The sequence below is a fragment of the Corynebacterium sp. UMB4614 genome (genome assembly GCF_030217065.1).
In the GTDB taxonomy this organism is placed as follows: Bacteria; Actinomycetota; Actinomycetes; order Mycobacteriales; family Mycobacteriaceae; genus Corynebacterium.
This window is the reverse complement of sequence record NZ_JASONC010000001.1, coordinates 1-57,671: the sequence shown is the minus strand read 5'-3', so window position 1 is coordinate 57,671 and position 57,671 is coordinate 1. Positions and strand designations below refer to the sequence as shown.

40 protein-coding genes, 2 tRNA genes, 1 other RNA gene and 1 pseudogene (1 of these 44 running past the window's edge) are annotated in these 57,671 nt (G+C 65.2%); 14 read left to right on the top strand and 30 right to left on the bottom strand.

What is annotated here, in order from left to right; all coding sequences use genetic code 11:
- The 6 genes from QP413_RS00220 to QP413_RS00195 all read right to left on the bottom strand — a co-directional run.
- A protein-coding gene (locus QP413_RS00220) for a DEAD/DEAH box helicase (protein WP_284779996.1) crosses the window boundary here: on the bottom strand, nt 1-3,744 show its 5' portion. Its footprint begins 1,221 nt before the window's first position; the window shows 3,744 of its 4,965 coding nt (coding positions 1-3,744); the start codon lies at nt 3,742-3,744; its stop codon lies off the left edge, out of view.
- A gap of 71 nt (nt 3,745-3,815) precedes the next feature.
- Complete coding sequence (locus tag QP413_RS00215; RefSeq protein ID WP_284780149.1) at nt 3,816-4,472, bottom strand: VIT family protein; 657 nt, start codon at nt 4,470-4,472, stop codon at nt 3,816-3,818.
- A 122-nt stretch (nt 4,473-4,594) separates the two neighbouring features.
- Nucleotides 4,595-5,710: a DUF3322 domain-containing protein gene (locus QP413_RS00210; RefSeq protein WP_284779995.1), complete on the bottom strand. Its 1,116-nt coding sequence runs from the start codon at nt 5,708-5,710 to the stop codon at nt 4,595-4,597.
- Nucleotides 5,697-9,047 (bottom strand): ATP-binding protein, encoded by a 3,351-nt coding sequence (locus QP413_RS00205; protein ID WP_284779994.1) that lies wholly within the window; start codon nt 9,045-9,047, stop codon nt 5,697-5,699. The genes QP413_RS00210 and QP413_RS00205 overlap by 14 nt, the downstream gene beginning before the upstream one ends.
- Nucleotides 9,044-9,631 carry a DUF4194 domain-containing protein gene (locus QP413_RS00200; RefSeq protein WP_070761235.1) on the bottom strand — a complete coding sequence of 196 codons (588 nt, stop codon included), beginning with the start codon at nt 9,629-9,631 and terminating at the stop codon, nt 9,044-9,046. Before QP413_RS00200 ends, QP413_RS00205 begins: the two co-directional genes overlap by 4 nt.
- Nucleotides 9,632-11,104, bottom strand: coding sequence for a DUF3375 domain-containing protein (locus tag QP413_RS00195; protein ID WP_284779992.1), 1,473 nt, complete (start codon nt 11,102-11,104; stop codon nt 9,632-9,634).
- Nucleotides 11,105-11,405: 301 nt separating this feature from the next.
- On the opposite strand from QP413_RS00195, the gene QP413_RS00190 reads away from it, so the two are divergent.
- The gene (locus QP413_RS00190) at nt 11,406-11,777 is read left to right on the top strand and encodes a carboxymuconolactone decarboxylase family protein (protein WP_070757735.1); all 372 of its coding nucleotides are present in this window, start codon (nt 11,406-11,408) and stop codon (nt 11,775-11,777) included.
- Between the two features lie 88 nt (nt 11,778-11,865).
- Nucleotides 11,866-13,533 (top strand): MFS transporter, encoded by a 1,668-nt coding sequence (locus tag QP413_RS00185; protein WP_284779991.1) that lies wholly within the window; start codon nt 11,866-11,868, stop codon nt 13,531-13,533.
- Nucleotides 13,534-13,634: 101 nt separating this feature from the next.
- Here QP413_RS00185 and QP413_RS00180 read toward each other — a convergent pair whose 3' ends face one another.
- A complete protein-coding gene (locus QP413_RS00180) occupies nt 13,635-14,594 on the bottom strand; it encodes a CoA transferase (protein ID WP_284779989.1) in 960 nt (319 codons plus the stop codon).
- Between the two features lie 450 nt (nt 14,595-15,044).
- Here QP413_RS00180 and QP413_RS00175 point away from each other — a divergent pair, with 450 nt between their 5' ends.
- The 3 genes from QP413_RS00175 (at nt 15,045) to QP413_RS00165 (ending at nt 19,441) form a co-directional block, all read left to right on the top strand.
- Nucleotides 15,045-16,259 (top strand): tyramine oxidase subunit B, encoded by a 1,215-nt coding sequence (locus tag QP413_RS00175; RefSeq protein ID WP_284779988.1) that lies wholly within the window; start codon nt 15,045-15,047, stop codon nt 16,257-16,259.
- Between the two features lie 149 nt (nt 16,260-16,408).
- Nucleotides 16,409-17,866 carry a type I glutamate--ammonia ligase gene (glnA, locus tag QP413_RS00170; RefSeq protein WP_284779987.1) on the top strand — a complete coding sequence of 486 codons (1,458 nt, stop codon included), beginning with the start codon at nt 16,409-16,411 and terminating at the stop codon, nt 17,864-17,866.
- 627 nt (nt 17,867-18,493) lie between these two features.
- Nucleotides 18,494-19,441 carry a TDT family transporter gene (locus tag QP413_RS00165; protein ID WP_284779986.1) on the top strand — a complete coding sequence of 316 codons (948 nt, stop codon included), beginning with the start codon at nt 18,494-18,496 and terminating at the stop codon, nt 19,439-19,441.
- Nucleotides 19,442-20,011: 570 nt separating this feature from the next.
- On the opposite strand, the gene QP413_RS00160 is transcribed toward QP413_RS00165, so the two are convergent.
- The 5 genes from QP413_RS00160 to thrC form a co-directional block, all read right to left on the bottom strand.
- Nucleotides 20,012-20,758 (bottom strand): hypothetical protein, encoded by a 747-nt coding sequence (locus QP413_RS00160; RefSeq protein WP_284779985.1) that lies wholly within the window; start codon nt 20,756-20,758, stop codon nt 20,012-20,014.
- Nucleotides 20,755-21,549 (bottom strand): hypothetical protein, encoded by a 795-nt coding sequence (locus QP413_RS00155; RefSeq protein WP_284779983.1) that lies wholly within the window; start codon nt 21,547-21,549, stop codon nt 20,755-20,757. The genes QP413_RS00160 and QP413_RS00155 overlap by 4 nt, the downstream gene beginning before the upstream one ends.
- On the bottom strand, nt 21,546-21,938 hold the full coding sequence (locus tag QP413_RS00150; protein ID WP_284757996.1) for a GntR family transcriptional regulator: 393 nt from the start codon (nt 21,936-21,938) through the stop codon (nt 21,546-21,548). Before QP413_RS00150 ends, QP413_RS00155 begins: the two co-directional genes overlap by 4 nt.
- Before the next feature lie 1,035 nt (nt 21,939-22,973).
- The gene (locus tag QP413_RS00145) at nt 22,974-23,966 is read right to left on the bottom strand and encodes a 2-dehydropantoate 2-reductase (RefSeq protein ID WP_284779981.1); all 993 of its coding nucleotides are present in this window, start codon (nt 23,964-23,966) and stop codon (nt 22,974-22,976) included.
- A 387-nt stretch (nt 23,967-24,353) separates the two neighbouring features.
- The gene (thrC, locus tag QP413_RS00140; protein ID WP_284779979.1) at nt 24,354-25,805 is read right to left on the bottom strand and encodes a threonine synthase; all 1,452 of its coding nucleotides are present in this window, start codon (nt 25,803-25,805) and stop codon (nt 24,354-24,356) included.
- 68 nt (nt 25,806-25,873) lie between these two features.
- On the opposite strand from thrC, the gene QP413_RS00135 reads away from it, so the two are divergent.
- A complete protein-coding gene (locus QP413_RS00135; RefSeq protein ID WP_284779978.1) occupies nt 25,874-27,451 on the top strand; it encodes a hypothetical protein in 1,578 nt (525 codons plus the stop codon).
- A gap of 279 nt (nt 27,452-27,730) precedes the next feature.
- Here QP413_RS00135 and QP413_RS00130 read toward each other — a convergent pair.
- The 7 genes and pseudogenes from QP413_RS00130 to QP413_RS00100 form a co-directional block, all read right to left on the bottom strand.
- A pseudogene (locus QP413_RS00130) lies at nt 27,731-27,862 on the bottom strand (AAA family ATPase); the annotation flags it as partial.
- A gap of 120 nt (nt 27,863-27,982) precedes the next feature.
- Nucleotides 27,983-28,807, bottom strand: coding sequence for a fructosamine kinase family protein (locus tag QP413_RS00125; RefSeq protein WP_284779976.1), 825 nt, complete (start codon nt 28,805-28,807; stop codon nt 27,983-27,985).
- Nucleotides 28,808-28,861: 54 nt separating this feature from the next.
- Nucleotides 28,862-29,419 carry a VanZ family protein gene (locus QP413_RS00120; protein WP_284779973.1) on the bottom strand — a complete coding sequence of 186 codons (558 nt, stop codon included), beginning with the start codon at nt 29,417-29,419 and terminating at the stop codon, nt 28,862-28,864.
- A gap of 11 nt (nt 29,420-29,430) precedes the next feature.
- Entirely contained in the window at nt 29,431-30,705 is a 1,275-nt protein-coding gene (locus QP413_RS00115; RefSeq protein WP_284779972.1) for a nitrate/nitrite transporter, read from the bottom strand.
- 3 nt (nt 30,706-30,708) lie between these two features.
- Nucleotides 30,709-31,968 (bottom strand): dicarboxylate/amino acid:cation symporter, encoded by a 1,260-nt coding sequence (locus QP413_RS00110; protein ID WP_070757711.1) that lies wholly within the window; start codon nt 31,966-31,968, stop codon nt 30,709-30,711.
- A 241-nt stretch (nt 31,969-32,209) separates the two neighbouring features.
- Nucleotides 32,210-35,851 carry a bifunctional [glutamine synthetase] adenylyltransferase/[glutamine synthetase]-adenylyl-L-tyrosine phosphorylase gene (locus tag QP413_RS00105; protein ID WP_284779970.1) on the bottom strand — a complete coding sequence of 1,214 codons (3,642 nt, stop codon included), beginning with the start codon at nt 35,849-35,851 and terminating at the stop codon, nt 32,210-32,212.
- A 122-nt stretch (nt 35,852-35,973) separates the two neighbouring features.
- Entirely contained in the window at nt 35,974-37,314 is a 1,341-nt protein-coding gene (locus QP413_RS00100; RefSeq protein WP_070757708.1) for a glutamine synthetase family protein, read from the bottom strand.
- Between the two features lie 60 nt (nt 37,315-37,374).
- Between QP413_RS00100 and panB the strand changes: the two genes are divergently transcribed.
- Nucleotides 37,375-38,211: a 3-methyl-2-oxobutanoate hydroxymethyltransferase gene (panB, locus tag QP413_RS00095; RefSeq protein WP_284779967.1), complete on the top strand. Its 837-nt coding sequence runs from the start codon at nt 37,375-37,377 to the stop codon at nt 38,209-38,211.
- 154 nt (nt 38,212-38,365) lie between these two features.
- Here panB and QP413_RS00090 read toward each other — a convergent pair whose 3' ends face one another.
- The 5 genes from QP413_RS00090 to QP413_RS00070 all read right to left on the bottom strand — a co-directional run bounded on the left by QP413_RS00090 (nt 38,366) and on the right by QP413_RS00070 (nt 44,269).
- Nucleotides 38,366-40,891, bottom strand: a complete 2,526-nt coding sequence (locus QP413_RS00090; RefSeq protein WP_284779965.1) for an HAD-IC family P-type ATPase — start codon at nt 40,889-40,891, stop codon at nt 38,366-38,368.
- Nucleotides 40,892-40,913: 22 nt separating this feature from the next.
- Nucleotides 40,914-41,105, bottom strand: coding sequence for a hypothetical protein (locus QP413_RS00085; protein WP_070757700.1), 192 nt, complete (start codon nt 41,103-41,105; stop codon nt 40,914-40,916).
- Nucleotides 41,106-41,162: 57 nt separating this feature from the next.
- An RNA gene (gene rnpB, locus QP413_RS00080) (RNase P RNA component class A) lies at nt 41,163-41,620 on the bottom strand.
- A 28-nt stretch (nt 41,621-41,648) separates the two neighbouring features.
- Nucleotides 41,649-42,983: a bifunctional RNase H/acid phosphatase gene (locus QP413_RS00075; RefSeq protein WP_284779964.1), complete on the bottom strand. Its 1,335-nt coding sequence runs from the start codon at nt 42,981-42,983 to the stop codon at nt 41,649-41,651.
- A 92-nt stretch (nt 42,984-43,075) separates the two neighbouring features.
- Nucleotides 43,076-44,269 carry a Nif3-like dinuclear metal center hexameric protein gene (locus tag QP413_RS00070; protein ID WP_148812184.1) on the bottom strand — a complete coding sequence of 398 codons (1,194 nt, stop codon included), beginning with the start codon at nt 44,267-44,269 and terminating at the stop codon, nt 43,076-43,078.
- Between the two features lie 237 nt (nt 44,270-44,506).
- Between QP413_RS00070 and QP413_RS00065 the strand changes: the two genes are divergently transcribed.
- The gene (locus tag QP413_RS00065; RefSeq protein WP_284779960.1) at nt 44,507-45,160 is read left to right on the top strand and encodes an HAD hydrolase-like protein; all 654 of its coding nucleotides are present in this window, start codon (nt 44,507-44,509) and stop codon (nt 45,158-45,160) included.
- A gap of 84 nt (nt 45,161-45,244) precedes the next feature.
- Entirely contained in the window at nt 45,245-45,769 is a 525-nt protein-coding gene (locus QP413_RS00060) for a low molecular weight protein-tyrosine-phosphatase (protein WP_284779959.1), read from the top strand.
- Nucleotides 45,770-45,803: 34 nt separating this feature from the next.
- On the opposite strand, the gene QP413_RS00055 is transcribed toward QP413_RS00060, so the two are convergent.
- From QP413_RS00055 to QP413_RS00045, 3 genes are all read right to left on the bottom strand, one after another.
- Nucleotides 45,804-46,886: an SURF1 family protein gene (locus QP413_RS00055; RefSeq protein ID WP_284779957.1), complete on the bottom strand. Its 1,083-nt coding sequence runs from the start codon at nt 46,884-46,886 to the stop codon at nt 45,804-45,806.
- A 266-nt stretch (nt 46,887-47,152) separates the two neighbouring features.
- A tRNA-Val gene (locus tag QP413_RS00050) sits at nt 47,153-47,225 on the bottom strand.
- Between the two features lie 54 nt (nt 47,226-47,279).
- Nucleotides 47,280-47,723, bottom strand: coding sequence for a DUF3052 domain-containing protein (locus QP413_RS00045; protein WP_284779955.1), 444 nt, complete (start codon nt 47,721-47,723; stop codon nt 47,280-47,282).
- A 303-nt stretch (nt 47,724-48,026) separates the two neighbouring features.
- Here QP413_RS00045 and aceE point away from each other — a divergent pair, with 303 nt between their 5' ends.
- Genes aceE through QP413_RS00030 form a run of 3 tightly spaced genes read left to right on the top strand, consistent with a single transcriptional unit; the run spans nt 48,027 to nt 52,224 of the window.
- Complete coding sequence (gene aceE, locus QP413_RS00040; protein ID WP_284779953.1) at nt 48,027-50,855, top strand: pyruvate dehydrogenase (acetyl-transferring), homodimeric type; 2,829 nt, start codon at nt 48,027-48,029, stop codon at nt 50,853-50,855.
- Nucleotides 50,856-50,891: 36 nt separating this feature from the next.
- Nucleotides 50,892-51,299, top strand: a complete 408-nt coding sequence (locus QP413_RS00035; RefSeq protein WP_284779951.1) for an acyl carrier protein — start codon at nt 50,892-50,894, stop codon at nt 51,297-51,299.
- A 43-nt stretch (nt 51,300-51,342) separates the two neighbouring features.
- Entirely contained in the window at nt 51,343-52,224 is an 882-nt protein-coding gene (locus tag QP413_RS00030; RefSeq protein ID WP_284779950.1) for a serine hydrolase, read from the top strand.
- A 78-nt stretch (nt 52,225-52,302) separates the two neighbouring features.
- Here the strand turns inward: QP413_RS00030 and QP413_RS00025 are convergent, their stop codons facing one another.
- Nucleotides 52,303-53,286 (bottom strand): hypothetical protein, encoded by a 984-nt coding sequence (locus QP413_RS00025; RefSeq protein WP_284779949.1) that lies wholly within the window; start codon nt 53,284-53,286, stop codon nt 52,303-52,305.
- Nucleotides 53,270-54,271, bottom strand: coding sequence for a hypothetical protein (locus QP413_RS00020; protein WP_284779948.1), 1,002 nt, complete (start codon nt 54,269-54,271; stop codon nt 53,270-53,272). Before QP413_RS00020 ends, QP413_RS00025 begins: the two co-directional genes overlap by 17 nt.
- Before the next feature lie 210 nt (nt 54,272-54,481).
- Here QP413_RS00020 and QP413_RS00015 point away from each other — a divergent pair, with 210 nt between their 5' ends.
- Together QP413_RS00015 and QP413_RS00010 are read left to right on the top strand one after the other, a co-directional pair.
- Complete coding sequence (locus QP413_RS00015; protein ID WP_284779947.1) at nt 54,482-55,225, top strand: LppP/LprE family lipoprotein; 744 nt, start codon at nt 54,482-54,484, stop codon at nt 55,223-55,225.
- A gap of 109 nt (nt 55,226-55,334) precedes the next feature.
- On the top strand, nt 55,335-57,506 hold the full coding sequence (locus QP413_RS00010) for a BCCT family transporter (RefSeq protein WP_284779946.1): 2,172 nt from the start codon (nt 55,335-55,337) through the stop codon (nt 57,504-57,506).
- Nucleotides 57,507-57,597: 91 nt separating this feature from the next.
- On the opposite strand, the gene QP413_RS00005 is transcribed toward QP413_RS00010, so the two are convergent.
- Nucleotides 57,598-57,669: transfer RNA gene (locus QP413_RS00005), tRNA-Asn, on the bottom strand.
- Nucleotides 57,670-57,671: the final 2 nt, after the last annotated feature.

Sequence of the window (57,671 nt, the reverse complement as noted above, 5' to 3'; positions counted from 1 at the left end):
ACGCGCAGTTGAAAGGCCACGCGAATGCTCTTCAAAGAACTTCGTCGCATTACCCTTCTTCTCGCCGATGACCGGCCACATCGCGAACTCGTCGCTGCGCTGGTTCACCCAGTCACCGTGGAAGTTCGGGGTAATGGTCTGCCAGTCGACAGTATCGACGGTCGACGTGTCGACGATCTTCAGCTTTTCCTCGGCGGAGAGGTAGTCACCGATGTCGCGGTAGTGCAGCTGGAATCCGGACTCGTTGGAATCCTTAATACCGATGGTGATGGCTACCGTGTTCCGCGAGCCAGAGCCGAAGACCTTTCCACCCTCCCTGCGTGATTGTTCTCCAGCCGTGCGCTGGTTCCCTCGAAGGTTGAACACATATAGGTCCGTGAAGTCCTCAGCCATGGAGAGGCGCACACCATCCCCGGTGTTGCCGTCGATCCAGCCGCCATTAGATACGAAGGCGACCACGCCCTGGTTACCGATGCGGTCGGTCGCCCAGCGGAATGCACGCAGGTAGGAATCATAGAGCGAGTTCTTATTCGTCGCCGTCGACTTCGCCGCGTACGTCTCCGCAATCCGAGCATCCAGCGTCGGGTACTTCACATTCGCGTTGTTATCGTTCGCGCTCGTCTGACCCACCGAGTATGGCGGGTTGCCCACAATCACATTGATCGGGGCCTCCTTCTGCCGCACGATGCGCTCGTTGTTGTTCTTGAATACCGTCAGATCCAGGATGTCTCCTTCCTCGTGGATCTGGAAGGTATCCGCGAGAGCGATATTGCCGAACGGGACGTATTTCGGGACCGGCTCGCCGTTACGCTGGGCGGCCTCCTCGCGCAGGGCGTTATAGGTCGTCTCAATGTTCACAGCAGAGACGTAGTACGCCAGCAACATGATCTCCGTAGCGAAGAGCTCACTGGCGTACTTTCGCGCAAGGTCTTCCGGTTTGATAAGGCCAGATTGCAGGAGACGGACGGTGAACGTGGAAGTTCCAGCGAATGGGTCGAGGATGCACACGCCTTCGTCGGAAAGCCCCTTGCCGAAGTGATTCTGCGAAACTTCGTCCGCGGCTCGCAGGATGAAGTCCACGATCTCAACCGGGGTGTAGACGATGCCCAGGGACTCCGCCTGCTTCTTAAAGGCCTTCTGGAAGAAGCGCTCGTAAAGCTCCTTAATCACCTGCTGCTTACCGGAAGCGCTGGAAACCTCCGAGGCACGCACTCGCACGGAATCGTAGAACTTCTCCAGGGACTCTGTCTCCGTATCGAGATTCTCACGGGATAGTGCCGCGACCATCTTCTCCATCACCTGGGCAACCGGGTTGTGGGTGATGAAGTCGTGGTTCTCGAAGAGGGCGTTGAACACCGGCGCGGTGATGAGGTGCTGGGAGAGCATCGAGATGGCGTCGCCCTCAGTAATGCCCTCGTTGAGGTTATTGCGCAGTCCCTCGACGAACTTCTCGAACTCCCTGCGAAGCTTGCCGTCCGCTCCGTCCAGCAGAGCCCGGATGCGGGTGATCTGGTTCTCGGCGATGGTCGCCACATCGTCGGCCCAGTCCTCCCAATAGGTGCGGGTGCCGACCTTATCCACCAGCTTGGTGTACATCGCCTCCTGCCACCGCTCCAGGGAGAACAGGGCGATCTGCTGCGCCATGTCCTGGTCCGGCTCCGGCGAATCAGCCTGGGAGCGGGCCTCCGCCTGATCCAGCTGCTCCTTGGGGTTTGGCACATGGTCAACAGCGATCGGCAGTTCATCTGCCTGGCCCTCGTTCAACGCGATGGAGTTCACCTTCGCGTTGAAGCGATCATCGTGGGCTCGAAGAGCGTTGAGGATCTGCCACACAACCTTGAAGCGCTGGTTATCGTTCAACACCTGCGCCGGCGACACATTCGGGGCCACCGCCACCGGAAGGATGATGTAGCCATAGTCCTTGCCCTCGGACTTACGCATCACCCGGCCGACAGACTGCACCACGTCCACCATGGAGTTGCGCGGGTTGAAGAAGATCACCGAGTCCAACGCTGGAACGTCCACCCCCTCAGACAGGCAGCGCGCATTGGTGAGTACGCGGGTCTGGTCCTCGTCGGGCGTGGACTCCAGCCAAGAGAGCTTCGCCCCACGCTCCATCGCGTTCATCGCCCCATCCACGTGCTGGGATGCCACACGCAGATCCACGTTGTGCAGGGAGACGTCCCCCATCACCGCGGCCTCCCGGAGCTGCTGCTGATAAGCAGAAATCAAGGAAGGGAAAGACTCCGAGATCTGCTTCGAGGTCTTAATATCCCGGGCGAAAGCCACCGCGCGCTGCATCGGTGCAGCGTTCGTATCGAAGCCGCCCTTCTGGCCCTGCAGGTCGCCGGAACGCTTGGCCAGACCATTCCAGGCACCAATCATCGCCGAGGCCAAACTCAGGTTGAGCTGGCCGTCCTCGCCGCGGGCCATGGCCTCAGCAGCAACAGACTCATCCACCGTCATCACAAGGACGCGGTAATCAGTGAGCAGGCCCTTATCCACTGCTTCACCGAAGCCCAAGCGATAAAACTCTGGGCCGTACACGGCCTCATCATCCATGGAGGCAAGCTCCGCGGAATGCTCCGCAGCCTTGCCCTTGACCTGGTCGTCGAACAGACGCGGCGTCGCCGTCATGTACAACCGCTTCGCGGAACGGATGTAGTCCGCATCGTGGATGCGCACGAAGTTGGAGGCGTCCTCTCCAGCCAGGGTCACGCCCGTGGTGCGGTGAGCCTCATCGCAGATCACGAGGTCGAAATCATCCAGCCCCTCCTGCTGCGCGTCATGCACCGCAGGCAGCGACTGGTAGGTAGAGAAGACTACGTGCAGGCCCTTAGCCCGCTTCCCGGAGGCGAAACGCTCCGCGATCTGCGAGCCTTCCGTGGACACCGGGACCTCGAGGTCATAGGTGGCGATGTCCTCCGCGCTGCGGGAAACCTTGGCATCCGAGCACACCGCGAAGGTGCGCATGTCCATCCGGCCCTGGGCGGTCCACTCCTTCAACGTCTGAGAGAGCAGGGAAATGGATGGCACCAGGAACAGAACCCGAGCCTTACCACCGTTGTCCTCTGCAACCTGCTCCGCCAAGCGCAGCGCGGTAAAGGTCTTGCCCGTGCCGCAGGCCATGATCAACTTGCCACGATCGTGAGTACTGAAGCCCGCGATCGCACGGTCGATGGCCTCCTGCTGATGCGGGCGGGGCTCGAACGTCTCGCGACGGGAAAGGTTGATCTGCATGGCGCTATCACCCATCGCAGCGCCGGGGAAAACCACGTCCCAGTTGATTGGAGACTCGGAAATCGCCGACACGCCAATGCGGCTGGTGGGGATGACCTGGTTGGCGAGCATCTCCTCCGCATTGGAGGACCAGCGGTCGGTGGTGGAAATAATCAGGCGGCTGCCGAAGTGCTCCACGCCCTCTTCGGTCTCAAAGGTCCGGCCCGATGCTTCGAAGAAGGAATCGAGGTTCGACTTACTAATGCTGGTCGTCGGCAAGTAGAACTTGCACTGGATCGCGGTCCACGAACCGTCGTCCACGCGACGGGCGACCAGGTCGATACCGGTATCCGCTTTGCCGCCGTTGTAGCGCCAATCAGTCCAGCGGTAGACCTCATCAAACTGGGCCTTCAGCGTAGGGTCAGTGCGGAAATAATTGACCATCAGCTTCTCGAAAGCGATGCCATACGTCGCCTGCGGCTGATTATCGCGCAGCTGGGTGAGGACCTCGGAAAACTTCGCCATGGAGCCATTATGCCCCGTGACCGGAATCACTCAGTGAACGGCACGGGGTCTACGCCAAGGCCCCGCTGGGTTTAGGCAACGCCGCCGAACAGCGCACCCGCGCCGTAGGTGAGCGCCAGGCCCAGGCCACCACCGACGACCAGGCGGACCACCGAGCGGGGCACGCTGGTGCCGGCGATCTTCGCCGAAATCAGGCCAGTCAGGGCAAGGGAGAACATCGTCACCGCAGTGACCACCCAGGCCTGGGTACCGGTTGGAGCCACAAAGACCGAGATCATCGGCAGCGCAGCACCGGCCAGGAAGGACAGCGCAGAGAAGAACGCCGCCGCCCACGCGCTCGTCAGCTCGTTGGCATCAATACCCAGCTCCAGCTGCAGGTGGGCGCGCAGGGCGTCCTCCGCGTGAATCTCGCGGGCCGCCTCCACGGCCGTGCCCTTGCTGATCCCGTAACCGGAGAGAATTCCCGCGAGCTCCTCCAGCTCCTCCTCCGGGGCCTCCCGCAGCTCCTTCTTCTCCTTGGCGATCAGGGTCTGCTCGGTGTCACGCTGGGCGGACACCGACACGTACTCGCCCAAGCCCATGGAGACTGCTCCCGCGATGGTGGCGGCCAGACCCGCCATCAGGATGGCCTTATCCCCCGCCCCGGTGGCGATGACACCGATGAGCAGTGCCGCCACGGAGACGATGCCGTCGTTGGCGCCCAGCACACCGGCGCGCAGCGAGTTCATCTTCGCTGCCTCGTCGGAATCGTGAAGCTCCTGGTGAGCGCCAGGAACAGCGGGCTTGGTGGTTTTCCTCATGCCCGGAATTTTAGCCCACTGATTCACCAGGGCCGGACCTGCGACCGCTGCTATGCACCCGCACCATTGGGGCTCACTGCGTGACGTAGCTGCTGCTGCGCATAGTCGAACAAGATTCTTTCCTGCTCAATGCGCAAGCATCCGCCTGCAGACCGCCCCCGGAGATAATCCAAAGCCAAGCGCTCCCCGTAACTCAACAGCTCAGGATCAAACCGGCTAGGTTGCGGTTCCTCCACCGCAAGATCAACATGATCCCGAACCGTATCCAGGTCCATGAGAACAGAACGCGCGTGAGGCACGTATCGCCTCACGAGTTCCAGGATGTAGAACCCATACGAATCCAGATCGCCCCAATAAAGAACGTCTATCTCCCCTAACGATGGGACCTGCTGGACGATCCTGGCAGCGTTCAATCCACCACCGAAGATCGCCACTGTCGCAGGCAAGTCGGGCAAGGCAAGGAAACTCTGGTGATTTTCGACGATAAGAACCCGCTCCCCAGGCGTTTCACCCAGCTCAGCCACCGGGCACGCTAGATATCGCATCCCGCTAATATCCAGCGCCGGGTCAAGGCTGCGGACCTCTACCAACTGGGGTTTAGACTTAAAATTCAATGGGCCGACTACCGCTTCAACGACCGCCCTATGCGCCTCGAACCACTTGCTATCGACGCCAAAGATTGGCAGTTCGCGAATATAAAAGTCGCTGACCTCATGTTCGTGGACCCACCGGACAACAGCGATGAACTGTTCCACGGTCACGTCGCCCCAGTCTTCCCATGATGAAAGGTGCCTGATGAGTTCTGGGCGAACGCTTTCCCCCAACTCCATGCAGAAACGGCCCAAGACCGCCTGAAGACGTTGCCAATGATCAAGCTTGCCCGCCACGCGAGCCGCAGTATCCGCATCGGAGAGAACAACACGCCGGGGCAGCGAATACGTCCCCAAGTAGCTGAGCTTTTTATCCTCCCACTCAGCGGTAATTGAACTGCGGTTCCACTGTGCCACCCATGCTCGCACGGCAGCGCCGTCATCACGCTCTGCCGCCCTTCCAGTCGGCGGATCCAGGTTGATGGTCAGCGTCTTGAATTCCCCGGCCAACCAGCTGCGATGGTTACGCGAATAAAAGACCGCAGCGCGTTGGCGCACCTGATCAGGAGTCTTCATCCTGCACCTCCTCGATCGTCAAAGAACTCGTTCGAGATCGCTTCCGGTCTGGGCATTCCACCATCAGCACACCCCCGATATAGTCCTGCACGGTCTGCAGCAGCTTCTCGGGCGTGGCCAGAATCATGTGAAAACCAAAGCGGCGGAAGGCCTCCATCGCAGCCCGGGTGAACTCCGTATCCGCACGGTCAAAAGCCTCATCCAGAACAATGGTGCCGAATCGCGGGTAAATATCCTCCCCCACCCGGACAATGGATTTCTTTTCTTGCGCGGTCGGCAGGCCCATCCCAGTCAGTCGGTAACGCAAGGCAGCAGCCAAGCAGAAGGAGGACAGCTTTTGGGCTTGGCCACCTGAAAGACCTTCCGATGAGTCATAGACCGCACCACGCGCTCCATCCTCGCTATATTCCACGCCCAGGAACTTCACGTGTTGCCTCGTGTCCAGGCGCAACTGGCGATCACGAGTTGATGTACCGTCCGAGACCGTCACTGCGTCGATCACCGCCTGCAGCTTTTGGAATCGTTGCTCGCTCTCCTCCTGATCAACATCATTGATAATCCCAGCCAACGCAGAATCCAGCAGCTCAACGAAATCGCGGGCGATCGCAGGCTGTGCTTCCCGCACCTCGATCGTCAGGTAAGCACCCGGATAGAACTCAACCTCAGCGAGCGAATCATTAATCATCTGGATCGAGCTGCGCGTCTTTGCTGCCGCATCACGGATCAGCCGCCGCAGGCGCCCAAGATGCTTGTGGGTTTCGTCTTGCAGCATGTCCCGGAAACGCTGTTCGAAACGTGGCAAATCGTCTGCCTCAAGCCTGCCCAGTTCCTGGAGAAAGTCCTGCTCCCACTCCATGTCCGCCTTGAGGTCGCCCGCTCGATCCGGCCAGCGCACCAAGTAGAGGTTCATCGCGTTCACCAAGTCGCCACCATGTTTGGTAAACCGAGCATTGAGCTCTGCAAGTTGATCCTCAATACCGCGAACGAGCTGAGTGCTGAGCGCATCGATGTTATTGGGCCGGATGGTGCGATCGATAGCCTTGCAACGTTCTGCCAGACGAGCCGCAACGTCCTCGGAGACGGTCTTCCCACCTCGGCGATTCCGAACCCTCTCAAGCGTTTCCTCTGCCTGCTCCAGGCGAATTTTGAAGCCGCTGAGCTGATTACGCAGCGCCATGACCTGCTCCTCAACTTTGTCGAGAGCAGCTTCGACACTCTTCAACTTCGCCTTCAGCTGAGCCAGCTCGGCGTTCCCATCAGTGAGTTCATCCACGTCGCGCTGGGCTTCCGCAAGCTCCTGGGCCACCGATGACACGTCGATATCCTGAAAACGCTCCGTCTCCAATAGCCGCTCGATCGTAGCTATTTGGGCACGCCGTTTCTCCTGGCCAGCCGCGATGGTCTTGCGTTGACGTTCAGCGTCTTCAAGTTTCGCCACAATGGAGCGCACCGATGCTTGGAGAGCATCAATCTTGTCAGCGAGGTTGCCCCACAGCACCCAGTTCGAACGGTCATCGATTCGGCGGCGATCATCCTTAATGTGGTCGTTGCGGTTATGCTTCACCTGCCCCTTCGCAGTCACCGCCCGCCGCGCGGCACGAAACTCTTCCACAGAGTCACAGCACAGGTAATCGAAATTCATAGAAAGTTGAGTCTGGATCCAGTCGTGATACCTCCCGGGTTTCACGTTGATTTTCAGCCCCAGCGAGTTCGGCATAAAACGCGACGGGCGCTGTTCTTCCAGATCCCGCGTGAACCGGGTGTAGCTCACCTTCGCACCAAGGTAGGTCCCATCAATAGCCGAAGAAACCCGGTCATAATGTTCATCTGGAACGAGGATCCGCCGAGCAAAACCACCCATCACCCGTTCTGCGGTTCCCTGCCAGTGGCCTTCACCAGGCCTCATGCTCACGAGGTCAGCGATGAATGGAAGATCAGACTCCCGCACCCCAGACCGCTCCGCAATCAAGGCTCTCGCCCGGAGCAGCCGGTTATCCATGGCCGATTCGTATTTACGCAACGCTTCAAGCTCCGCGATGCGCTCTTTCTTGTTCTCGCCCAGCTCGTGAACTCGCACATGTGCTTGGGCTAGCTTTCCGTCTTCCGTTTCATACGCAGCGCTCAACCGCTCCCGCTCTTCACGCAACTGAAGAACGAGGTTGGTGAATTCCTCCGCGCTCCCGGGCTTTGTAGCCCCAATGGATTTGAGCCGGGAGTTGAATGCTTCTTCCTCCTTGGTCACTCGCTCCAGCCGGTCTTGCAGACGGTCGCGACGAGCTTGTGCAGAAACCAAGGCCGAATCCTGTGCGCCATGAATCAACGCGCGCAACTGGTCTGCTTGCGCCCGGTGCGCCTCCCGCACCCCGGTGGCTTCTTCGATCGTCGCGCTGACTGCTTTGATCTCGGAGGTCCGCTGATCCCGCTCCTGCTCGGCAAAGCGCTGCCGCCACTCGTCGACGAATGTTTCGACGCCGTCCCGGTCTTCTTTCACCCTGGTCAGGCTGTCTTCGACCTCTGCGCGCTTCTCTGCCGCCACGCGTACCGGTACCAGTTGCTCGATCTGCTTACGAGTTTTCACCACCGACTCATACGCCGTACGTAGGTCTGTGAAGTTCTCCGCTGCTTGCTCCGCGATCTCGAAGGTTTCTGGTTCGGGCAGCATGAAAGTACGCATCAAGTGGTTAAGATCGCCGAGTGTTTTGGCTGATTGCGTTCGGTTCAGCAGGTCCAAAGCGCCGGCATCCGCGATCCCCACTGCTCGGCGCAGTGCCAAGCTGAACTTCGGGTGATTTCGACTAACGTGCAGGGCATCACCGTACGTCTTCTTCGCCTCGGTAACCGGCAGGTTCTTCTGCGCCAGATCCTCAAACTCCGTCAGATCGGCGTCCCGAGGAAGCAAAATATAGAGGTCTGTGATCTCCTGACGCGAGTAAGCATTTGCGGGCAAAAACATCAACCGGCACGCTGTTACAGTCTCCCCCGCCCCGTCGCTGTAGCGTAGAGCGACGCCCGTCCACGTCGCACCTGTTCGGAGATAGGACTGCGTAAGTTCGTCTGCCTCGATCGAATGCTCGCGGCGCCAGGCGCCGCGGCAGTAGGTAACCAAGTTACGACCCGAGTGCGCTTGGTTATCCGCTGCAGCGTTGAAACGAATCTTGCCGGGTGGAACAAGAATCGTCGAAATCGCATCAATTAGCGTCGATTTACCGGAACCTGAAGGGCCCGTAATGAGGAAGCCTTCCCGTGGCACCTCGACACAGTGGAGGTTGTCGAACGTTCCCCAGTTATAAACCTGGATTTGGGAAAGCCGGAATTGGCCAGGCAGAGTCGTCGTCATTCTTCTTCCTCCAGGAGAGCACGGAAAGACTCGGTGACAGCAGCGATCTCTTCGCTAGAAAAGATGATGCGCAGCACCGGAGATACCTCGAAACGCCCCTCGGTCGGGGTGCTGGCGATAATCGAGTAGTTCTTCAGCTTGTTCCACGCTGCAGTAAAACGCTTACGCTGCGTGGACTTATCTGTGCCGGCGTGCCCTTGATACGGCAGGGTCGCCTCAAAAACCTCGCCCTCATCCACGATGGTTCGCTCGTTGGGGCTCGTCGTCACCAGTTCACGGCGCAGGTGGAGGATCACCACCGTGTCCATGAAAGTCAATGACTGTTTACGCAGCAACGCACGCTTTTCAGGGACATCCGCTTCCCACGCCTTTGTGTAGGCAACCCCCGCGTTCTCATCGAGGATGAGGGTGAGGAAGAGGTTATCCAGCTGTTGGGCAAGGATCTCCCGTGAGTTGGATATCGCAGTGAAGACCTCCGGCGATTTCACGCTCGACACGTATGGGCCACGGATGAGTTCCGCCAGGGCACGACGCTGCAAACCTGTCAGGGTTCCGGTATCGCCTTCATACAGTTTATTTTCCATCTAAACGCGCCCAACCTTCCTCCGAAATACGAAACGTTCATACCGTGCTTGGTACCTTTTCCCGCTTGGTCTCTCCCACTGCAGGATTTCCGTACCGTCGGACCTTTCACCGTGATCATGCGCAAGTTTGATGAGCCCCACCACACTCGCTAGCCCCTGGGTAGCAGGATGTTCTTCCAAAACTTCCCGAATCGATGCTTGTCCCTTACTACCGACCACATCGTTGATTGCGACGCGCAGTTCCTGCCAGTCAATTTCTGATTCCCGGATGCGCTGACGCATCTGTTCGAAATCGATCTCGCCCGACTCGTTGACTTCCATCGAGCGCTCGATGCGGTATTCCTTAGGATTGTGTAGTTCCCAACTGGACAGCGACGTCGGTTGCCGCGTCGTCAGCTCAAGCTCGTAGCCGACCTTCTCGTAGGGCGCGATCCCTCGTTTTGCGAGCTCGAGTGCTTGCTGCTGCGCCTGATTGATTGCCCGCGTGAGCGCCTGCTGCGATTCTGCTTCTCGGGACTGCACGAAACGCCTGAGCGACCGAGATAGGCCCGTGAGCGAGGTATGTACCTGCCCCGAGGAGGAATCCAGCATGTCAACTAATTGAGCGATCTCAATCCGCTCTTCCGGGCCTAGCTGCTCCATGAAGTCCCGAGATTGCACGGCATCCATCACGGCATCGAGCTGCTTTGATTGCTCCGGATCAAGGAAAAGCTCATAGAAGGAGTTGAAGGCTCGCCCTGCCTCCGACTCTGCGATCAGATCAACACCGCGGAAGACATTGTCCAGCACCTCACCAGCGTTGAGTTGCCCTTCGACGAGCGATTCTCGAAGTTCGTGATCGACATTTTCAACCTCCTCTCGAACGCGGGAGAAGTCGGTGGGCAAATCCCTAGCCAGGGCGAGGATTTCCCGCGCCCTCTCCACTGCCTCCTCGTCGGAAATCACGCCGACACCGTTGATGCGGATGTTGTCGATACGAGCTTGGATCTGATCCCGCTGGGCCTCCAGTCGGCTAATCGCCCTCGCCTCGTCGGGGTCTGTTTCAGCTGCGAGATCCTGAAGATTATTGAATAGGGTGCCGAGGCGGGATTTGGTCACCACCCGCTGAGGACTGATCAACTGCTGCACATAATCGATGGCAACGTGAGCGTCCGTAGTGAGCTCGTAAAACTCCTCCCTCGAGCCCTGTGGACTGCGCCGCGTGAGGTATCCGAGCTTCACCCAGTCGTTGATATAAGCAACGGCCGACTTGGGCAGTTCCAAATTGGTTTGTTCCCGAATATCGATCAGCAACGATTCCACTGCGAGAGTGAGATCGGTTCCGGCGATCTGGCGATTACTTCCTTCGAAGACAGCACTTAAGACAGAAAGAACAGCTGGGGCGTTATGGGCACGAAGCATCGCCCAAGCAGGCACCGAGTCCGCAAGGCGGATCATCGCCAACGCATCTGCCACCGCGGTTGTCCGATTCATGTGCTCAATCTAACAACCGCTGCAGACGAGGATCCGGAAATATCGAACATTTCGCCGCCAATGGAAGCGTTCGATCCTCCTCTACCCGACTGCAAGGTGGTCCTGCCCTGCAAGAAAAATCTAGCGAAGTGCACTGGTTAGCCCACTCCTCCCCCGCGCCCCGCCGTCACAACTTGGGCTAGCCTCGGGGCAACCAACCCCGCTCCCGGTGCGTGTGCCCAACCACATCGCAGGCCAGACCCGCCACACGGCAACGCCACAGGCCCCCGGAGCACGGGCCCAAAGAGAAAGGAACGCAACCATGGAACTGAACCGCGACAAGGGCGAGGAGTTCGTCCGCGAGACCCAGACCCCAGAATCCGCCGCCGCGTGGAAGAAGCAGCTCGACGAGTTCGCGCCCGGCGCGTCCGACTGGGTCGTCGAAGCCGTCTTCGGCGGAACCTACCAGCGCGAAGGAATCACCCTGCGCGACCGGCAGATGCTGAACATGGCAGCCCTGGCCGCGATGGGTGGCGTCGAACCACAGCTGACCGGCCACATCAAGACCGCCGTGGACGTCGCGGGCATGAGCCCCGAAGAGGTCGCCGAATGCTTCGTGCACCTCATGCCCTACGTCGGCGTGCCGAAGACCCTGGCCGCGATGCGCTGCATGAAGGCCGCGCTCGAAGACTAAAGCCCCGCCCCTCACAGCACCCCATGGAATAAGGGCACCCTAAGTAGCGTTATGCTCCTTGAGAACGATGAAACACACACGTGACTAGGTGATTCTAAGGAGAGCGCACACCACGGTGGCTGAGAAGGACACGCACGCAGAAAGCACACGCCAGGAGCTCACACAGCAAGGCGCCGAGCAACGAGGGGACCAGCAGCAGAGCAACAAGCAGCACGGCACCCAAAAACGGGACAAGCAGCAGGACCCCCAGCAACAGGGCGCCCCGCAGCCCGGCGCCACGAAGGCCACGGTCCAGTCCCCGGGCACCTATCCCCCGGGCGAAGACCCGCGCCGCTGGAAGGTCCTGGGCGTGATCCTCACGACGATCTTCATGTCGCTGATCAGCGTGTCCATCATCAACGTGGCCCTGCCCTCCATCCAGCAGGGCCTGGGTGCGACCGAATCCGACATCCAGTGGGTCCTCGCCGGCTACACCCTGACCTTCGGCGTCGTCCTCGTCGCCGCGGGACGTGCCGGCGACCTGCTCGGCCGCGGCGGGATCTACCTCATCGGCCTCGGCATCTACACGATCTCCGCCATCGCCGCGGGCTTCGCACCCACCGCCGAAGCCCTCAACGTCACCCGCTTCATCCAAGGCATCGGCGCCGGTCTGCTCAACCCACAGGGCGTGGGCATGATCCAGCAGTACTTCCGCGGCAAGGAACGCGGCCGGGCCTTCGGCTGGTTCGGCACCGTCGTGGGCGTGGCCGTGGCCATCGGCCCCACCCTGGGTGGCTTCCTCATCCGACTCGGCGGGCCCGAGCACGGCTGGCGCTGGACCTTCCTGGTCAACGTCCCCTTCGGCCTGCTGGCCTTCGCCCTCGCCCTCCTGTGGTTCCCCCGCCCCCTGCTGGGCCGCGTCAAGGACCCGGTCACCGGCCGCAACGTCGGCGTCCTCCGTGCGGTCCGCAGCCTCGACCCGATGGGCTCCCTGCTGCTGGGCCTGACCGTCCTGGCCTTCCTCTACCCCTTCGTGGAACACAACGGAAGTGCCCGCAACTACCTGCTGCTGCCCGTCGCCGCCCTCCTGCTTCTCGCCTGGCTGGCCTGGGAGCGCCACGTGAAAACCACCAAGCCCTTCGAGCCGATGGTGGACATGCAGATCTTCCGCTTCCCCAGCTTCCGGCTGGGCACCATGCTCGCGGGCGTGTACTTCATGGGCATCACCAGCATCTGGGTGCTCGTGGCCCTCTTCTTCCAAAACGGCCTCGGCCACAGCGCACTCGTCGCCGGGTCCGTGGGCATCCCCGCGGCAATCAGTAGCTCTTTCTCCGCCAACTGGGCGGGCAAGCGGGTCGGCGATCGCGGCCGCACGGTCGTCATCCAGGGCATCACCGTGGCACTGACCGGCATTGCGCTGACAATCCTCGCGCTCGTGCTGCACCACACCGCCGGGATCTCCGAGTGGTGGATGGTGCTCACCCTCTTCCTCGTCGGCACCGGCCAGGGCGCGGTCATCGGCCCGAACCAAACGCTCACGCTCGCAGACGTCCCCCTCAACTACGCCGGCAGCTCCGGCGCCGTCCTCCAAACCGCACAGCGCATCGGCACCGCGGTGGGGCTGGCGTTCATCACCGCGATCGTTTTCGCCAGCGCTAGCGCGATCAACTGGACGCTCGGCACCGCCATCGGCTTCGTCACCATCGGGGTACTCATGGGGATCGGCCTGCTCATCGCGCTCTACGACAACCGCACCCGCGCCCGCCAGGCCCAGTAGCGCTTCTTTTTTGAGGACGTCCGTCCCCTCGCGGTTGTTGTTCAGGACGTCGGGGCCGGACGTCACCGTGGGGCGAAACGATGCGACGTCGCGGTGGGGCGTCAGTTCCGCGCCCTGCCAGCCCCGCGGATCTCCGCGATGGGCACGTCCTGTTCGATGCCCCAGGCCTCCCACTCGGCGGCGGTCTTGGCTCGGAAAGTCGCCGCGAACTGCTCCTCGGTGCCGTCCACACCCAGCAGCTGCATGGCCCGGGCCATGAAGTGCGGCTCCAGGGCGGCGAAGGCCACGTAAGTGGGTGCACCGCCAGCGGGTGCGGCCTCGTAGATCCGGTAGCCCGGCAGCGCTCCGCCCAGCAGGCCGCCCGGCGCGCTCAGACCGAACTGCGCGGGCATCGCGAAAGCCTCCGCCGCATCCGCGAGCGCGACCTCGTGATAGCCACCCCCGCCAGCGGCGGTGCCGTCACCTTGCTCCTCAGCGCCCTGGCTTTCCACGCTTTGACCGCCCGCACCCGGCCCTGCAGAGTCCTCACCCGCATTCCGGCCCAGCAGCAGCGCCAACGCCGCCTGCACCGCAAGCTCTGCACCCGCCAGATCGGCCACGGGCACCGTCGGCATCGCCGGTGGCAACAGCGTGCCCGCATGGGCCTGGTAGGTCAGATCATGACCGGCAAGATCGGCGTCGTCCCCCGAATGGCCAACGATCGCGACCTGACAAAGCCGCGGATACGCCGAGTGCAGCTCGTCCCAGGCGAGCCCCAGCCGCGCGAGCGCGGCGGGCCGGGAGGAAGTGATCAGGACGTCGCAGGTGGAAAGCAGCTCCTTTAGCTGGCCGCGGTCCGCTTCCTCCTTGAGGTTCAGCTGCACCACGTCCTGGCCCGTACAGAGCCACTCGTAATACTGCGGCGCGGCCTGAGCCATGAGGTCCCCGGTGGGCCCCTCGATCTTGGTCACGCTCGCGCCCATCTCAGCCAACCTGCGGGCCGCGATCGGACCCGGCAAATTGGGCGCGAGGCTCAGCACATTGACTCCGCGAAGCACGGTCGGCGGTACTGGCAAAGGCACAACAATCCCCTCCATTTTTCGGGCGCATTTGATCCCAAAAACTACACTGTGACGGAACTCACATATAGCGATAGTAGCAACCGGAGATGGCTGCGCCTGCGTTTCGCGAGTGACGCGCATCACTGCATGTCTCCGCCGGTTCCCAGCCCGCTGCCACGGTTTTCTGCGGCGCCACTACCCCCCGCACGAAAAGCACCCTCAACACCCGGGCTTTTCACAGTTTGCGCAAGAAATCGCCCCGCACGCTGCGCTTTTTCCGTATCGTGGAAAACCGTGCCCCTCGGCGCGACGCGGAATAATCCCCGCCAATCGCCCCCGCACCCGGGTCAGCAGACCAGCGCGGCACACCGCGCACGCAACAGATGCTGAGAGGCTGCCGAACACGATTCTGGAGAGAATGCTTCTGGAATTCCTTGTCCGAGGCCGCAGCACAGGTGGCCGTCGAAACAAATGGAAAGGATTGAGTACCCCTTGACCAGCTCAAGCACGGAGAACTCAAACACTACTGACCAGGCATCCGCCAACCCGACCCGCATCGACTTCCTCTACCTCAACGAAGAAGAGATGGTCGACGCTGGCGTCACCGACCTCGCCGCGTGCGTCGAGACGATGGAGGAAACCCTCATCCTGCTCGCCGACGGCGACTACCGCATGGCAGGCGCGTCCGCGAACTCCCACGGCGCGCAGATCAACTTCCCGGACAACCCGGAGCACGAAGGCATGCCCGCCAACGGCCCGGACCGCCGCTTCATGGCCATGCCCGCCTACCTCGGCGGCCGCTTCCGCAACTCCGGTGTGAAGTGGTACGGCTCCAACGCCGATAACCGCCAGAACGACCTGCCGCGGTCCATCCACCTGTTCATCCTCAACGACTCCGTCACCGGCGCACCGCTGTCCGTGATGTCCGCGAACCTGCTCTCCGCCTACCGCACCGGCTCCGTCCCGGGCGTGGGTGTCAAGCACCTCGCGCTCGAGAACGCCGAGACCGTCGGCATCGTCGGCCCGGGCGTCATGTCCCGCACCATCCTGGGTGCCGCACTGACCCAGCGCCCAAGCATCAAGAACGTCAAGATCAAGGGCCGCTCCGCAGGCTCCACCCAGCGCGCCGCCGACTGGATCAAGGAGAACTACCCGCAGCTCGAGGACGTCCGCATCGTGGACACCGAGGAAGAGGCAATCCGGGACTCCGACATCGTCATCACCGGTACCTCCACCTCCCCGGACGGCCCGTCCGGCTTCCCGTACCTGAAGAAGGAATACCTGAAGCCAGGCGCCCTGCTGCTCATGCCAGCAGCCGCCCGCCTCGACGACGAATTCGTCCAGTCCGACGACTGCCGCCTCGTCGTCGACTACACCGGCCTCTACGAAGAGTGGTTCAACGAAAACGGGCCGGACGTCACCTACGAGCGCCTGCTCGGCATCCCGGGCAACCGCTGGTGGGACATGAAGGAAGAGGGCACCCTACCTGCAGACAAGCTCGTCAACATCGGCGACATCGCCTCCGGCAAGGCACCAGGCCGCCAGAACGACGACGAGATCTTCTGCTACTCCATCGGTGGCATGCCCGTCGAGGACGTCGCCTGGGCCACCGACGTCTACGAAAACGCCCTGAAGAAGGGCATCGGCACCAAGCTCAACCTCTGGGACACCCCACGGTTGACCTAAAGCCTGCGGCAACAGACCGCACGCAGCAACGCCCGGTCGTCACAGCACTGACCGGGCGTTTTCCCTACCATTGGTAGTGAGAACTGAATACACAACTGAATAACGCACGACTTGCACACCACAAACGCCAAGAAGCGAAGTGAAACCCCATGGGTAAGTTCAAACCCGGAAGCGAACACACCACCCCAGAAGGCATCCAGAAGTTCATCCGCGACGAAGAAATCCGCTGGGTGGACGTCCAATTCACCGACGTGCCAGGCATCGAACAGCACCTCACCGTGCCAGCATCCGCCTTCGACGAAGACGCAATCCAGGAAGGCCTCGCATTCGACGGCTCCTCCATCGCCGGCTACACCAGCGTCGACAACTCCGACATGATGCTGCTGCCCGACCTCGAGACCGCGTTTGTGGACCCCTTCCGCAAGTCCAAGACGCTGAACGTGAAGTTCTTCGTCCACGACCCGCACACCCGCGAACCATTCAGCCGCGACCCGCGCAACATCGCACGCAAGGCTGAGCAATACCTCGCGGAACTCGGCTTCGCCGACACCTGCAACTTCGGCGCCGAGGCGGAGTTCTACATCTTCGACTCCGTACGCTACGACTCCACCACCAACAAGTCCTTCCACGAGGTGGACTCCGTCGAGGGCTGGTGGAACTCCGGCGCGAAGGAAAACCCGGACGGCTCCCGCAACCTGGGCCACAAGGTGCGCACCAAGGGCGGCTACTTCCCCACCGCGCCCTACGACCACATGCAGGACCTCCGCGACGAGATCGGTGAGCACCTGCAGGACGTCGGCTTCGACGTCGAACGCTCCCACCACGAGATGGGCTCCGGCGGACAGCAGGAAATCAACTACCGCTTCAACACCCTCCTGCACGCCGCGGACGACATGCAGACCTTCAAGTACGTCGTGAAGAACACCGCGAAGTTCAACCAGAAGTCCGCCACCTTCATGCCCAAGCCGCTCGCCGGCGACGGTGGCTCCGGCATGCACATCCACCAGTCCCTCTGGAAGGACGGCCAGCCGCTGTTCCACGACGAGAACGGTTACGGTGGGCTCTCCGACATGGCCCGCTACTACATCGGCGGCATCCTCAAGCACGCCGGTGCCGTGCTGGCGTTCACGAACCCGACGATGAACTCCTACCACCGCCTGGTGCCGGGCTTCGAGGCGCCGGTGAACCTGGTGTACTCCCAGGAGAACCGCTCCGCCGCGATCCGCATCCCGATCACCGGGTCCAACCCGAAGGCCAAGCGCATCGAGTTCCGTGCGCCGGACCCGTCGGGTAACCCGTACCTGGCGTTCACGGCTGCGATGATGGCTGGTTTGGACGGCATCAAGAACCGCATCGAGCCAGGTGATCCGGTGGATAAGGACCTCTACGAGCTGCCGCCGGAGGAGCTGAAGGACATCCCGACCGTGCCGTACTCCCTGGACGGGGCGCTCGAGGCGCTGGAGGAGGATCACGACTTCCTCACCGCCGGCAACGTGTTCACCGAGGACCTGATCGAGGCACACATCCGGTACAAGTTCGACGAGGAGATCATGCCAGCCCGCCTGCGCCCGACGACGCAGGAGTTCGAGCTGTACTACGACTGCTAGTTGGTTTTCCGCTGGCTGGTGGCCGGTGGACGGGCTGGTGGCCGGCGGTCGGTTGGGTCGGCGGTCGGTTGGCTGCTGGTCTGGCTGACCGCTGACCGCTGATCAGCTGACCGGCTTACCGCTGGCCGCTTTGAGGGCGGGCCGCGCTGCTGGATTCCCAGTGGCACGGCCCGCTTTTCGTGCGTTTTGCGCCCTCTTTTATACGTTTTGCAGAGTTTGATGCGCGAATGGGGCGCACACTGAGCCCCCACGGCTCGTTTTGGGCTGTGGAATGTCACAAAACCCGCAAAAAATGACACGCCACGGCCCAAAACCAGGTTCACCGCCCGCTAGTTGGTGTGTTTTGCAGAGTTTGATGCGTGTCCCCCACCCGGTTCGTACGTTTTGCAGAGTTTGATGCTGCTTTTCAGCCCGATTTCCGGCATCAAACTCTGCAAAACACGAGAGGTCAGGAACACAATCTGCAAAACGTTCGGGAAGGAGGAGTTCTTTCGCGGGCCGCTAGCCCGTCGGGACCGCCACGCGCGCCCCGATGTCGGACCCCTTCTTCACGTTGTGGGCGTCGGCTCCCGAGCCCCGTGAAGATGGCCCACCCCGGCGGTGGCGTGCGGGGCGTGGGGCGTTACTATGCCCTGCGTGACTAAGAAGTTTCGGCAACTCCCGCCGCCGGGCCCCGCGTGGGGCGGCAGCCTCATGGGCACCTCGATCGTCGCGCGCCTGCTCGTCGAGAAGGACATGATGATCGGCGCCAGCATCTTCGCAGCGATCGCGTGCGTGATCCTCGTGGCGCTGACCATCGGCTTCGCCCGCTACCGGCAGCCGAGCTTCCAGCGCACCACCGTGGCCGAGTGGTCAATGTTCTTCATCGGCATTCTGGCGCTCGGGGCTGCACTCTCTGGTCTGACGGACGTCCCCACCTACCGCCTCATCGGGTTCTGGATTGGCGCACCCGTCACCACCGTGACGTGGGCGATCCAGCTATCCCGCTTTTCTGGGACACCACGGTTCACATGGGGATTGCCGCTGGTCGGGCCGATGATTTCGGCCTCCGTGGCGGGCTGGCTGGCCCGCGATTACGGGCAGATATACCACGTTATGGGCACCGCGTTTTTCGTGATGTCGCTGCTCACCGCCGTGCCGGTCTTCGCGCATGTCTACTGGGCGGCGTGGCACGGCGAGGTGGATCTTTCGGGCCCGAATTCCGCAACCGCGTGGGTGCCACTCGGCGTGATCGGGCAGTCTACGACCGCGATGCAGATCCTCTACCCCAGCACGACGTCGGTGTACTACGGCTACGTCGCGCTCGTGCTTGCTATTCCGCTGGCGATCTACGCGATGGTGACCTTTTACCCAAACGTGGCGCGCTGGGTGGATTACTCCCCAGCGTGGTGGTCGTGCACCTTCCCACCGGGCACCGTCAGCATGGGCGGCCACCAGGTTGCACTGGTCAATGGTTCGGAGTGGCTGGACGCGGTCGCGCTGGCGATCCCCTTCCTGCTTCTGGCGCACTGGACGGCCTGCTCGAGCAGGTTCCTCGGCTGGGTTGCTGAGGGCCGCCGCGGTTCCACCGCCTAGCCCCTTGCGCGGTAGTTCCCCGGCAACCTAACCCCGGCCGCGCCTCTCCTCACGGCCCGCGCGTGGCCCGTTTTGGGCTGTAGCATGCCACAAAACCCGCAAAAACTGACACGCCACAGCCCGAAAGCGGGTTCGCGGCTACCGGTGGTCAGAACGCATCGCTGAGAGTCCTCTAACACCCGCACCCCACCCGAGCACGAACCCCGGCCGCGGCGCGGCCAGGTCCCGTGCCCCCTATGCGCGTTTTGCAGAGTTTGATGTCGCTTTTGGACCGATTTCTAGCATCAAACTCTGCAAAACATGAAAGAGGTGAGTGGAAAGCAGGAACACACTCTGCAAAACGTGAATAGGGTGCGCGCTGGAGGTAGCGCACAACCCCGTGTGTGCTGGTACGCGCACGCGGCGCGCAAATGATGGGCGTGCTGCGCCCCCTCCTCCCAGCCCATTTTGGGCTGTGGAATGCCACGAAACCCGCAATAACCGACACGCCACAGCCCAAAACCGGGGTTGTGGCCGGGGCAGCTGGGGTGGGTGGCCTAGAGGCCGGGACTACCCCTGGCAATCCGGGGGCTAGCGCTCAGCCACGCCGTCTCGCGGCTCCGGGGCCACGCCTGGCAGCTCGGGGACCACCGCTGGCATGGGGCGGCGTTCCTTCCTCAGCGCCCACGCCAGCACCAGCCCGGACACCACGCACACGACCACAGCAAACATCGGTACGCCGGGCCACGGCGCGGCGATGTTGACGTCCAAAACCATGAGCACCGCCCCAACACCGTAGGCCGCAACGAAACTACCCAACGCTGCAACAACGCACGCCCGCGTCCCCCGCGCACCGGAGACCGCGCCCAGTGCGGTGCCTGCCACCGTGCCCATCAGGAAACTGAGGAACACGCACAGTCCGGTCAGCGCAAACGTCCCCACCGGCATGCCAGGGCCGTCGCTGGCGTAACGCACGCCGCCGGCAACCTCGTAGCCGTGCGCCTGGACAGTGAAGGAAGCAAAGTCCTGGTAGAAGGTCGGATTCCGATCCGCCACAATAATCATCAGCGTGACCAGGACCGCGGCCAGAAGCGACACCACCACAGCAGACACGGCCGCGGACCGCACCCAGCGGGTCGATCTCACCCCGAAATCGCGCAGCCGCACCGAACGCGCGGCCGTCATCGCGAACAGCACCGCGAGCACGAGAATCGCGAGCATCGTGTTCTCCGTCCCGCGGGAAACAACCAGGCCGCCGAAACCGGCGAGCAGAATCGCTCCCGCGCTCACGCCAAGGAAGGTCCGCGGGTTCGTGGCGCTAAAAACTCCGAGTGTCATTGTGCGCTCCTTTCGATATAAGCGCTGGTACTGGCCAGGTCGATGAGTTCCGCGGGGTCGAGATAGCTCACCTCTACGCCGAGGGTGCGCGCATGCTCGGCAGCCGACGCGCTCAGCGGTGCGGCAAGCACGAGCTCAGTGCGCTCTCCCAGGGTTTTCCGCGAGAACACGGGCAGATCCGCAGCGATCTGCCCCACCTGCTCCGTGCGCCCGCGCAGCACCGGGTGGCACGTGCGCAGCTGCTCGACGTCGAAGGGACCGTGGGGTTCGTGGTCGTGGATAACGATCAGCGTCTCCACCAGGCCCGCGAGGTCCTGGGAGTGCTGGGAGGTCAGGACGATCGTCCGTTCCGGGGCTGCGGTGTTGGGTAGGACGACGTCACCGCCGTCGGTGATGGCTGCGTCCGCGGCGGCGTCGTCCGTAACGGCGTCGATGAACATGCTGCGCAGACGGTGACGGAACTCAACGTCCAGGCCGTTGAAAGGTTCGTCGAAGAGGAGCGCCGGTTGGCCGGAGGCGAGGGCTGCGGCGGTGATCACCATCTGGCGCTGCCCCAGGCTGAGGCTCTTCATCGGGGTGGTGGCCGGGAAGTCGAGGAGGGATTCGGCGCGGCTGATGTCGAGATCTGACCAGCCGGTTTTCGCGATGGCGAAGTACTCGCGCGGGGTGGCTCCGTAGAGGGCGGCGTCGGGGGCGGCCTGCGCTAGCGCCGTGCCTGGGTTCTGGCTGAGGGTGCGCAGGTAGTAGGTCTTGCCAGCGCCGTTGGGGCCGATGACTCCGTAGATGCTCACTTCTCCTCCTTCAGCATGGCGATGATCTCCTCGAGTGAGAGGCCGAGCGCGGCGGCTTCGGTTTTGAGGGGGTCGATGTAGGTGCGTTGGAATGCGCCTTTGCGCTCGCTGCGGATGCGCTCGCGGGCGCCTTGGGTGACGAACATGCCGAGCCCTCGTTTCTTTTCGACGAGCTTTTCCTGTGAGAGTTCCGTCATGGCTTTGGCGGCCGTTGTGGGGTTGACCTGGTAGAACTCCGAGAGTTCTTTCGTGGACGGGGCTCGCTGGTCAATGGCGAGCTCCCCGGACAAGATCATGGACTTTAGGTCCTCCGCGATCTGTATGTAGATCGGACGGGGATCCGTTGGATCAGTCTGCATGACCACCTCCCTGGTTATGGGGTTTACCATGTAGGTCATAAACCTAAGGGTAGGGGTGGGCTGGTGTCAAGGTTTTGCGGCAAAACCGCGCGTTGACGCAGGTCGCAGTGAAACTGCAGCGCAGCGGCCCGGGGCCGGGTGGCCTCGTGACCGGGGCAGGCTGGAGTTGCCGGCCCCTATGCCCGTTTTGGGCTGTGAAATGTCACAAACCCCGCGAAAAGTGACACGCCACAGCCCAAAACCAGGTTCGCGGCCGGAGCTGGCTGGGGTCGGCGGCCTTGGGCCGGCTGGAGCCTTGTGGCCGGGGCTGGCCGGGGGTGGCCGGGGGTGGCCGCGTGGCCGGAGCTGGCTGGGGTGGCCCTGGGCTCCAATGCGCGTTTTGCAGAGTTTAATGTCGCTTTTTGGCCGATTTCCGGCATCACACTCTGCAAAACATGAATGGCGGAGCATGAATGGTGGGTGGGTCCGGGCCCGGGATAGGCCGGGGGCCGGGGTCTACCCCTGGTGGCGTGCTGAACCCCCTCCCGGCCCGTTTTGGGCTGCAGAATGTCACAAAACCCGCAAAAAGTGACACGCTACAGCCCAAAACCGGATTCGCGGCCGGGGCAGGCTGGGGTCGGCGGCCTTGGGCCGGCTGGAGCCTTGTGGCCGGGGCTGGCCGGGGGTGGCCGCGTGGCCGGCGCAGCTGGCCGGGGTGGCCCAGGGCTCCAATGCGCGTTTTGCAGAGTTTAATGTCGCTTTTCGCCCGATTTCCGGCATCAAACTCTGCAAAACGCGAGAGGGGGGGAATACACTCTGCAAAACCCGAATGAAGTGCATGCTGAGCCCCTCTCGCGGCGCGTTTTGGGCCGTGGAATGTCAGCAAACGCGCAAAAAGTGACACGGCACGGCCCAAAACCAGGTTCGCGGCCCCCTAGCTTGTGCGTTTTGCAGAGTTGAGTGTCGCTTTTTGGCCGATTTCCGGCATCAAACTCTGCAAAACATGAATGGTGGGGCGTGGCCTGGGTGGGGCGTGGCCTGGTCGGGGCCTGGGTGGGGCGTGGCCCGCCCCCTAGCCCTGTGCCCCTAGCCCTGGCGGCCCTCGGCCTGCGCCTTGATCTGTCCCTCCAGCGCGCCTTGCATCATGTCGTGCAGCGGTGTCGGCACACCAACGCGCGCAGCCATGCGACGCACCGCGCCCACCTGCGCATCCAGCTCATTCGGCAGCCCATCACGGATATCGCGCTGCATCGAGCTGGTCGCGGAATCCGGCTGCTTATCAGTGAGCGCCATCGTCTTTTCCACGATGTCCTCCGGCAGCCCCACGCCGTGCGCCCGCGCGGCCGCCTCGTACTCCCGCATCAGCCCCTCCAGCGTGCTACGCAGCCCCGGCTTCCCCTCAGCCCCCTCCTCGCGCAGGTACCCGAGCGGCTGGTGTGCCAGCGCGCCCAGCGCACCCGTCGGCGTCACGAACATCGCCTTGGACCAGATCTCCACGAAGATGTCATCCCAGACCTCGGACTTGAAGCCCGCCGCAACCAGCGCTTCACTGAGCTCGCAGGCCACCCGATAAGCGTGGCTATCCTGCGCACGATCGAAAGTGCCGATGTTCAGCACCTTCATTCCCGGCAGGAACTGCGCGGTCGCCGGCCCCTTGTGCACGAAGTAGCCGCGCACGATGCCCGGAATCACGTTCTCCTCGCCGTACTGCTCCGCGACCAGCTGCGGCACCTCCACCGAGTTGTGCAGGGTCACGATCGGCACCTGCTTACCGTCGGCGGTCTTGATGCCGGAGACGTCCGGGAAGGAGTCGTTGCCCGGCAGGGACTTCGTCGCATTGATAATGACGTCCAGCCCGCCCATCGTCTCCGCAAGTTCCTCGAAGCTTTCCGCAGCGGCGACGTTGGAGACCACCGAGGTCTCCTCATTGTCATCGATGAGCGTTAGGCCCTTGGTGCGTAGCGCGTCGAGGGTTTCGTTGCGGGCGACGAAGCCAACCTCCTGGCCCGTCTCGGCCATGCGACCGCCATAGTATGCGCCCAGCGCACCGGCACCCAGAAAACCAATCTTCAAAGCCACGCCTCCTCAAGGCTCGCGAAAACAGTTGCGAGCCCCACCATACTTCGGTGGCATGAGCGGTGGCGCGGGCGGGCAGCCCCGCCGGCCCAGGCCAGACCCCTGCTCCCAGCCCGGCCGAGGACTCCGGCCCCCTGCGCCCATCCCAGCGAGGCCCCAGCCCAGCCAGCACCCCAGCCGGGCATAGGCTCCTACCCCTCTCGGTCCAAGCTCCTATTCCCGCTCAGCTCGGCAAGTACCCCTAGCTCGTCCAGCCCGGCCGAGGACTCCGGCCCCCTGCACCCAGCCCGGCGAGGCCCCAGCCCAGCCGGGCGCCCAGCCGTGCCTAGGCCCCTAATCCCGCTCAGCCAGGCCCCGACCTAGCCCCCGCGCCCGGCCCAGGCCAGTCCCCTAGTTCTCGACTTCCTTGGTCTCCGCGATGGAGTCCAGGATGTACTGCTTCACGCGCTCAGCGTCGTTCGGCAGGTCAACCACGTGGCGGTCGGCGTCCATAATCCCGGCGAAACGCTCCGGAACCTCAGGGACCTCCCCGATGGCCTCCTCGATGGTCTCCGCGAACTTCACCGGCAGCGCCGTCTCCAGGACCACAATCGGGCCCTCAACCTGGTCACGCCACTGCTGGGCAGCCTTCACACCATCGGCGGTGTGCGGATCGATGATCACGCCCAGGCGCTCGTACAGATCCCGGATCGTCGCCACGCGATCCGCGTGCGAGGACGTGCCAGATGCGAAACCATACTTCGCGGCCGCCTCCGGGAACGCCGGATCCTCTGCCAGGGAGAACCCGCCCTCGCGCACCTTCACACCGAACAGGTCCGCCACCCGATCGGCGTCCCGACCCAGCAGGTCGAAGACGAAGCGCTCGAAGTTCGACGCGCGGGAAATATCCATCGACGGGCTGGAGGTCTTCAGCGTCTCCGCGGAGCTGCGCACCCGGTACTCGCCGGTGCGGAAGAACTCGTCCAGCACATCGTTCTCGTTCGTCGCGACGATGAGGCGGTCGATCGGCAGACCCATCTGCTTGGCGATGTGGCCTGCGCAGATGTCGCCGAAGTTGCCGGTCGGCACGGAGAAGCTGATCTTCTGGTCATTCGACTCCGTCAGCTTCAGCCAGGAGGAGATGTAGTACACGACCTGGGACATCAGGCGCGCCCAGTTGATGGAGTTCACCGCACCGATGCGGTTATCCCGCTTGAAATCCGCATCCGCGGACACGGCCTTCACCACGTCCTGGCAGTCATCGAAGACCCCGTCCAGGGCGATGTTGAAGATATTCGGGTCATCCAGGCCGAACATCTGCGCCTGCTGGAAGGGCGTCATGCGCCCGGCCGGGGTCAGCATGAACACGCGGATCCCCTGGCGACCACGCATCGCGTACTCCGCCGCCGAGCCCGTGTCACCGCTGGTCGCGCCCAGGATGTTCAGGGTCTCGCCACGGCGGGCCAGCTCGTACTCAAACAACTCGCCGAGCAGTTGCATGGCCATGTCCTTAAACGCGGCCGTCGGCCCCTCAGAGAGGTGGCCCAGGTACATGCCGTCCTCGAGCTCCGTGACGGGGACGATCTCCTCGTGCGCGAAGGCCTTCGTCGTATACGCCCGGGCCGTGATGGCCTCCAGGTCCTCGGCCGGGATGTCGTCCACAAAGATCTTCAGCACCTCGGCAGCCAGCGCGGCATAGCCCTTCTCCGCGAGCAGCTTGCGCCACTCGGTGAGGGTCTCGTCGCTCAGCTGCGGGTACTCGGCAGGCAGGTAGAGGCCGCCGTCCGGGGCCAGGCCACCCAGCAGGATGTCCGAGAACTTGGCGGGGGTACGGGAAGAATCACGAGTCGAAATGTAGTCCACGTCTCCACATCCTAGAGCACTGCCCCGACATCGGGTGAGACCAGCCGAAACAGGCTAAACTAACCTGCGTGAAACAGCCCCACCCCACCCCTCGACGCGAATCCTCGCGGGAGACGTCTGCGTCCAACGTGGCGGCGTCCGACGCCGCAGCGACCAACGGGGCGGTGTCAGGTGGGACGGTGTCCGACGGTGCGGTGTCCGACGGGGCGACCGACACCGTAATGCCCGACGGAGCAGCGTCCGAAACAGCGACGTCCGAAACGACGACGTCGCGAGCAGTCACGGCGAGTCGGAAGGTCACGGCAGAGCGTTCGACGACGTCGGGGCGGTCGGTTGCGGCGTCCCGCCCGGCGCGGCCGGTCTACCAGTCCCCCATCGCGGTGTGGGTCTGTTGGCTGCTGGCCAATATCTTCCAGCTGTGGATCGTGGCCACCTACCGCTGGGGCACCGAAGACCTGAGCTACTACCGCAACGGCAGTCTGCTCTCCGGCCCGTTCGGCGAGCACATCGTCGGCATCGGCGGCAGCCCCACGCCGTTGAGTGAGTACCCGGACGTCGGCGTGTGGCCCATCCTCGCGGTCAAGGCCATCGCGGACGTGGCGGCGCCCGGCAGCGAGAAGGCGTTCTACCTGATCTTCGCGCTCGCCTGCTGCCTTCTCGGGGCACTATTCACCGGGTATCTGCTGCGCCTGGGGCGCTTCCTCGGGGCGTGGACGTGGGTCGGCGTGAGCTTCGCGATCGGGCCGATCCTGCTGACCCGGCTGGACCTGATCCCCGGGCTGGCGGTCGGCGTGGGGGTAGCCGTGGTGCTCTCCCACCCGCGGGTCGCCGGCGCCTTGTTGGCCTTCGCCACCGCATCCAAACTGTGGCCCGGCGTGCTGGCAGTTGCGCTCGTGGACCGGTGGAACGCGCGGGGCACGTGGCAGCGGCTGGGCTTCTTCGCCCTCACGCTCGCCGCACTGGTGGGGATCACCACCGTTACCGAGGGCTTCGAGCGCGTCATCAGCCCGCTGACTTATCAGGACGTCCGCGGCCTCCAGGTCGAGTCCATCGCCGCCACGCCCTTTACCTTCCTCTCCGCCATCGACGATCGCTGGGAGATCAACCTCTCTAGCTCCAAGAGCTACGAGGTCACCGGTCCCGGGGTGGAGCTGGCTATGCACGCCGCCACCGCGGTCATGGCGCTGACCCTGCTGCTGGGCGTGTACATCGCGCTGCGGCACTTCCTCCGCGGCGGGTGGAACACCGAACGCGCCCTGGCCGCGGCGACGATGCTCGTGGCCCTGCTGCTGCTCGGCAACAAGGTCTTCTCCCCGCAGTACGTGCTGTGGCTGGCACCCCTGATCTGCTTGGCCATGCCTGCAAGGATTGGGCGGCGCGGTGTGCGCGGCGAGGGTGCCCGGTGGCGGGACGTACTACTAGACACCAGCGAGGGCGCTCCCCTGGTACTCGGGGTGCTCACCGTGATCATCGCGGGCTTGAGCTTCCTGGTCTTCCCCATCTCCTATGGCTGGCTGGTTTCCGCCGGCCCGGCAGTGATCCCGGCAAGCATCCTCGTGGTGCGCAACCTGCTGTGCATCCTCGTGGCAGTCATCGCCGTGCGCTGGTGGCTGCGAGTTTCCCGGTCCGGCGCGCAGGCTGCGTAGCCTCAGCCTTCCACGCTGAAGGCACGGTCCCGGCGTTCCCCGGCGCGCGAGCGGCATAGATCCCGGATCCAACCACGCCGACCCGGCGGGCCCGGCGGAAGGCCGGCGGGTGACGTCCCTCAAAAAAGGGGGACTACTCCCCCAGCAGGAAGTCCACGGTCCCGCGGGGATCGGCGAAAAACTCCGCGAGCGCGGTGAAGGCCTCGGTGTGCTCCAGCGCGGTGGGGCGGTTCCCGTGCTCAGCTGCTTGAACGGATCGTCCAGGCGGCCCCCGGTGGCCCCGAAGCCCAGTTTGAGGGCGAGCGCCTCCAGGAGCGTGGACTTTCCCACGCCATTTTCCCCAGAGAGCACGGTCACCGGCGAGGGGAACTCCAGCCGGCCGCGCTCGCGAAGGTCAGCGACGACCGGCATCTGGTGCACCCAGGAGCTGGGCTCGCGCAGCACGTGGCGCAGCCGGATGGAGCGCAGCGGGAGCGTGGATCTCATGGGCTTTAGCTTAGCGGGAGGCAGATGACGGGCTGCAGGTAGTGACTAGAGCGCGAGGCTGCGGTGCACCGCCGTCATCGCCTGGCGCACATAGGAACCCCCGAACACCGCGACGTGCAGGAAGAGCAGATGCAGCTGGTGCAGTGGCACGCGCTGCCGCCACGACGAATCCCAGCCCGCGGCTTCCTGATACGCCCCCAGGATGCGCTCCTGGTGCGCGATGCCGAATAGCTGCAGGGCGGCCAGGTCCGTCTCCGGGTGCCCGCCGTGTGCGGCCGGGTCGATGAGTACTGCGCCCTCGGGGCTCCACAGGACGTTGCCCGCCCACAGGTCGCCGTGGCAGCGGGCCGGGGTCTGGGTGCCGAGGCCGTCGAAGTCCCCGTCGCCCAGCCGCTCCAGCAGCGCGCGGACGGCTTGCTGGTCCTCGTTCGCCAGGCCACCCCAAGCGGGCTCGATCAGGGGCTCTAAGAGGTTCGCGTAGAACGCGCCCCAGCTCTCCCACTGCCCCAGCGGCAGCGGCAGAAGATGCTCGTTCGGGCCCTGGTAGCCACTCCCCTCCCAGGGCTCGCCCGCGGCGTTCACGGGGCCGGCGCCGAAACACGGGGCGCCCGCGGCGTGCGTGGCGGCTAGTTCGCGACCGAAGGCCTCCGCGGCCTCCGGGGTGGGGCGGGTCTCCTGCACCCGTTCCAGGACGATCGTGTCCGGGGTGCGTTCCACGACGCCGACCACTCGGGCGCCCTGCGTGGCACCGGGCCCGGCGCCGTCCCTCGCATCGGGCCCGCTCCCGTCACGGGCGGCAGCCAGCCACTCCAACCCGGCAGCCTCCCACGCGCCGGTGCGCCCCGGATTGTGCTTGGTGAACGTGCCCATCAAATCACTCCCTGACTCACTGCCCGCTGGCGGGTGTTGTGCTTGCCTAAAGCTTTAGCCGACGACCTTCTCCGGATCCCCCAAGCGGTCGCCCAGCCCCACCAGTACCGCGAACACCACGCCGAGTGCCAGCGCCAGCCACGCCCACACCTTGTGCCAACGCGGCCCCATCTTCACCGCAAAATACGCGCCCAGGAACGCACCCAGTGTGTTGCACCACCAATCGTCCACCGAGGTACGCCCCACCGAGAACACGTACTGGCAGACCTCGATGCCCAGGCTCAACAGGGCCGCGACCCACACCGCGCGCCACACCGGCCGGTTCACCCCGAAAAACACCACGACCAGCAGCATCCCCAGTGGCACGAAGAACGCCACGTTGCCCACGTAGTCGAAGACCACCCCGAAGATCGTCGGGGACTGGCCGACCAGCTCAAAAGGCACCAGCAACAGCTCCCGCACCCGCTGATTCTCCGGCTTCCACAGCAAACCGATCTGGAAGAAACTCTTGCCCACCGTCAGAGCCAGGACGACGGCCACGTAGGCGATCAGTGCGGCCAGCTGCAGCGCGCGGGCCGGCCGGGCAGGATGAGCGGAAGCAGTGCGAGACATGCCACTGAAGCCTAGCGACGTGGCCGGGTGGACACCACCCCAACCAGGCCCAGCGCCCACACGCCGAGCACCACGAACCAGCCGAAGCGGAACTCCGCCCACGTGTAATCCCCGTTCGGAGCAGCCAGCGTCAGGTACACCCCCATCGCCTGGTTCGCGGCCATCCCGGCCAGCCAGCCGCCCATGTTCGCCAGCCCCGTCGCGGTGGCCACGAACTCACGCCGGCACTCCTCGCGCACCGAGTCGAAACCAATATTCGCCAGCGGCGAGACCACCCCCATCACCACGTTCATCACGAACGCCGCAGCGGCCGTCCGCGGTTCCGGGGAGATGAAGAACAGCAGCCACGCGGCCGCACCCAGCGACGTCCCCACCACGATGGCCTTCCACCGCGACCGCCCCAACCGGGCGGACAGGAACCCTACCAGCACCCCACAAATCGCCATCGCGAGCGTGGAGGCGGAGATCGCCCACCCGGCGGTGGCCTTGTCCATGCCCATGCCCAGCGTCATGATCGGCATGCCCCACAGCAGGGTGAACACCACCAGCAGGGACAGCCCCGACCAGTGGATGAAGAAGCCGTGCCAGGCGGTGCGGTTGCCCAGCGCGTACTTCACCGCCACCATCGGCGAGGGGCCCGGTCCGTCTTCTTGGTTTTCGACGCCGCCGCGTCGGCCTTCAGCAAGCTCCACCGGCGTATCCCACACGACGACGAAGGCCACGATCCCTACGAGCAACCCCACCGCGCCCAGGGACACAAACCCGATGCTCCAGCCCGCGGAACCAACCAGCGCGAGGAAAGGCACCGCGGAGAGGAACTGCCCCAACTGCCCCACCGCCCCGGTGGCCTGACCGAACAGTGGCGCTGTGCGCAGCGGGAACCAGGCAGGAATGATCCGCATGACGGACAGGAACGCGGTGGCGTCCCCCGCACCCACCAGCACACGGGCAGCCACAGCCACCGGGAAGCTCGTCGTGAACGCCAGCAGCACCTGGCCCACAGCCATCAGCACCGCCCCGTAGAGCATCATCTTCCGCGGCCCCAGCCGGTCCACCAGCAGGCCCGCGGGGATCTGGGCGAAGGCGTAGGTCGCCAGCTGCACGGTGGTGAACACCGCCAACTGCCCGGCGTTGATCTGGAACTGGTCGAGGGCGTCCACGCTGACCACGCCCAGGGAGGTGCGTCCCAGCACCGCCATGACGTAGACGAAAACACCCGTAACCCAAATTCCCACCGCCCGTGGGGTCACGGTGGTGGGAATGGGGCTGTTGGCTTCAGAAGTCACGGTTTACGCGTCGCGCTCCTCATTCTCCGCAGCTGCCGCAGCGCCAGCGCCCTGCAGCTCCGGATCGTCCTCCGGAATCTCGATGCCCTTGACCCGCGATGCCAGGCCCTGGACCACACGGCCCACAGCCATATCGCCGGTGACGTTCGCGGCGGTGCCGAAGGAATCCTGCGCCAGGTACAGGGCGATCATCAGGGTCAGCATCGGCTGGTCGAAGCCCAGCATGGACTCCAGCACGCCCAGCGCGGTCATCACCGCACCACCCGGGGCGCCTGGGGCGGCGACCATCATGATGCCCAGCACCAGGATGACCGGGATCATCTGGCCGACGGAGATCATCTCACCGTGAGCCAATGCCCACACGGCCATGGAGCAGGCGGTGATGGTGATGATGGAGCCGGAGAGGTGAATATTGGCGTTCAGCGGGATCAGGAAGTCCGCGAAGCGTGGGTGCAGGCCCGCCTTCTTCGCCGAGCGCAGGGTGACCGGAATGGAGGCCGCAGACGACTGGGTGCCCAGCGCGGTGACGTACGCCGGCAGCATCGTGCGCAGCATCGTGAACGGGTTCTTGCTGGAGACCGCACCAGCGATGCAGTACTGGAAGACCAGCATGACCCAGTGCAGGACCAGGACCATGATGAAGACCTTCGCGAAGACAGCGAGGATGTTCGCCACCACACCGGCGTAGGTCAGGTTGCCGAACACGCCCATCACGTGGAACGGCAGCAGCGGGATCACCACGGAGCTCAGCAGGCGCTCGATGATCTGACGGAAATCATCCGTCAGCTGGTACATCGTGCGGTCGGTCAGGCGGGTCATGCCCAGGCCGACGACGAAGGCGAGGATCAGCGCGGTCATGACGTCCATCACCGGCGGGATCTCGATGCTCGTATACGCCTCGACGAGGGCGTCCTCCGGGTTATCGGTTTCCATCAGGCCCTGGGCGCCGTCCAGCAGGAAGCGGAACAGACCGAAGGAGGTCAGCAGCGCCAGCAGACCGGCGATGACCGTCGAGCTGTAGGCAACACCCAGGGACAGGCCCAGCAGCTTGCCCGCACCGCGACCCAGGGAGCCAATGCCGGGGGCGATGAAGCCGAAAATGATCAGCGGGATCACGAAGCTCAGGAAAGTGCCGAAGATCTGGTTAAAGGTGGCGAACGCGCGGATCGGCCACTCGACATCCGCGGAGCGGCAGATCGCGCCGACCACGATGCCGATCACGATGCCCGCGATCAGTCTGACAATAAGGGGGATCCGGTTCACGAATACTCCTGCTGGGTTTATGGGTAATCGCCCAGATTATGGGCGGGATCAGGGCACAGTTTAGGTTTCCATCCCCCAGATGGGTTAATTGACGGTGAACAATCCCCGCATCGGGGCGCCCCGCATCCCCCGAAGTAGGTAATCCTCGGGGGTATGCAGGGCTTCCGGGGTCCCCGGCTCTCGATCGACGGGCAGCGCGGCGCCGGCGGCCGGGCCTGACGGGCGGCGCCACGCCCCTCCCCTACAGCCGCGGGCGGCGCCCGCGGAAGGCCCGCACCACCTCGTCGCGACGGTCGGCCGCCCAATCGCGGTCCAGCATGTCGCTGTTGAGAACCTTGTCCAGCTCGACGTGGTCGCCAATGCCGAAGGCGCGGGAGTCCTCCGGGTGGTGGTCCGCACCCCAGTCCAGCTGGTCCATGTGGTCGAATTCGCTGCTCTCGGCGTCCTCGACGATGTCCTCGCCCCAGAACACCCGGTCCACGACCGTGCGCGCCCGGCGCGTCTTCTTCAGGTAGTCGTCCAGGAACTCCTGGGACTCCTCGATCGGCCAACCAGCCGCCGCCGCGACCTGGGCCAGCGGCTTGCCGGAGCCCGGCAGCTGGTCCTTACGCTTACCGCGGACCAGAGCGAGCGCATTGCGGGCCTTCGTGGCGGTGATCCATGCTTCCCGCATGGTCAGGGCGTCGGCCTCGCTGATCAGTTCTTCGGCTGCCATCTCCTTCAGCACGCCCAGGGTGGAGGTGTTGCGCAGGTGTTCCTTATCGCAGTGCTGCATCGTGAGCAGCTGAGCGGTCCACTCCACGTCCGTGAGCCCGCCGCGGCCGAGCTTGGTGTGCAGGTTTTTATCCGCGCCCTTGGGCAGGCGCTCGGAGTCCACGCGCGCCTTCATGCGGCGGACCTCGCTGACCTGCTTGGCCGTTGCCCCACCCGCCGGGTAGCGGAATTGGTCGATCATCCGCAGAAAGCGCATGCCGAGGTTTTTGTCACCGGCGATCCAGGTGGCGCGCAGCAGCGCCTGCAGCTCCCAGGTCTCGCCCCACTCGGAGTAGTAGCGCTCGTAGCTGGCCAGGGTGCGCACCAGCGCGCCGTTGCGGCCCTCCGGCCGCAGGTTGCTGTCCACCTCCAGCGGCGGGTCCTGGGAAGGCTTGCCCAGGCGGCGGCGCACGGATTCGCAGATCGTGATCGCCCACTTCAGTGGGTCCACCGCGCTGGCATCGCTACCCGCAGCGTCGGCGCTGCTCTCCTGCTTCTGCGCGCCGCTGTCGCCCACGCCCGTCTTTTCGACGTCGACGCCGTCCTTCCCGACGCCCGCGTTCTTCTTGCCCTCGGCGGCCTCGGCTCCGTTCGTGCCGTCGCCGTCCTGCTCGACGGGTTCGGCGACGAACATGACGTCCGCGTCCGAGCCGTACCCCAGCTCCGCGCCACCCAAGCGCCCCATCCCGATCACCGAGATCGTGGCCGGGGCGTTGGTCTGGTGCTCATCCTCCCAGGCCCGGATCTCCGTCTGCAGGGCCGCCTCCAGCACCGCATCCCAGACCCAGGACAGGGACACGCAGACCTCCTCCACGCTCATCAGGCCGAGCAGATCGGCGGCCGCGATGCGGGAGAGCTCCGCCCGGCGCAGCGCGCGGGCCACGCCAATGGCCTTATCCGGGTCCCGCTGCCGGTTCGCTGCCGCAACCAGCGAGTGAGTCACCACCGCGGGCTCCCGGTCCAGCAGCTTTGGCCCCTTCGCCCCATCCGAGAGCAGCTTGACCGAATCAATGGAGTTCAGCAGCAGGTCCGCCAGGAAAGGCGAGGTTCCCAGCAGAAACATCAGGCGCTTGCCCACAATGTTCTCGTCGCGCAGCAGGCGCAGGAACCAGGAGCGGTCCATCGCCGCCTCCGAGAGCTTCCGGTAGGCCAACAGCCCAGCATCGGGGTCGACCGTGGCGGACAGCCACTCCAGCAGGCTGGGCAGAATGATCGCCTGCAATTTGTGCTTGCGGGTCGTGCCATCGGCCAGTGCGCGCAGGTGCTCGAAGGCACGCTGCGGGCTTTCGTAACCCAACGCAGCCAGCTGGCGCTTCGCCGCCTCCGGGGACAGGCGGACGGCGTCGGCGTCCATCCCCACCACCGAGGAGAGCAGCGGGCGGTAGAACAGCTTCCGGTGCAGGTTCTGGATCTGCAGCGCGGACTGGCGGACATCCGACTCCAGCTGCTCCACCAGGGAACGCTGATTCCCCGAAGCGTCCGTGGAGCGCACGCGGCCGGAGGTCTTGGCCAGCCAGCGGCGCTCCTGGACGTCGTCCTCCTCCGGCAGCGTGTGGGTCCGCTTCAGCCGGTGCAGCTGCAGGCGGTGCTCCAACAGGCGCATGAACTCATAACAGCGGATCAGCACCTGGCCGTCCTCACGGCCCACGTAGCCGCCGTCCACGAGCTGGCGCAGGGCTGTGACCGTGGCGGAGACGCGCAGGTTCTCGTCGGTGCGGCCGTGGACGAGCTGCAGGAGCTGGACGGCGAACTCCACGTCGCGGAGGCCGCCCTCCCCCAGCTTCAGCTCGCGGCTGCGGATGTCGGCGGGCACGTTCTCGATGACGCGGCGGCGCATGGCCTGCACATCTGGGACGAAGTCCTCCCGCTCCGCCGCCGACCACACCATCGGGGCGATGGCCTCGCAGTAATCCCTGCCGAGTTCAAGGTCCCCGCTCATCGGGCGGGCCTTGAGCAGGGCCTGGAACTCCCAGGTCTTGGCCCAGCGCCGGTAGTAGTTCACGTGCGAATCCAGGGTGCGTACCAGCGCGCCCCGCTTGCCCTCCGGGCGTAGGGCCGCGTCGACCTCGAAGAACACGCGGCTGCCGATGTTGATGAACTCACCCGCCCAGCGCATCGCACGGGCATCCGCGGGTTCGGCGACGAAGATGACGTCCACGTCCGAGATGTAGTTCAGCTCCTGGGCGCCACACTTGCCCATCGCCAGCACCGCCAGCCGGGCGGGCTGCTTTTCGTTCTCCGCCCCCGGCTTGCCGTAGACCATGCTGCAGGCCACCGCCAGCGCCGCGGTCAAACCCGCGTCCGCCGCATCCGTGAGTGCCAGGGAAAGGGCCTCGAAGTCCAGGGCTTTGGGCGGGGTGTGGCCGCGCTCCACCATCGTGGACGCCAGGTCGATGGCCGCCACCCTGGCCAGCAGGTTGCGGTAGGCCACCATCAGCGCCGAGTCCGCTTCGCTGCCGGTGATCGCCGCCTTGAAGGTCAACTCGCCGGCCCCGTCGACCGGCGTGGCCCCCACCGCGGCGAGCATCGCGTCCATCATCTCCTGGCGGCTGGGCATCGGGGCGGCCAGATCCACCCAAGTGCCGGGGTTGGCCACCACGTGATCGCCCAACGCGGTACTGGCCCCGAGCAGGGCGAAGAGGCGACGCCGGAAGTTGGGATTCTCCTCCACCGCTGCAAGCAGGGTGGCCGCCTTCGCATCCGTGAACTGGGCGACCTGACCCACCGGCACGCCCACCGCTGGGTCGACCTGGGAGGCGTCGGCCTGCGCGGCGTCCTGCTGGCCGGAACGTCCCGCGCCCTTCCCTGTATCTGTCTCACCCTGCCCCGCATCAACCCCGTCCTGCGCCGCCGCAGCGGCGGCCACGGACTCCGGGTGCGCCGCGTCGGGCTCCTGCAGGTCGCCGGCTTCCTCCGCCGCCCGCAGAGCTTCGACCAGGCGCACGAAGTTATTCAGCGCCAAATCCGAACTACCGGCGGCCGCGAGCGTCCACAACAGGGACGTATGCTCTGGCCCGGTCCAACCCAGCATCTCCAGGTCCTCCACCGCGCGCTCGCGGCGCAGACCCAACACCCGCGGGGACGGGACGTCGGAACGGGAGGTGCGGGGAAGCCCCTGCGACCTAGTCATAGAACACTCACTTCTTTAAAAAAACGTCGATGGCGGCGGGCTATGCGCATACCTTTCGGCCTCACCGTGAAACCGGAGGCAGCGCCGGGTAGCCAGGACAGAACCCGGCTACCCGCTGGGGCCTAGAACTCCAGGTGGTGGCGCAGCTCCCACGGGGAGATCTGGGACTGGTAGGCATGCCATTCCTGCCACTTATTACGCAGGAAGAACTCGAAGACATGCTCGCCGAGCGCTTCGGCCACCATCTCCGAACGCTCCATCTTCCGCAGCGCATAATCCAGGTCAGTCGGCAGATCCTTGAAGCCGGCGGCGATGCGCTCCCGGCGCGTCATCAGGGACACATCCTCCTCCGCCGGGGCAGGCAGCTCGTAGCCCTCGCGGATGCCCTTCAGACCCGCGGCCAACATCACCGCGTAGCCCAGGTACGGGTTCATCGCCGAGTCCGGGGAGCGGATCTCCACCCGGCGCGTCGCCGCCTTGTGCTGCGTGTACATCGGGATACGCACCATCGCCGAGCGGTTGGACGCGCCCCAGCTCGCCGCACGCGGTGCTTCCTCGCCATAGGAGATGCGCTTATAGGAGTTCACCCACTGGTTCGTCACCGCGGTGAACTCCGGAGCGTGCTCCAGGATGCCCGCGATGAAACTCTTCGCGGTGGCAGAGAGCCGGAACTCGTCGTCCGGGTCGTGGAAGGCGTTATCCTCCCCCTCGAACAGGGAGATGTGGGTGTGCATCGCGCTGCCCGGGTACTGGCTAAAAGGCTTGGGCATGAAGGTCGCCCGCACCCCATTGCGCCGCGCGACCTGCTTGATCAGGTAACGGAAGGTCATCACGTGGTCCGCCATCGTGAGCGCATCCGCGAAGCGCAGGTCGATCTCCTGCTGGCCAGGGCCGTTCTCGTGGTGGGAGAACTCCACCGGGATGCCCATCCGCTCCAGGGAGTTAATCGCCTCGGCCCTAAAGTTCGGCGCATTATCCGTCACCGCCTGGTCGAAATAGCCACCATTATCGGCGGGCACCGGCGGCTGGCCGTCGGTGTCGATGGACTTCACCAGGAAGAACTCGATCTCCGGGTGGACGTTGCAGCTAAAACCGTCCTCCGCGGCCTTCGCCAGCTGGCGGCGCAGCACCTGCCGCGGGTCCGCCCACGAGGGCTGCCCATCCGGCATCGTGATGTCGCAGAACATGCGGGCGGAGAGGTAGCCGTCCTGCTCGGCGCCGAAGGGCAGGATCTGGAAAGTCGAGGGATCCGGCTGGGCGATCGTGTCGGCCTCGAAGGCCCGCGAGAAGCCCTCGATCGCGGAACCATCGAAACCAATCCCCTCCGTGAACGCCCCCTCCAGCTCGGCGGGAGCCACGGCCACGGACTTCAGGTAGCCCTGAATGTCGGTGAACCAGAGGCGGACGAAGCGGATATCGCGTTCTTCAAGGGTGCGGAGGACGAATTCCTGTTGGCTGCTCATGTCCCCCATCTTAGGCACTAGCCCGGACACGCCCAGGGTGCTTCTGGCACAATCACATTCATGGCTCGACAGGATTCCCCGCGTGGGTACATGGTTCCCACCAAGCAAGTTCGCATCTCCGACCTCACAGCACGCAAGGCCAGCGGCGAGAAATGGGCGATGCTCACCGCATATGACTACTCCACCGCCGCGGCCTTCGCCGAGGCCGGAGTGGAATGCCTCCTGGTCGGCGACTCCGCGGCCAATGTGGTCTTCGGCTATGACCAGACCCAGCAGGTCAGCCTGGAGGAGATGATCTTCCTCGCCGCCGGCGTGGTCCGCGGCGCCGGCAATGCGCTGGTCATCGCCGACCTGCCTTTTGGCACCTACGAGGCCTCCGATGAGCAGTGCGTGAAGAGTGCCGCGGAGATGATGCGCCGCTCCGGTGCCGCGATGATCAAGATCGAGGGCGGCCGCCGCATGGCTCCCCGCATCAAGGCCCTGACCGAGGCCGGCATCCCGGTCTGCGCGCACATCGGCTTCACCCCGCAGTCCGTCAACCAGCTCTCCGGCTTTAAGGTTCAGGGCCGCGGAGATTCCGCCGCCCAGCTGCTGGACGACATGGCCGCCGTCACCGAGGCGGGCGCCGAGATGGTCGTGCTGGAGATGGTGCCCGCGGACGTCGCGAAGCAGGCCACCGAGCAGTTCCCCATCCCCACCATCGGCATCGGCGCGGGCCCGGACACCGACGCCCAGGTGCTGGTCTGGCACGACATGGTCGCCCTGCCTGAGAACGGCCACCGCCCGAAGTTCGCCAAGCAGTGGTCCCAGGTCGGCGCCTCCCTGACGGATGCCGCCGCCTCCTACAAGCGCGAGGTCGCCGAGGGCACCTTCCCCGCCGAGGAGCACTGCTTCTAGCGCCACCCGCTCTCTCTTTGAGGACGCCGCCACCTGGGTCAACCACGGCCCCGGCAGGCGGCGTTTTCGCATTGCCCAGCCCCTCGCCGGGGCAGAGATCACCCTGACCAGCCGGATCAGTCAGCGCCGAGCATCAGCGTGGCTCGCGACGTCCTTAATCCTGATGGAGGAGGAAGCGGCGGGCCAGGAACTGGGAGAACTCGATCACCACGGCGCCACACAGCCCCACCACCGCGCCGGTGATCATCAGGCGCGTATTACCAATATCCAGCAGCACGATCTCGCGGATCGGGGCGACCAGGAAGAGCACCAGGTAGCCGCCGATGCAGCCGAACCATAGCGCCCACTTCCACGTTTTCAGCGGGCGGGCCACGATGTTCAGCACCCACAGCCCCATGATGATCAGCGCCAGCAGCACCGCCGTGCCCGCTTGCCGCTGCTGGGTCTCACTCGCGCCATCACCTGGGTAGATCACCAGCCACATGATCACCGAGCCCAGGCCCACGATCGCCCCGCCCGGGATCGCCAGCGACAGTACGCGACGGACGAAACCATCCTTCGGGCGTTCCGTATTCGGCGCCAGGGAAAGAATGAACGCGGGGATGCCGATGGTGAACCAGCCCGTGATCGTCACGTGGATCGGCTGGAAGGGGAAGGTCACCCCAGCCACCGCCACGACCATCGCCAGCACCACGGAGTAGACGGTCTTCGTGAGGAAGAGGTTCGCCACCCGCTCGATATTGCCGATCACCCGGCGCCCCTCGGCGATGACGTGCGGCATCGAGGAGAAACGGTCGTTGAGCAGCACCAACTGCGCCACGCTGCGGGTCGCAGCGGAACCGGAGCCCATCGCCACGCCGATGTCGGCCTTCTTTAGCGCCAGGACGTCGTTGACGCCGTCGCCGGTCATCGCGACGGTGCGGCCGTGGGCGTGCAGTGCCTCGACCATCGCTTGCTTCTGCTCGGGCTTGACCCGGCCGAAGACCTCGGAGTCCAGGACCTCCCGCTCCATGTCCTCCGGCGCGATCTCGCGGGCGTCGATGGAGCTCATCTGTTCGCCGGTGGCCTCCTTCGCGACCGCGGCGACGGAGCCGGGGTTATCGCCGGAGATGATCTTGACGTCCACGCCCTCGTGCTCGAAGTACGCCAGCGTCTCGGCCACATCGGGGCGCAGCTTCTGACGCAGAACGATCAGCACCGGGTCGCCGAGCTCGGGGACGGTGACGTTCGCACCGTCCTCGTCGGGGTCCTCGACCTCCTCCAGCGCGCGGCCGAAGGCCAGGACGCGGCGCCCATCGGCCTCTTCTTTCGCCGCGACGTCTGCGGCCGGGGTGCCCTCGTCCAGGAGGACGTCGGGAGCTCCCAACACGAAGGTCGGGCCATCCGCCACGCGGAAGCCGGAGAATTTATAGGCCGAGGAGAACGGGATTTCGCTGCCCTCGAACGCCTGGGGCTGGGAGGACTGGAACTGGGAGGACTGGGGCTGGGAGGAGTCGGCGGCCTCGGAGCCCTCGCTCTCGGCGGGGCGCTCCGCCCACTCGTCGAGGCCCTGAACGATGGCCTCGGCCGTGTTATTCAGATCCGACTGGGAGGCGAAGAGGCGGCGCAGGTCGCGCAAGGTCTCCGCGCTGGCGTCGTCGCCGTGTTCGTCGACAACCGCCTCCAACTCCATCTCGTTGCTGGTCAGCGTGCCCGTCTTGTCCGTGCACATCGTGTTCACGCGAGCCAGACCCTCGATGGCGACCAGCTCGTTGACCAGGGCCTTGTACTTGCCCAAGCGCACGATGCCCACTGCGAAGGCGATGGAGGTCATCAGCACCAGGCCCTCGGGCACCATCGGCACCAGGGCCGCGGCCATAGAGAGAATCGACTCGCGGATCGGGGCGTCCGTGCGGGTCAGCTGCGTGAAAATCGTCAGCAGGCCGGTGGGGATCAGCAGCCAGGTAATCACCCGCAGGATCGAGTTGATGCCGCTCATCAGCACCGAATCGGTCAGCGAGAAGTCACTGGCCTCCGCAGCCAGGCGGGCGGCGTAGGACTCCCCACCCACCTTCTCCGCACGGAAGACACCGCTGCCGTGCTTGACGAAGGAGCCGGAAAGCAGCTCGTCGCCGGGGTTGTGCCGCACCGGGTCCGCCTCCCCGGTGAGCTGGGATTCATCCATGGACAACGAACCGGACAGCAGCGGACCGTCGACCACGATCTCATCGCCGGAACCGACGCGGATCAAATCCCCCTCGACGATCTCGCTCTGGGCGACCTCCCGTTCCTCCCCGTCGCGGATGACGCGGGGCCGGGACTCGGAGAGGATCTTGAGATTCTCCAGGGTCCGCTTCGCGCGGAGTTCCTGGATGATGCCCACCGCGGAGTTCGCGATGATCAACAGGCCGAACGCGGCGTTGATCCAGGAGCCGGTGGCCAACACGATCACGCAGAGCACACCCAGCATCGCGTTGATGCGGGTGAAGACGTTCGCGCGGATAATCTCCCAGGTCGTGCGCCCCGTGGTGCGGGTGGCCTTGTTGGTTCTTCCCGCCCGGGTGCGTTCCTCGACCTCGGCGGAGGTGAGTCCGCTCAGGTCCGGTTTTTCTGCGGTGCCGTGCTTGGTGTTGCGGGGCTTGGTGCTGCCGTGTTCGCTGGTGCTGCCGTGCTCGCTGGTGCTGTGTTCGGTGCTGCTCATGAACTATGCGGAAAGCCGGGGCTTAGTCCTCGTTATCCCAGTCGTCCTGCTCGTCATAAGCATCGGCGGCCTCGGTGCGCTGCTGCGCGATGCTCAGCGCCTGGCGGGCTGCTTCCTCCGAGTCATAGGGGCCCATGCGGGTATCCCAGCCGCTGGACTTGCCCTTGGTGACCTCACCGGTCTTGGTGTCGAAGTACCACTTTTCTTCTGCCATGGGTTCCACCCATCCTTTCGGGTTGATACTTCCCACCAGTGTAGTTGCAAAGTGTGAGTGCCGAGGCGGCCTCTAAGCCGGATTCTGTCTGATGCCACCCACGAGGGGTGGCACGAGGTGACCATCCATCTGGACGCACCATTGCTGGGCGCCTCAAGCAGTCCACCTGTCCTTCATCAGGCGAGCAGCCCTCAGACAACGCACGCACGCCCCGCCCTGCGACGGACGGGGCCGTGCGGCTCCTTGACCTTGCTCCCAGTGGGGTTTACCTAGCCGCGACAGTCGCCTGCCACGCTGGTGCGCTCTTACCGCACCCTTTCACCCTCACCCGCCACACACCGCAAAAACGGTGGGCGGGCGGTCTACTTTCTGTTGCACTTGCCCGCAGGTCACCCTGGGTTGCCGTTAGCAACCACTGTGCTCTGTGGAGTCCGGACTTTCCTCGACACGGGGCCTGACCCGCCGGCAAAAACCGGCCGGTGGTTCCACCGCGCCGCAGCCACCCGGCCGCCTCGACAAGGATTAAGTCTAACCCCCAGGCCGCTAGCCAAGGTAATGAGATTCGTTGACCAAGCGGACCACGCCCGCCCCGTTCGGCAGGAAGTCCGCAACCGAGAGGCTGGCCACGTCCAGGTGCAAGCTGCGGTAGATCTCCCCGCCGGTGCCCAGCGCCCGGCGCAGCACCGACTTGATCGGCATCATGTGGGTGACCACCAGCACCGTCTTGCCCGGATACTCGGCAATGACGCGATCCACGAACTCGGACACCCGCCGGTAGACCTGTTCCGGGGACTCCCCGCCGTGGGGCGCGGCCGTGGCGTAGTTGAAGCACTCCCGGTGGGCTTCCGGGTGGTCCTCCTGGATCTCGACGAAGCGGCGACCCTCCCAGGTGCCGAAGTCCATCTCGATGATGGCCTCGTCCGTCGTGATCGCGTCCTTGCCCATGCCCAGCGCCTCAGCGGCGGCCCGTGCGGTCTCCTGGCAGCGGCCCAACGGCGAGCTCAGGATGACGTCGACATCGCCGCGCTCGCTGATGTGGCGGGCAGCGTGCGCGATCTGCTTCTTGCCCAGGTCGGTGAGCTCCGGGTTACCGCGGCCGGAGTACTTGCCGTCGCGGTTGAGCTCGGTCTGGCCGTGGCGCAGCAGGAGCAGGGTTGTGGGTTCGGTCTTGCCCATCCACGCGGTGGGTGAGACCCCAGCCGACTGTTGCTCGTCCTCGCCTTCGACGGGCTGCTCGGCGCGCTGCGCTGGGTCGTCCTGCGCCGCCTCGCCCTGCGTCTCCGCCTTCTTTCGCTGCGCTGGCTTATCCTGCGTGGTGTCGGCGGCCTCGTCCGACGGCTGGTCGAGGTCGAAGAGCATGTCCGCGCCCTCCGCGTTGTCGGCCTGGGACACAGCCGACGCAGCCCCAGCTGTGGCCAGCTCATCGTCGATCCACTGGCCACCCTCGCGGTCGTCCATCGCGCGGTTGGCCAGCTCATCGGCGCGCGCGTTCTGGGCACGCGGCACCCAGGTGTAGCTCACCTGCGCCAGCTGGCCCTCGATGCGCTTAACTTCCTGCGCCAGCGGCTTCATGTCCGGGTGCTTGATCTTCCACCGGCCGGACATCTGCTCCACCACGAGCTTGGAGTCCATGCGCACATCCACGCTCAGGCTCCCCGGCTTCACGCCCTGCTGCCCCGCGATCTCCACCGCCAAGTTCAGGCCGTTGATCAGCCCCTGGTATTCGGCGACGTTATTGGTGGCGTGCTTGATGAACTGCCACACACAGCCGACCTCCGCCCCCGCGGCGTCTTTGACCGACGAGCCGGTACCCGCCGGCCCCGGGTTCCCGCGCGAACCGCCATCGCATTCCACGCTCAAGCGCATGTTGCCTCCCATATCTTCCGCTGCCTTGCCTTCCCTACTCCACCGATAACGCTTGCTCGCTGCTCACCGCCGCACCGCTGACACGCGGGGCGCGCCAGTGTCGACTAACGGCGTTGCTCGAAGCCGCCCGTGCTGGCCTCGTGCACCGTCCACGGGTCCGTGCGCTGCTCCAGCACTTCGGTGTCCACGCCCAGCTTCTGGCCCACCAACGCGGCCGCCGCCCCGCACCACGGGTACTCGCTGGCCCAGTGTGCGGTATCGATCACCGGGCAGCCCCCAGCGCGCAGGTGCTCGTCCACCGGGTGGTGGCGCAGATCGGAGGTGAGAAAGCAGTCCACGTCCATGCGCGCAATGGTGCCCAGGAAGCTATCGCCCGCGCCGCTGGCCACCGCGACCGTGCGGATCAGCTTCTCCGGGTCGCCGGCCGCACGCACGCCCCAGACCGTCGACGGCAGCCGGTCAGCCACCCGCTGGGTGAACTGGCGCAGCGTCATCGGCTCGTCGAGCTCGCCGACCCGGCCGATGCCCAGGCCCTGCTCCCCCAGGTCTCCGGCGTGGCTCTCCACCACGTCATAGGCAACCTCCTCGTAGGGATGGGCGCGCAGCAGGGCTGCCCGCACCTTCTCCCGCAGGTGGGCTGGGGCGACGAACTCAACGCGCAGCTCGGCCACCCGCTCCAGCTCGCCGCGGGACCCGATGTGCGGGCTGGCCGCGTCACCTGGGCGGAACTGCCCGGTGACGCGGAATTCGAAGGAGGCTTCCGAATAGTCCCCGTCCACGCCCGCGCCGGCGTCGAAAATTGCCTGCTTCACCGCCTCCGCGGAATCGACCGGGACCGTGAAGCCCCACTTGTCGATCGGGTTCGGGATCGGGCGCAGCGGGCGACCCGCGCGAACCCCGAGCAGCTCCGCCAACACATCGTTGACCCCCGGGCGCGCCGAGTCAGCGTTCGTGTGCGCGGCGAAGAGCGCGACCCGGTTGCGGATCAGCTTGTGCACAATCCGGCCCTTCGGATGATCCGCCGGAACCCCGGTGACCCCGCGCAGCAGCAGCGGGTGGTGGACCACCAGCATGTCCGCGCCCGAGTCGATCGCAGCATCCACGACCTCGTCCGTGCAGTCCAGCGCGAAGGCCACCTTGGCCACGGGCTCGGCGCGGTCCCCGCAGATCAGACCGACCGCGTCCCAGGACTCCGCCAGCTTCGGCGGGTAGGCCTCCTCCAGGCAGGCGACAACCTGGCCCACCGTCAGCTGCGCAGCATCCGAGGTGGTCTGGGGGTTACTCGCGGTGGTCGTCACGCGGGATCACGCTCCTTGGTGGCTTGAGTGACCCGGGCCGGGCGGCCCGGAATTGTTTTCCACTGTATCCCGTCCGAACCCCCGCTGTATCCGGTCTGCTCCCCCACCCGATCCACCCACCGCCCCACCGCGCCGGGATGTCCTCCCACCGCTCGCCCCGCACCAGGAACACCGAGCTGGCACAGTGGCCACACTGCAATGGCACAGTGGCCGCACTGCAATGGCACAGTGGGTGGCATGAAAAAGATCCTGCTTATCGACGTCGACGGCACCCTCATCGACTCCTACCCCGGCATCCGCGCCTCATTCATCCACGCACTGAGCACCCACGGGTACGCCATCCCGGACGAGGACTTCCTCCGCGGGCTGCCCGGTCCCCCGATGCGGGACTCCATCGCCGCTGCGGGCGTCCCTGCCGAGCAGGTCGAGACGGTCATGGCCAATTACAGCAAGCACCAGTCCAGCGGCGGCTGGCTGGATTCCGCCCTCTTCCCCGGCATCCCGGAACTCCTGACCGAGTGGCGGGAGGCGGGCCACATCCTGGCCACCGCGACGTCCAAGTCCTACACCGGTGCCCTTCGTGCCCTGAAGCACTTCGGGCTGCTGGAGTACTTCGACTACCTCGGAACCGCCGAAGATGACGGCGGACCGCGACAGCACAAGGAGGACGTCGTCGCCTACGTCATGGGACTCATCAACGCCGAGCACGAAACGGACCCCTCCCAGTTCCTGATGATCGGCGACCGCAAACACGACGCGCAGGGCGCTACGAGCCAGGGCATAGATTGCGTGCTGGTGAACTGGGGTTATGGTAGTCAGCAAGAGTTGGCCCAGGTTCCCCTGATCGCCAACACCCCAGAAGAGCTCAAAAGCATCGTTGAGCAGCGCTGAAGCTCGTGACACGCGCGGCGAAAATCCGCCGCCATGAACGTGCTGAGCGCGCAGCTCCACGAACCGAGAAGCACAAAGGAAGCTATGCCTGACCCTGACGCGGCCAAGCCCCTATCCCTCATCACCGTCGTGTGCACCGGCAACATCTGCCGTTCCCCGATGGGAGAAATCATGCTGGCAGACGCGCTGGCGAAGAGCGACGACCCCCGCCTGCAGAATGTCACCGTAAACTCCTGCGGCCTGGGCGATTGGCACGTCGGGGACGGCGCGGACCCGCGGGCAGTCAAGCAGCTGGCCGATCAGGGCTACGACGGCTCCGAGCACGTCGCCGCGACCTTCGGGCCGGAGCACGAGGCCGCGGATATCTTCCTCGCGATGGATAAGGGGCATGTCACGGGCCTGAAGCGCCGGGGCGTGGACCCGCAGAAGATCCACCTCTACCGCGCTTTCGACCCCGCGAGCGTGACCGTGGATCGCCCGCACCCCGAAGTCGCGGACCCCTACTATGGCACCGAGGCGGACTTCGCGAATGCCGCTGAGGAAATCGAGGCCGCCGTGCCGGGCATCGTCGAGTTCATCGAGTCGATCCTCGACGAGCAGGAGAACTAGCGAGGCCTCAGGACGTCGCGGCAGTCGCGGTGAGCTAGAAACGCTCGCCGTCTCCCGGCTGATTCCAGCCGAAGCCGCGTCGTTTGGCCGCCTTGCCGTAACGGGCGGCCATCGCGTCCTCCTGCCGCTGTGTCTCCTGGCGTTGAGTCTCCCGCGACGGTTCGGTGAGGACGTCGCCCGCTACCCCGTTGGCGCCCGTAGCCTGCTCGGTGCCGGTGCCCGCAGCACCGACTGCCGCCTTCTCCCCCTCGTTCGAGACCGCGCCCGCAGCAGCGCCCGCCGTGGCCAGCTGCTCGTTTTCCAGCTGCTCGCGGCGGCGCTCCTTGATCTCCGACCAGATGAACCACCCCAGCAGGATCGGAGCGATGATGCCGAAGGCGATCCACTGGATGCCATAGGAAAGATATGGGCCGGACTCGATCTTGGGCAGCGGAATCGGGTGCGGTGCGACCCCTGCGTCCCCGGCGCGATCAGTGATGGCCTCGGTGGACTGCTCGTCGAGCTGCACGTAGTCGTGCGCCAGCGTCAAGCCCGTCGCCGCGCCGATCTGCTCGGCGTTCACGCTGGTGGTCTGCTTAGCACCCTCCGCGTCGATCACCCCGCGGTCGTTCTTTCCCTCCCCGAGCCGGACGTAGCCGGTCAGCTCCATCTCCCCTGCCGGGGCCTTCGCGATCAGTTCCGGGCGATTATCCCGACTCTCCGCGGGCACCCACCCGCGGTTGACTAGCACCGTGGTGCCGTCCGTGGTCTCGAATGGTGTGATGACCTGGTAGGCGGGCGCGGATTCCACGGGGCGGTTGCGCAGCAGCACCTCCTGCTGCGGCAGCAGCTTGCCCTGCAACCTCACGTGGCGCCACTCCTGCGCCTCCTCCACCGGCTTCGCAGGCTCCTGAGGCAGCACCTCCGAGACGGGCACGGGGGCCTGCTCCATCGCGGCCTTGAGCCGATCGTTGAACTCCGTGCGCTTGGTGTTCTTCCCCAGCTGCCAGGGCGCCAAGGTGTTGAAGGCGAAGTAGGTGAACAACAGCACGAAGACAGCCGAGAGGATCCAGCCCGGCGTCAAAAAAGCCCGAAAGCCGCGCTTCGGCTCCTGGCCGCGCTGTGGATCGACCGCCATCGTTCATTCCTCCCGTCGGGCCTGCCTGCTGCCGGCAGAGAACCGGCTAGCAAAGGACTCGCTTTACGAGAAACAACTCTAGCCCGCCCTCCCCGGCGCTCAAGAACCCGCAGACGCCGCGCCACTGCAGCCAATACACAGATTCCCCCGAGGATCTCCCGACGACACTGTGACTTTCCAGGCTTTCACCCCACGCAACAGCGTCACATGTGCGTGAAATAAAAAGAAACCCTCGCGAACCTACTGTTCGCAAGGGTTTGACTCGGTGCGCTCTGACGGGTTCGAACCGCCGACCTACTGGGTGTAAACCAGTTGCTCTTCCAGCTGAGCTAAGAGCGCGCAACAGCTAGAGAGATTAGCCCAGCCATCCCGGCGGGGCAAATAGGCCCAGGGCTAACGCTTCGCGCCGCGCGCGACCAGGCACGCAGCCTGCCAATCCCCCAGCCGCTCCGAACCGGTCTGCACCATGCCACCCAGCTGCGCGGACTCCGCGACCTCACCCGGCTGAATGGAGTTCTCCAGCCCTGGGGCCGGGGTCAGCACCCAGACGCGACCGTCCTCACTCAGGGAATGGTTGGCGTCCATCAGCCCGTCGACCAGGTCGCCGTCCTCCTCGCGCCACCACAACAGCACCACGTCAACGAGCTCGTCGGTATCCGGGCCCAGCAGTTCCTCGCCGATTGCGTCCTCGAGGGCCTCGCTGATCGAGGAGTCGCAGTCCTCGTCCCAGCCGAGCTCCTGAATGATCGTGCCGCTGGAGACCTCCAGCAGCTCTGCGCAATTCAGTCCCTCCGAGCCTTTCTCGTCGCGGACTGGGGCGCTGGGAGTGTTACCCACTGTTGTGAAAAACCTTTCTGGTGTAGCTCAAGACCAGCTCCTTGCTGATCATCTAATGTGACCCAAGCTAACACAGCAGACCTTAAGGTGGGACACATTTTTCACGATTCTCCCCGCCCATCCTCCTCTCCCCGCGGATAAAGCTCCGCCACGTTGCCTGCGGCACTCCACGCCCACTCATCGCCAGCGCCATGCCAGTACCGTGCCCGTACCGCGCCAAGCCACCTATCACGCCCTCCCGCCACCGACCCCGAATACGTAGGCTGGGGAGGAAGAACAACCCCTTAAGCGAGGAGGCACGCCATGGCCAACAAGCCACAATCAGACTCCGAGGACCGTCGCACACCCAGCGCCGGGAAGGACACCCACTTCGGCAACATCCGCGACGGGGTGGCGTCCTACCTCGTCGACAGCGACCCGGAGGAAACCCAGGAGTGGATGGACTCCCTGGACGGGCTGCTCGACAACGCCGGCCCGGACCGCGGCCGCTACCTCATGCTCCGCCTCCTCGAGCGCGCCACCGCCAAGCGCGTGCCCCTGCCGCCGCTGACCTCCACCGACTACGTCAACACCATCCCCACCACCATGGAGCCAGAGTTCCCAGGTGATGAGGAGATGGAGAAGCGCTACCGCCGCTGGACCCGCTGGAACGCAGCGATCATGGTGCACCGCGCCCAGCGCTCCGGCATCGGGGTGGGCGGACACATCTCCACCTACGCCTCCGCCGCACCCCTCTACGAGGTCGGGCTGAACCACTTCTTCCGCGGCAAGGACCACCCCGGCGGCGGCGACCACATCTTCTTCCAGGGCCACGCCTCCCCCGGTATGTACGCCCGCGCCTACCTCGAGGGCCGCCTCAGCGAAGAACAGCTCGACGCCTTCCGCCAGGAGGCCTCCAAGCCAGAGGTCGGGCTGCCCTCCTACCCGCACCCGCACGGCATGCCCGAGTTCTGGGAATTCCCCACCGTCTCCATGGGGCTGGGCCCGCTCAACGCGATCTACCAGGCACGCTTCAACCGCTACCTGCACGACCGCGGCCTGAAGGACACCTCCGAACAGCACGTCTGGGCCTTCCTCGGCGACGGCGAAATGGACGAGCCGGAATCCCGAGGCGCGATCCAGATGGCCGCGCTGCACAACCTGGACAACCTCACCTTCGTCGTGAACTGCAACCTCCAGCGCCTCGACGGGCCAGTTCGCGGCAACACGAAGATCATCCAGGAGCTGGAGAGCTTCTTCCGCGGCGCCGGCTGGAACGTCATCAAGGTCATCTGGGGCCGTGAGTGGGACGAACTGCTCGAAAAGGACCAGGACGGCGCGCTCGTGGACGTCATGAACAACACCACGGACGGTGACTACCAGACCTTCAAGGCCAACGACGGCGCCTACGTCCGCGAGCACTTCTTCAACCGCGACCCCCGCACCAAGAAGCTCGTCGAGGACATGAGCGACGAGGAGATCTGGGCGCTGCCCCGCGGCGGCCACGACTACCGCAAGATCTACGCCGCCTACGCCCGCGCGATGGAGACGAAGGACCAGCCGACCGTCATCCTCGCGCACACGATTAAGGGCTACGGCCTGGGCCACAACTTCGAGGGCCGCAACGCCACCCACCAGATGAAGAGCCTCAGCCTCGAGGACCTGAAGCAGTTCCGCACCAAGCAGGACATCCCCATCAGCGACGAGACGCTGGAGAAGGACCCCGAGCTGCCGCCGTACTACCATCCTGGCGCGGACGCCCCGGAGATCGAGTACATGCTGAACCGCCGCAAGGAGCTCGGCGGCTTCCTACCGGAGCGTCGCCAGCGCTTCGAGCCGCTCGCCGTGCCCGAGGTGGAGACCATGCGCAGCGCGCTGAAGGGCTCCGGCAAGCAGAAGGTCGCCACCACCATGGCGCTGGTGCGCATCGTGCGCGACTTCATGCGCGACGAGACCATGGCCGAGCGCCTGGTGCCGATCATCCCGGACGAGGCGCGTACCTTCGGCCTGGATTCCTGGTTCCCGACGCTGAAGATCTACAACACCCACGGGCAGAACTACACCCCGGTGGACCACGACCTCATGCTGAGCTACCGGGAGGCCAAGGACGGCCAGATCCTCCACGAGGGCATCACCGAGGCCGGCTCCGTGGGCAGCTTCATCGCCGCGGGCAGCAGCTACGCCACCCACGGCAAGGCCATGATCCCGCTGTACATCTTCTACTCGATGTTCGGCTTCCAGCGCACCGGGGATTCCATCTGGGCGGCCGCCGACCAGATGAGCCGCGGTTTCCTGATCGGCGCGACCGCCGGGCGCACCACCCTGACCGGCGAGGGGCTGCAGCACATGGACGGCCACTCCCCTGTTCTGGCGACCACCAACCCGGCCGTCGTGACCTACGACCCGGCGTTCGCCTACGAGATCGCCCACATCCTGCGCGACGGCGTGCAGCGCATGTACGGCGAAGGTTCCGGCCCGGACGGCGACGGCCAGGGCGAGGACGTCATCTACTACCTCACCGTCTACAACGAGCCGATGCACCAGCCTGCCCAGCCAGAGAACCTGGACGTCGAGGGGCTGCTCAAGGGCATCTACCTGTGGAGCCCGGCGGACAAGCTGGTCGGCATCGACGAGGGCATCACCGGGGACGCGGGCGAGGCCGAGGAACTGGAGCACACCGCGAACATCCTCGCCTCCGGCGTGGGCATGGGCCAGGCCATCCGCGCCAAGCAGATGCTCGCCGACTACGGGGTCAACACCAATATCTTCTCCGTAACCAGCTGGAACGAGCTGGCCCGCGACGGCCAGGAGGCCGGGCTGGAGGAGCTGCGCAACCCGGGCGAGGAGCCGCGCACTCCGTATATCCAGCAGGTGCTGGAGGGCTACGACGGCCCGTTCATCGCGGTCAGCGACTTCGCTACCGCGCTGCACGAGCAGGTGCGCCGCTGGGTGCCGGGTGATTTCATCAACCTCGGTGCCGATGGCTTTGGTTTCTCCGATACCCGCGCCGCCGCCCGCCGGTACTTCAACATCGACGCCGAGTCCATCGTGGTTGCTACTTTGCTCAGCTTGGCTCGTGAGGGGAAGATTGATCGGAAGATCGCCATCAAGGCCGCCGAGGACCTGAACGTCGGCGACCCGACGAAGGCTTAAGGTTCAGGAAGTTTAGGACGTTCAGGAAGGTAAGCAATGCCCGAGAATTCTTCTGCCGCCCCGCAATCCGGCTTCTCCGAGGACGCGAAGGCCAAGCTCGCCGCAGCCCTCGGCGGCTCGGTCGGCGCGGCGGGCGAGGAACCCGCCGCGAAGGCTTCGGGGTCCACTGCGAAAACCAAGGCTGCGGAAGCTCCCGCCGAGGAGGCCGGGGTGGCTGCCGGGCTGGCCCGCATCATCGAGGCCGCCTCTGGTCTGCCCCTGGAGGAGATCACCCCGAACGCCCGGATCGAGGAGGACCTGGCGATCGATTCGCTGTCGCGGATCGACATCATCACCCAGGCCGAGGATAAGTTCGGGGTGCGCATCGACGAGATGGACCTGCAGGCCAGCATGACGGTGAAGGAATTCGCCGAGCTCATCGAGGCCCGGCAGGCGGGCAACTAGACGGCGACGGGACAGCACCAAGAAAGGACATTTGCGAGTAAGCATGACTGATTCCGCAATCACGGATGTGCTCAACCAGGTCGCGGACTGGCCGGTGAACAACGTGGCGGCCGCGGCCATCACGCTCGGGGGTGGGGACGACGCCGACGGCACGGGAGGCGAGGCTGACGTCGTTACCCACGGCGACATGGAGCACGTCTTCCAGCTGGCCAGCGTCTCGAAGCTCGTCACCGCCTACGCCGCCCTGATGGCCGTCGAGGAGGGCGCCTTCGAGCTGGACGATAAGGTCCCGGCCGAGCTGGTGCCCTCCTTCGAAGAGCCCCCGACCGTTCGCGAGCTGCTCTCCCACGCCTCCGGCATCGAGTTCCGGAAGCACCGGCAGATGCGCCCGGCGCACACCCGGCGCATCTACTCCTCGGCGGGCTACGAGGTGCTGGCCAGCTTCATCGAGCAGGCCACCGAGATGACCTTCGCGGAGTACGTGCAGCTTGGCATCTGCGAGCCGTTGGGCATCGAGATCACCGTCGAAGGCTCCGCTGGCCACGGCTTCAGCGCCTCGGCGTCCGCGGTGACCACCCTGACCGAGGAGTTCCTGCGCCCGAAGCTGCTCGCGGAGCAGACCGTGGCCGAGGCACTGACTGTACAGTTCCCCGACCTGGTGGGTGTTGTGCCTGGCTACGGCCGCCAGACCCCGTGCCCGTGGGGCCTGGGTTTTGAGATTCACGGGGAGAAGCGCCCCCACTGGATGGGCGAGAACATGCCCGCCACGGTGGCCGGGCACTTCGGGCAGTCCGGCACCTTCCTGTGGTTCGCCCCGGAGCAGGGGCTGGCCGCGGTGGTGCTCACCGACGAGCCTTTCGGCGACTGGTCCAAGGACCGGTGGCCGGAGTTCAACGCCCAGCTGTGGGAGGCGATGGCCAACTAGGCCTGCCCTGACACCAGCGACTGGGCCTTGTGAGGCCCGCTCCGGAGCGCATAGGCCTCGGCGGCAAGGCGTCGGCGGTTAAGCCCCGGCCTTGAGCTTCTGGATGATCGCGTTGAGCACCTGCTGGCCGGTCTCGTAAGACCCGTCTGCAGCGCGCACGGCGATCGCGATCGGCACCACAGCGTCCGCTGCGACGGCACTGCCGTCCCCAGCTCCGCCACCGGCAAACGCACCTGCTGGCACCACGCCGAACTGGCGGACCAAATAGCCCCCGGTTTCGTCCGGCCCCCAACCACCCTTGAACGCGGACCCCGCCAACTGGCCGATGCCATAGGCGTGCCCCGGCATGATCTGACCCATCAGCCGGTAGACCTCACCGGCGGCTGGGTCCTGCCCCGCTGCCTCCGCCAGGCCCGCAGCGAAGGCAGCCTGCTGCGCCAGCGACCACCGGGTCTGCCCGTAGGCGCTAAAGCCCGGGCGGGTGACGGTCGGCTGCACCGAAACCTCCTGGCCGCTATACTCGCGGATCACCGCCGCGACCTTTTCGGCCGCAGCAGCCCCACCGCCGAGCGAGGCCCACAGCTGCTCCGCCGCGGCGTTATCTGAGGACTGAATGGCCCGGGCGGCGGCGGAGTTATCCCCTCCCCCGGAGCGCAGCGCGGCGATAGCTAGCGGCACCTTGATCGTCGACCACGCGGGCTCGGCACCACCCTGCAGCGGACCGGCCTGCAGCGCCCCGGCACCGCTGCCGAGACTCACACCGACCTGTGCACCGAACTGGGCAGAGACCTCCCGGACGATCGCATCGAGTGTCGCCTGGTCGATGGGTGCGCCCTCCGCGGTCTCCTCCCCTGTCGGTTGCGGCCCGCGCCGCTCCCGGTCCCGGCCCGGCTCCGCCCCGCGCGTGGGCTTGGGCCCCATGGCCTCGCGAGGGCCGGTCTGCGCCACGGTCGGTTCCTCCTCTTCCCGGTGGTCGGTGGGAATGGTGCAGGACGCCAACCCCAGACCGGTGGCCAGGACGGTTCCCGCGATCGCCGCGCGCCGGTTAAGCGATGTAGACATTGGCGTCGTTTCCGCCGGTGCAGTGCACGTACTCGCCGTTATCGCGGCAGCTCATGGTGTAGCTGGTGCCCGTGACATCGCTATAGGCCTCGACCACGTGGTTGAACTCGTCCTCGTCGCCGTCCAGGTAGGCGTCCACGTAGGCATCGCGCACGGCAAGGGCGAAGCTATCGCTGGTCGGGCCGGACTTCCAGACGCTATTCAGGTCGCCGCCCGGGTTCGAGCCCCGCGCCGAGCTGTTCACCGGGGTCGCGTACCCCGGGAGGCGCGGGTTCTTCGGACGGGACTCGGCCTCATCGTCGGTGTCTTCGTCATCGTCCTCGCGGTTGGCGTCCTCGTCGCGGTCGTCCCCTTGAGCGTCCGCGTCCTCGTCCTCGGAACCGCGGGCATCCGTTGCCTCGGACGAACTCACGGTGGTCTGGTCCGAGCTCTTCCCTTCGCCTGGCTTGCCGGTGAACCAGAAAGCCGCGAAGGCCGCGGCAGCCAGCAGCGCCAGGACCAACAGCACGATGATCAGGATGTTCCGCCCGTTGGACTTCTCCTCCGGCTGCTCCGGGTAGCCCTGGTTCTCGTAACCCTGGCCCTGCCACTGGCCACCCGGGCCCGCGTAGCCCTGCTCCGGGTAGCCCTGGTTGCCGTAATTCGGCCCGCCGTAGCCCTGGTTCTCGTAGCCCTGCCCTTGCCACTGGGCGCTCTGCCCCTGGGCGCCATAGGGGTTCTGCTGCGCCCACTGCTGGGATGCACCAGCGCCATAGCCCGCGCCAGCCTGTCCCCACTGGCCGGAGCCTTGCGATCCCCACTGGCCGGCGCCTTGCTGGGCCGACGGGCCGGCGCCCGGCTGGGCCCAGGGATTGGCGCCCTGTTGGCTCGATCCATCGGCAGTTGGGGTGTCACCTGGGCGACGGTACTGCGGTGGCTGCGGGCCCGAGGCGTCCCCGCTCTCGGCGCCGGTGTCATCAGGGTGGTGATCTTGTGGCTTCGTCATGCCCCTAAAGTTAGCGCACGCCGCGGACAACACCATGCACCCGAGCGACCTAAACAAACGCGTCGCAGCGCTGACCGTTAGACTGGCTTTCACAAGAGCTCACCCTGGGTCTGCGGTGCCCCGTGTGATCGGTGCCGTGTGGTCGGCGCCGTGTCACCGGTACCGGGTGATCAGCACCGCCGACCGGCAGGCCCAAAGAAGGAGGCGATCGTGGCCCACCCAGCACATGCCCGATCCCGGTCCCGCCAGCTACTTTTCCTGGCGTGCACCCTCCCCGTGCTGGCCACCGCGACCGCGTGTGGCTCGGGGGAAGAAGAGCCCACCGGAAAGACGTCCGAGGCCACGAGCTCCAGCACCCAGCCCACGACGAGCAGCAGTGCGTCCCCCACCACCTCGACGAGCGATGCGGCCCCCAACCCCACCCTGGCTAGCGATGCCGACCAGGCGGACGAGGGCACGCCGGAGCCGGCGACGTCGCCCCACCACAGTGCGCCACAACCCGACCGCAGCAACGCGGCGGCAAACACCCCAAGAACGCCGGCGCCGAGCGCGCCAGACTACAACTGTCGCAACCGCAGCGCCCCTCCGCTGAACAACACCACCATCCCGATGGCCGGCGGCGGCAGCTTCCACTACACGCTGAAGGCCAACCGCTATAACCCCTGCAAGACGCTGTCCTGGATCCACATCGCCGGCGAGCACGACGGGCCCAAGGAGACAGTGCTGCTCTACCACAACGGCAACCCGGTGAACTCCCCACAACCGCGACTGATCACCGCCGTCACCGGGATTCAGCGCCTCGGGGACGACGCCGTCCAGGTCACCTACCGCACCGCGCAGGGCGCAACCGGCTCCGTCACCACCCGAGCCACCGGCAACGGCGTCCAGGAGGAATCCACCCTCCCACCGGGCGTGGACAGCAGCGCGCCGCGACTGGCCGGAGCACACAGCTAGCCGCTGACCCACATTTTGGGGAACTCTGCCCCCACCTTCACTACACTGAATGCATTTATGCCGACATCGCTAAGCCTTTCAGCGAGCAAGTGTGAGGAAGGACCCCACCGTGACAGACAACCCACCCGGCCTGCCACCCGAACAAGCAGCCGCTCAGCGGCGCAAGGAAGAGGCCGCAGCCGGCGCGCAGCGGGCAGCAGAACGCGCCCACCAGGAGCGCGCCCGGCGCCGCGAAACCCAAGCCGCGATGACCAGGCGCGCTCGCATCGCCCTGGCGAAGGCCTCCAGCGGTGAGCGCTCCATTCACCCGGCCCTGATCCCCGGCATCGACGTCGAAAACACCGACGCGGAGTTCAAAACCAACAAGCCGGTCTTCGCCGTGGCGCTCCTCGCCGCGGTCGGCGTGCTGGCATGGGCGATCATCTCACCCGAAAACCTCGCCGAGACCGGCGGGGCGATGCGCGAGTGGGTGGTCGTGCACTTCGGCTGGATGTTCACCACGATCATGATCGCCGCCCTGGTGTTCCTGCTGGTCGTGGGTCTTGGCCCAACGGGCAAGATTCGGCTCGGAGCGGATGATTCCGAGCCCGAGTTCTCCACCTTCGCCTGGATTTCCATGCTCTTTGCCGCGGGCCTGGGCATCGGCCTGATCTTCTACGGCCCGATGGAGCCACTGACGCACTTCCTCAACCCGCCACCGTTTGCTGGCGTGGAAGCGGGGACGCAGGACGCCGTGTTCCCAGCGCTGACCGCCGCGATCCTCCACCAGGCTTCCCTGCCGTGGGTGGTCTACGCGCTGGTCGGCGGGTCGCTAGCCTATGCCGCCTTTCGCCGTGGGCGCCTGCCGCTGATCTCCTCGCTCTTCGAGCCGCTAATCACCGACCCGAATAACCGGGTCACGGGCAGGATCATCGACATCTTCGCCGTGCTGGTCACCCTCTTTGGCACCGCGACCTCCCTGGGTATCGGCGCTCTGCAGATCCGCACGGGCACCTCGATCATCACCGGCAAGCCCCTGGAGGGCGACGGCGTGGTGGTGGCGATCATCTCCATCCTCACCGTTGTCTTCATCATCTCGGCGACCTCGGGGGTCAAGCGCGGCATCCGCATCCTGTCGAATACGAACATGGGTCTGGTCATCGCTCTGGGCCTATTTGTGCTGATCACCGGACCGACGCTGTTCATCTTCGACCTGCTGCCGGTCACCGTGCTGCAGCTGTTCCACAACTTCATCGACATGATGTCCACCAACCCCTCCGAGGGCCCGGTGGAGAAGGAGTTCGTCACCGCCTACACCATGCTCTTCTGGGCCTGGTGGATCTCCTGGTCCCCGTTCGTGGGCATGTTCATCGCGAAGATCTCCAAGGGCCGCACTCTGCGCCAGTTCGTCACCGTGGTGCTGCTCGTCCCGTCGGGCCTGTCTATCGCCTGGTTCGTCGTCTTCGGCGGCACCACCATCTGGCGCACCCTCAACGGCGACCCGATCGAGATCAAGGGCTCGGGCGAGAACGTCATGTTCGACCTCATCGACAAGCTGCCGTTCTCTGGCTTGGTGAACATCATCGCGCTGATCGCGATCATCATCTTCTTCAACACGGCCGCGGACTCCGCGACGAACGTGATGGGCTCGATGTCCCAGAGCGGTCGCCCGGTGCCTTCCCTGCCCGTGACGATCATCTGGGGTACCGCTCTTGGTTCGGTCGCCCTCTTCCTGCTTCTCGCTGGTGGCGACGACGCCCTCTCCGGCCTGCAGGCCATCATGGTGTCCTGTGCGCTGCCGTTCGCGGTGATCCTCATCGGCGTGATGGTGGCGTGGGCGAAGGATCTGCACAATGACCCGGTGATGCTGCGGCGTCGTTTCGCCGTGGAGGCGATCGACCGAGGCGTGCGCCGGGGTCTGGACGAGCACGATGGCCACTTCATCTTCGGCGCCACCCAGGTGCCGGAGGGCCAGGGTGCTGCTGAAGCCGTGGACGTGGAGGACGAGTCCTTCCACACCTGGTACACCGACAATGCCTCGGAGGACTACATCGTCCACAAGCTGGAAGAGAAGGCCAGCGAGCAGATCGAGCGCGAGGAGTTCGAGAAGGCCGTCGCCGACGCTGAGGCCCGAGCCGAGGCAGAGGCTGAGATCGCCAACGATGCCCGCGCCATGGAGGACTACTGGACCGAATATGTGTCCGACTCCGACGCGGAATCAGATTCCGGGAATGCCTCCGCGGAAGATACGCAGGGCAAGGGCAGCGATGCTGCCAAGGGCGAGGACGATAGTTCCCGCTAGCTCCGGTTAGCGCGGTGGCGCGTACCCCTCCCAGCATGCGCCCCGGCTGTGGAAAGAAATATGGCCCAGGCTTTAAAGCCTGGGCCTTTTGCTCCCCCAGCTGGATTCGAACCAGCAACCACTCGATTAACAGTCGAGTGCTCTGCCATTGAGCTATGGGGGAAT

Excerpts from the sequence above, each read along its gene's own strand:
- QP413_RS00215 (WP_284780149.1), bottom strand. The coding sequence starts at position 4,472 with ATGAACTCGCTGCGCGCCGGTGTGCTGGGCGCCAACGACGGCATCGTC.
- QP413_RS00210 (WP_284779995.1), bottom strand. The coding sequence starts at position 5,710 with ATGAAGACTCCTGATCAGGTGCGCCAACGCGCTGCGGTCTTTTATTCG.
- QP413_RS00205 (WP_284779994.1), bottom strand. The coding sequence starts at position 9,047 with ATGACGACGACTCTGCCTGGCCAATTCCGGCTTTCCCAAATCCAGGTT.
- QP413_RS00200 (WP_070761235.1), bottom strand. The coding sequence starts at position 9,631 with ATGGAAAATAAACTGTATGAAGGCGATACCGGAACCCTGACAGGTTTG.
- QP413_RS00195 (WP_284779992.1), bottom strand. The coding sequence starts at position 11,104 with ATGAATCGGACAACCGCGGTGGCAGATGCGTTGGCGATGATCCGCCTT.
- QP413_RS00190 (WP_070757735.1), top strand. The coding sequence starts at position 11,406 with ATGGAACTGAACCGCGACAAGGGCGAGGAGTTCGTCCGCGAGACCCAG.
- QP413_RS00175 (WP_284779988.1), top strand. The coding sequence starts at position 15,045 with ATGGAAAGGATTGAGTACCCCTTGACCAGCTCAAGCACGGAGAACTCA.
- glnA (WP_284779987.1), top strand. The coding sequence starts at position 16,409 with ATGGGTAAGTTCAAACCCGGAAGCGAACACACCACCCCAGAAGGCATC.
- QP413_RS00165 (WP_284779986.1), top strand. The coding sequence starts at position 18,494 with ATGCCCTGCGTGACTAAGAAGTTTCGGCAACTCCCGCCGCCGGGCCCC.
- QP413_RS00160 (WP_284779985.1), bottom strand. The coding sequence starts at position 20,758 with ATGACACTCGGAGTTTTTAGCGCCACGAACCCGCGGACCTTCCTTGGC.
- QP413_RS00150 (WP_284757996.1), bottom strand. The coding sequence starts at position 21,938 with ATGGTAAACCCCATAACCAGGGAGGTGGTCATGCAGACTGATCCAACG.
- QP413_RS00125 (WP_284779976.1), bottom strand. The coding sequence starts at position 28,807 with ATGGGCACGTTCACCAAGCACAATCCGGGGCGCACCGGCGCGTGGGAG.
- QP413_RS00120 (WP_284779973.1), bottom strand. The coding sequence starts at position 29,419 with ATGTCTCGCACTGCTTCCGCTCATCCTGCCCGGCCGGCCCGCGCGCTG.
- QP413_RS00105 (WP_284779970.1), bottom strand. The coding sequence starts at position 35,851 with ATGACTAGGTCGCAGGGGCTTCCCCGCACCTCCCGTTCCGACGTCCCG.
- QP413_RS00100 (WP_070757708.1), bottom strand. The coding sequence starts at position 37,314 with ATGAGCAGCCAACAGGAATTCGTCCTCCGCACCCTTGAAGAACGCGAT.
- panB (WP_284779967.1), top strand. The coding sequence starts at position 37,375 with ATGGCTCGACAGGATTCCCCGCGTGGGTACATGGTTCCCACCAAGCAA.
- QP413_RS00090 (WP_284779965.1), bottom strand. The coding sequence starts at position 40,891 with ATGAGCAGCACCGAACACAGCACCAGCGAGCACGGCAGCACCAGCGAA.
- QP413_RS00085 (WP_070757700.1), bottom strand. The coding sequence starts at position 41,105 with ATGGCAGAAGAAAAGTGGTACTTCGACACCAAGACCGGTGAGGTCACC.
- QP413_RS00075 (WP_284779964.1), bottom strand. The coding sequence starts at position 42,983 with ATGGGAGGCAACATGCGCTTGAGCGTGGAATGCGATGGCGGTTCGCGC.
- QP413_RS00065 (WP_284779960.1), top strand. The coding sequence starts at position 44,507 with ATGAAAAAGATCCTGCTTATCGACGTCGACGGCACCCTCATCGACTCC.
- QP413_RS00060 (WP_284779959.1), top strand. The coding sequence starts at position 45,245 with ATGCCTGACCCTGACGCGGCCAAGCCCCTATCCCTCATCACCGTCGTG.
- QP413_RS00055 (WP_284779957.1), bottom strand. The coding sequence starts at position 46,886 with ATGGCGGTCGATCCACAGCGCGGCCAGGAGCCGAAGCGCGGCTTTCGG.
- aceE (WP_284779953.1), top strand. The coding sequence starts at position 48,027 with ATGGCCAACAAGCCACAATCAGACTCCGAGGACCGTCGCACACCCAGC.
- QP413_RS00035 (WP_284779951.1), top strand. The coding sequence starts at position 50,892 with ATGCCCGAGAATTCTTCTGCCGCCCCGCAATCCGGCTTCTCCGAGGAC.
- QP413_RS00030 (WP_284779950.1), top strand. The coding sequence starts at position 51,343 with ATGACTGATTCCGCAATCACGGATGTGCTCAACCAGGTCGCGGACTGG.
- QP413_RS00025 (WP_284779949.1), bottom strand. The coding sequence starts at position 53,286 with ATGTCTACATCGCTTAACCGGCGCGCGGCGATCGCGGGAACCGTCCTG.
- QP413_RS00020 (WP_284779948.1), bottom strand. The coding sequence starts at position 54,271 with ATGACGAAGCCACAAGATCACCACCCTGATGACACCGGCGCCGAGAGC.